Here is a 57,671-nt window from a genome sequence, read left to right as displayed (position 1 = left end):
CGATCCGATAGCAATCGGACACGTGTCGTAGCACTTGTGAGCAGTGCTCATATCGGCCGGGTAACGGAAGGGCTCCGCAACCGGAACCCTCTTGACGCCGTCCTCATCCATCAGCGTGACTGCACAAGGTGCACGCGCGCGTGCACGCGTTTTTTGTACACAACTAGATCGTACGGCCAGTGAACCGAAGGGGGCCCGGATGAGACTGCTGCTCGTCGAGGACGACAACCACGTCGCCGCCGCCCTGTCGGCGGTCCTGGCGCGGCACGGGTTCGACGTCACGCACGCGCGCAGCGGTGAGGAGGCCCTCCAGGCCCTCGTCCCCGAGGTCGACGGCTTCGGCGTGGTCCTGCTCGACCTGGGCCTGCCCGACCAGGACGGGTACGAGGTCTGCGGCAAGATCCGCAAGCGCACCAGCACTCCGGTGATCATGGTCACCGCGCGCTCCGACGTGCGCTCCCGCATCCACGGCCTCAACCTCGGCGCCGACGACTACGTGGTGAAGCCGTACGACACCGGGGAACTGCTCGCCCGGATTCACGCCGTGAGCCGGCGCACGTCCCACGAGGACACCTCGAGCGGCATCGAGACCCAGCTGCGCCTCGGCTCCGTGCACATCGAGCTGCCCACGCGCCGGGTGAGCGTCAACGGGTCGGTGATCCAGCTGACCCGCAAGGAGTTCGACCTGCTGGCCCTGCTGGCACAGCGGCCCGGGGTGGTCTTCCGCCGGGAGCAGATCATCAGCGAGGTGTGGCAGACGAGCTGGGAGGGGACCGGGCGCACTCTCGAGGTGCATGTCGCGTCCCTGCGCGCCAAGCTGCGCATGCCCGCCCTCATCGAGACCGTACGCGGAGTCGGCTACCGGCTCGTCGCGCCTGCCGGGTAGCGGGGCCGGGTGCGCACTCGTCTGCTCCCGCTGCTGATCGTCCTGATGGCGGCCGTGCTGCTCGCGCTCGGTGTGCCGCTCGCCGTCAGCCTGGCCGGCGCCCAGCAGCAGAAGGTCGTCGTGGACCGCATCGACGACACCGCGCGCTTCGCGGCCCTCGCCCAGTTCGTCACCGACTCGCCCGACGGGACCGCCGGAGCGTTCGAGAACGAGCGCCTGGCGACGCTCAGCAGCGAACTCGACAGCTACCACGACGTCTACGGCATCCGGGCCGGTGTCTTCTACCGCAGCGGCATCGCCATGGCCCACGCCCCGGCCAGGTGGTCCCTGCCGGAGGAGGGCGAGGTGCGCGAGGCCTTCGACGAGGCGCTGCTCAGCCGCCGCAGCCACGACCCGCGGCAGGTGTGGCCCTGGCAGCGCCGCAACCTCGTGGTCGCCTCGCCGGTCATCCGGGACGGGGACGTCGTCGCGGTCGTCGTCACCGACTCGCCGACCGGGCAGCTGCGCTCGCGCACGCTGCACGGCTGGCTGGTCATAGGCGCGGGCGAGTCCGCCGCGATGCTGCTGGCCGTCGGCGCCGCCCTGCGGCTGACCGGCTGGGTGCTCAAGCCGGTGCGCGTCCTGGACGCCACCACCCACGACATCGCCACCGGACGGCTGAAGTCCCGGGTCGCCGCCGCCGGCGGGCCACCGGAACTCCGCCGCCTGGCCCGGTCGTTCAACGAGATGGCGGACAACGTCGAGGACGTCCTGGAGCAGCAGCGCGCCTTCGTCGCAGACGCCTCGCACCAGTTGCGCAATCCGCTCGCGGCGCTGCTGCTCCGTATCGAGCTGCTCTCCTTCGAGCTGCCCGAGGGCAACAAGGAGATCGCCTCGGTCCAGGCCGAGGGCAAGCGCCTCGCGCAGGTCCTGGACGACCTGCTCGACCTGGCGCTGGCCGAGCACACCGAGGCGGACCTGAAGATCACCGACATCGGCGCGCTCGCCGCCGAACGCGTCGCGGCCTGGGCCCCGACCGCCGAGGCCAAGGGCGTGCGGCTGGTGGGCGACTGCCCGCCCACGACCGCGTGGGCCGACCCGGTCGCGCTCTCCAGCGCTCTGGACGCGGTCATCGACAACGCGGTGAAGTTCACGCCCGAGGACCAGACCGTCGAGGTGGGCGTCGCCTCGAACGGCAACACCTCCACCATCGTCGTCTCCGACCACGGCCCCGGCCTCACCGACGAGGAACTGGCCCGCATCGGCGACCGCTTCTGGCGCAGCGGCCGGCACCAGAACATCAAGGGCTCGGGCCTCGGACTGTCCATCTCCCGGGCGCTGCTCGCCGCCGGCGGCGGCTCGATCGCCTACGACCGCAACGAGCCGCACGGACTCCGGGTGACCGTGCGGGTGCCCAGGTCGGGGCCTACGGCTTGACCGACCGGTAGTAGCGCTGGGCGCCGAGGTGCAGCTGGAGCGGGTCGGTGTAGATCGCCGTGCGGACGTCGACCAGCTGGGCGGAGTGGACGGTCGCGCCGATGCCGTCGCGGCTGTCGATCACCGTGCGGGTCAGCCACTCGGTGAGCCGGGGATCCATGTCGTTGCGTGTGACCAGCAGGTTCGACACCGCGAGGGTGGGCACCGGATCACCACGCTGGATGGTGGGGTAGGCCGACTCCGGCATCTTGGTGGCGCGGTAGTACCGCGTGGCACCGCCCTGTTCGTGCAGCTTGGCCACGAGCCGGGCGTCGATCGGCACGAACCGGAAGGCCGACGCCGACTTCTTGGCCAGCCGGCTGAGCCCGTCCGTGGGCAGCCCGCCCGACCAGAAGAACGCGTCGAGGCCGTGCCCCAGCCGCTTCGGCCCGGTGTCGATGCCGTCCGACGACGGCTTGATGTCCTTCTCCGGGTCGATACCGGCCGCCTTGAGCACGCCGTTCGCGATCAGCCGCACACCGGAGTCGGGCAGCCCTATGGCCACGCGCTTGCCCCGCAGGTCCGCGACGGAGCGGATGTCCGAGTCGGGCGGCACGACCAGCTGGACGTAGTCGTCGTACAGGCGTGCGACGCCGCGCAGCCGGTCGGCGCCCTCGCTGTTGTCGAACTTGTACGTGGCGACCGCGTCGGCCGCGGCGATCGCGAAGTCGGCCTTGCCCGTCGCCACGTCCGCGACGTTCTCCTGCGAACCGGCACTGGTCAGCAGCCGCACCTTCAGATCCGGCATGTCCTTGTCGATCTCGGTGCGCAGGAGCTCGCCGTACTCGTGGTAGACCCCCGCGCGCGTGCCCGTGCTGAACCTGATCGTCCCGGCCGGCGGCTCCTCGGCCCAGGGGCGCAGCCACCACAGCAGCAGCCCGAGGACCAGGAGGGAGGCGGCACCGCCCTGCAGAGCCCGGTTCCTGCCGATACGGGGGAGCGTCCTGGACATGCGCGAGATCCTGCCAGCCCCGGGGCCGGTCTGACCAGGGCGGGTCCCGCGGGACGGGCGGGCCGGGGTGTCAGTGGCGGCCACTACAGTCGCCGTCATGAGCTCCTCGCCCGCTGACCTGGTCCGTGAATTCCACCGCGCCTTCGGCCTGGACGCCCGCAGCACCCCGACGGAGGTCTCCCCGGAACTCGCCGCCCACCGCGGCGAACTCCTCGCGGAGGAGGCCGCGGAGGTCGCCGAGGTGTCGGTGACGGGTCCGCTGGACCGGCTCGCACACGAGCTGGCGGACGTCGTCTACGTCGCGTACGGCACCGCCCTCGTCCACGGCATCGACCTCGACGCGGTGCTGGCCGAGGTCCACCGCTCCAACATGACCAAGATCGGGCCCGACGGCTCCGTCTCCCGCCGCGAGGACGGCAAGGTCCTCAAGGGCGAGCACTACGAGGCACCGGACGTGCCGGGGGTGCTGCGGAAGCAGGGGTGGGTGCCGGGCGGGGGCGAGTGACCTGAGCTGTTGCGGGTGACGACTCACCTGGGTGTCTGACGACACCTGGATACCTCTGACGACACCTGGATACCTGAGTGCACCCGGCCACCCGGTCCCACCGGTCCCGCTCGGTCCGACCGGTCCCACCCGGCACCGCTGCCTCAGTCGGCGACCGGAGCCTCGGCTTCCGCCGCCCGCGGCGCGCGCTCCGGCCGGCCGGGCTCACGGCGTCGGCTCCACCAGGTCGCCACCGGCTCGGTGTACCGCGCGGTGAGCGGCCCCAGGACGACCAGGATCAGCACGTACGCCGTGGCCAGGGGACCGAGGGACGGCTCGACGCCGGCCGCGACGGCGAGCCCCGCGATGACGATCGAGAACTCCCCGCGGGCGACCAACGCGCCGCCCGCCCGCCAGCGCCCCTTGACGGAGATCCCGGCCCGCCGGGCGGCCCAGTAGCCGGTGGCGATCTTCGTCAGCGCGGTGACGACGGCCAGCCCCAGGGCCGGCAGCAGGACGGGCGGGATGCTCGACGGGTCGGTGTGCAGCCCGAAGAAGACGAAGAAGACCGCCGCGAACAGGTCACGCAGAGGGCTCAGCAGGGTGTGCGCACCCTCCGCCACCTCGCCCGACAGCGCGATGCCCACCAGGAACGCCCCGACCGCCGCCGACACCTGCAGTTGCTGGGCGACACCCGCGACCAGGATCGTCAGGCCCAGCACGACCAGCAGCAGCTTCTCCGGATCGTCGCTGGAGACGAACCGCGAGATGACCCTGCCGTAGCGCAGGGCCAGGAACAGCACGAGCCCCGCCGCGCCCAGCGCGATCGCCAGGGTCACGCTCCCGGCCATCAGGCCGACCCCCGCCACCAGCGCCGTCACGATCGGCAGGTACACCGCCATCGCCAGGTCCTCCAGCACCAGCACGCTGAGGATCACCGGCGTCTCCCGGTTGCCGACCCGGCCCAGGTCGCCGAGCACCTTCGCGATCACGCCGGATGACGAGATCCAGGTGACACCGGCCAGGACGACGGCGGCCACCGGCCCCCAGCCGAGCAGCAGCGCCACCGCCGCCCCGGGCAGCGCGTTGAGCGCGCAGTCGACCAGACCGGACGGGTAGTGGGTCTTGAGGTTGGAGACCAGGTCGGTCGCCGTGTACTCGAGGCCCAGCATCAGCAGCAGCAGGATGACGCCGATCTCGGCGCCCGTGGCGATGAACTCCTCGCTCGCGCCCAGCGGCAGCAGACCGCCCTCGCCGAACGCCAGGCCGGCCAGGAGGTACAGCGGTATGGGCGACAGCCGGAAACGGGCGGCGAACCGGCCGAGCAGGCCGAGGCCGAGAATGATGGAACCGAACTCGATCAGCAGGACCGCGGAGTGCACCGGCTCACTCCCGCCCGAGTATCGTCGCGGCCGCGTCGACGCCCTCACGGGTGCCGACGACGATCAGCGTGTCACCGCCCGCCAGCCGGAAATCGGGTGCCGGCGACGGGATTGCCTCGGCCCGGCGCAGCACGGCCACGACCGACGCTCCCGTGTCCGTCCGCATCCGCGTGTCGCCCAGCACCCGCCCGTTCCAGCGCGAGGTCGCGGCCACCTCGACGCGCTCGGCGACCAGTCCCAGGTCCGTGGTGTACAGCAGGCTCGGGCTGTGGTGCGACGGCTTCAGCGCGTCGATCAGCGACCCCGCCTCCGAGCTGGTCAGCCGCAGCGACTGCGCGCAGGAGTCGGGATCGTCGGCCCGGTACACGTTCACCGTGCGCGTCCCGTCGCGGTGCGCCACCACCGACAGATGGCGGTGTTCCCGGGTCTCCATGTCGTACTGGACCCCGATACCCGGCAGCGGCGTCGCCCTCAGGCGCGGTGCTGACACGTTTCTTTCCCCTAGTTCTTGTAGTTCTTGTGGCGTGTGAAGTGGTGTGTGAAGTGATGTGTGATGCGTGCTGGGTGATGCGTGCTGTGTGGTGCTTGTTGTCGGTGTGGTGACCGGTGCCGATCACCGAGCGGTCGACTCCGCATGCTGTCATCCGGCCGTACGGTGACGACATGGGTGTCGTGACGGATATACGCAGCGGCCGGCCGTCGGAGAGGGTCGAGGGGGCGATGGCGTACGCGAAGGCCGGAAGGGGCGGATCCAGACACGTGTCGTTGTTCTGGCGGATCTTCTCGCTCAATGCCGCGGGTCTGGTCGTGGCCACCGCGCTGCTGCTCGGTCCGGTCACCGTCTCCACCCCGGTCCTGGCGGGCGAGGCGGTCGTCCTGCTCGGCGGGCTGGCGCTGCTGCTCGCGGGCAACGCGCTCGTCCTGCGCTTCGGCCTCGTGCCGCTGCAACGGCTGGACCGGGCCATGGCCACCGCCGACCTGCTGCGTCCGGGATCCCGCCCGGTGGTCGCCGGTCCGGCGGAGACGGCCGGGCTGATCACGACGTACAACACGATGCTCGACCGGCTGGAGGCCGAGCGGGCCACGGGCGCCGCCCGGGCGCTCTCCGCCCAGGAGAGCGAACGGCACCGGATCGCCCGGGAACTCCACGACGAGGTCGGGCAGACCCTGACCGCCGTCCTCCTCCAGCTCAAGCGCGTCGCGGACCGGGCGCCCGAGGACCTGCGCGAGGACGTGGGCCAGGCGCAGGAGGCCACCCGGGCCGGACTGGACGAGATCCGCCGCATCGCCCGCAGGCTGCGCCCCGGTGTCCTGGAGGAGCTGGGGCTGGCCAGCGCCCTGCGCTCGCTCGCCGCCGAGTTCACCACCCATGGGCTCACCGTGCGCCACCACGTCACCGGCGACCTCCCCGCCCTGACTCCGGAATCGGAACTCGTCGTCTACCGGGTGGCCCAGGAAGGCCTCACCAACACCGCCCGGCACGCCGCCGCCGACCGGGCCGAACTCCGGCTCCGGCCGGTGCCCGGCGGCGTCGAGCTCCTCGTACGCGACAACGGCACGGGCCTCGGCACCGCACCCGAGGGCGCCGGCATCACGGGGATGCGCGAACGCGCCCTCCTGGTAGGCGCCGCCCTCACCGTGGAGCCGGCCCCGGGCCGGGGCACCGACGTGCGGCTGCGCATCCCCGTCACCGAAGGCTCCCGCCGAACGGAAGGCTCCCGCCGAACGGAAGGCCCCCGCTGAATCGAAGGGCCCCACGGAACCGAAGGCCCCCGCTGAACCGAAGGACCCCGCTGATGTCCACCCCGATCCGCGTCCTGCTCGCCGACGACCACACCCTCGTACGCCGAGGCGTGCGCCTCATCCTCGACGGGGAACCGGACCTGACCGTGGTCGCCGAGGCCGGGGACGGGGCCGAGGCCGTCGCGCTCGCCCGGGAAACCCCCGTCGACCTGGCCGTCCTCGACGTGGCCATGCCCCGCATGACCGGCCTCCAAGCGGCCCGCGAGCTGTCCCGTCGGCTGCCCGACCTGCACATCCTGATCCTGACGATGTACGACAACGAGGAGTACTTCTTCGAGGCGCTCAGGGCCGGCGCCAGCGGCTACGTCCTCAAGTCCGTCGCCGACCGCGACCTGGTCGAGGCCTGCCGGGCGGCCGTGCGCGACGAGCCCTTCATCTACCCGGGCGCCGAGCGGACCCTCGTCCGCTCCTACCTGGAGCGGCTGCGCCGGGGCGACGGCCTGCCCGAACGCGCCATCACCGAGCGCGAGGAGGAGATCCTCAAACTGGTCGCCGAGGGCCACACCTCGAAGGAGATCGGCGAACTCCTCTTCATCAGCGCCAAGACCGTCGAACGCCACCGCGCCAACCTCCTGCAGAAGCTCGGCATGCGCGACCGCCTGGAGCTGACCCGGTACGCGATCCGGGCCGGCCTGATCGAGCCGTGACCCCGGGGCCCGGTTGTCCACAGGCGACCGAGCCACTTCCGCCGACCGCCTACCCTTGTCCCCATGAGCAGCATCGACCGGAGCCAGTCAGTGGGCGGCACGCGCACGTACGAGGTACGCACCTACGGGTGCCAGATGAACGTCCACGACTCCGAGCGATTGGCCGGGCTGCTGGAGGACGCGGGGTACGTCCGCGCCCCCGAGGGCGCCGACGCGGCCGACGTCGTCGTCTTCAACACCTGCGCCGTGCGGGAGAACGCCGACAACAAGCTGTACGGCAACCTCGGCCACCTCGCGCCGAAGAAGGCCGCCCGCCCGGGCATGCAGATCGCGGTCGGCGGCTGCCTGGCGCAGAAGGACCGGGACACCATCGTGAAGAAGGCGCCCTGGGTGGACGTCGTCTTCGGCACGCACAACATCGGCAAGCTGCCCGTCCTGCTGGAGCGCGCCCGCGTCCAGGAGGAGGCGCAGGTCGAGATCGCCGAGTCCCTGGAGGCGTTCCCGTCGACGCTGCCCACGCGCCGCGAGAGCGCGTACGCGGCCTGGGTCTCGATCTCCGTCGGCTGCAACAACACCTGCACGTTCTGCATCGTCCCGGCCCTGCGCGGCAAGGAGAAGGACCGCCGCCCCGGGGACATCCTCGCCGAGATCGAGGCCCTGGTCGCCGAGGGCGTCTCCGAGGTCACCCTGCTCGGGCAGAACGTCAACGCGTACGGCTCGGACATCGGCGACCGCGAGGCCTTCAGCAAGCTGCTGCGCGCCTGCGGCAAGATCGACGGCCTGGAGCGCGTCCGCTTCACCTCGCCGCACCCGCGCGACTTCACCGACGACGTCATCGCCGCCATGGCCGAGACGCCGAACGTGATGCCGCAGCTGCACATGCCGCTCCAGTCCGGGTCCGACCCGGTCCTGAAGGCGATGCGCCGCTCCTACCGCCAGGAGCGCTTCCTGGGGATCATCGAGAAGGTCCGCGCCGCCATCCCGCACGCCGCGATCAGCACGGACATCATCGTGGGCTTCCCCGGCGAGACCGAGGAGGACTTCGAGCAGACGCTGCACGTGGTGCGCGAGGCCCGCTTCGCCCAGGCCTTCACCTTCCAGTACTCCAAGCGGCCCGGCACCCCGGCCGCCGAGATGGACGGCCAGATCCCCAAGAAGGTCGTCCAGGAGCGCTACGAGCGTCTCGTCGCCCTCCAGGAGGAGATCTCGTGGGAGGAGAACAAGAAGCAGGTCGGCCGCACGCTGGAGCTGATGGTCGCCGAGGGCGAGGGCCGCAAGGACGACACCACGCACCGCCTGTCCGGCCGCGCCCCCGACAACCGCCTGGTCCACTTCACCAAGCCGGACCAGGAGGTCCGCCCCGGTGACGTGGTCACGGTCGAGATCACCTACGCCGCCCCGCACCACCTCCTCGCCGAGGGCCCCGTCCTCGACGTGCGCCGCACGCGCGCGGGCGACGCCTGGGAGAAGCGGAACGCCGCCGAGCAGGCCAAGCCCGCCGGTGTGATGCTGGGCCTGCCGAAGATCGGGGCCCCGGAGCCCCTGCCCGTCGCGGCGAGCGGCTGCGGCTGCGACTGATCTCAAGAGCGCAGGCGGCGACCACAGGAGGCGGGACGCGGCCGTGGTCGGCATGCGTGGAAGCGGGCCCTGAGGGTTACCCTGCCGATCATGCTTGTCGCCGCCGCTGTCTGTCCCTGCCCGCCCTTGCTGGTTCCCGAGGTCGCCGCGGGCGCCGCTCCCGAGCTGGACGCCGCGCGAGCCGCCTGTACGGACGCGCTGGGCGTGCTCGCCGCCGCCCGGCCCGGCCGGCTCGTGGTCGTCGGGCCGGTGGACGGCGCCGGGCTCGAGCCGTACCCGCAGGGCACACCAGGGTCGTTCCGGGGCTTCGGCGTCGGCCTCGACGTACGGCTGGGGCCGGGCGAGGGCGCCGACGCGGAACGGCCGCTGCCGTACTCGCTGGCGGTGGCCGCCTGGCTGCTGGAGCGGACCGGGTGGTCCGACGCCCCGGTCGAAGGGCTCGGTGTGGGGGACGAACTCGAGCCCGCGCGGTGTGTCGCGACGGGCCGGGACGTCGCCGGACGGGCCGAGCGGGTGGCCCTGCTCGTGATGGGCGACGCCAGCGCGTGCCGGACGCTCAAGGCCCCGGGTTATCTCGACGAACGAGCGGCGCCCTTCGACGCGGAGGTCGCGCGTGCGCTGCGCGGAGCCGACCTGGCCGCACTCACCGCGCTGGACACCGGGCTCGCCCACGAGCTGAAGGTGTCCGGCCGGGCCCCCTGGCAGGTCCTGGCGGGCGCGGCCGAGGGCGCGGGCCTCGGCGGATCACTGCTGTACGAGGACGCGCCGTACGGCGTGGGATACCTCGTCGCCGCCTGGTCGTAGCCGGGCCGTCGGCGGGAACGACGGCGGCGGCGGTTCCGGGCACCCGGGTGCGGGAAACGGCGGACGGCCGGGAGCGCTCGTGCTCCGCGGCCGTCCGCCGTTGTGCCCTTCAGTGTGCCGTTGTGCGTTCAGGAAGCGGGCGGTGGTGCCTCCGGCGGCGGTGTCACGCCGCTCGTGCCGGGCGGCGGTGTCATGCCGCCCGTGCCGGGCGGCGGGGTGGCGCCGCTCGTGCCGGGCGGGGGCGTCGTGCCCCCCACGTCCCGTCCGCTCTCGCCCTTGTGCGCGAGTCGGTCCATGGCGCCCTTGGCCCTGCCCGTGCCCGACTGGATCCTGTCGCTGTACTTGCCCTTGGTCCTCTTGTCGACGACCTGCGCGGCCTTGTCGAGACCGTGCTGGATCTTGTCCTCGTGCCGCTGCGCGAGGTCCGAGACCTTGCCCTTGGCCGGGCCCAGCTTGGCCTTCACGTTGTCCAGGAGACCCATGGTTCACCTTCCCTCGCGCGGGGCGCTCAGGTGCGGGCGCCCTCGCCTGCCTCGTTGTCGGCCGCCTTGTCGGAGGACTGCTGCTTGGGGATGTCGACGCCCTCGGTCTCGGTGGCCTCGGTGGTGGCCTCGGCGGCGGGCTTGTCCGCTTCCGTGGGTCCGTCGGTCCCCTTCGCCTCCACAGCCTCGGCCGCCTTCTCCGCCTCGGGCCCGGCCTTCGCCGTGTCGGCCTGTGCCTCGGCGGCGGACGACGCCTCCGTTGTGGCCTTGGACCGCCGGAGAAGTCGTGCAAAAACGCCCATATCCACTCCATACGTTACTCGTGCGGGCGAAATCCCGCGTTGCCCGGTGCGTCCGTTTGCGCGGCCCGGGCCACCGCCTCTGCGATCCGGCGGCAGGAACCTCGCAACGGGCAACGACCCCGGGGCCGTGGCGTCACGTAACTCGTTCGAGAGTGGGGTCGGAGGTTTGCGAGACTGGGGCGGTGAGCAGTGCACCCCCCGCCCCCCGCGTCATCGCCGTCGTCGGCCCAACTGCGGCCGGAAAGTCCGATCTGGGCGTCTTCCTGGCCCAGCGTCTCGGCGGCGAGGTCGTCAACGCCGACTCCATGCAGCTCTACCGAGGGATGGACATCGGCACCGCCAAGCTGACGCCCGAGGAGCGGGGCGGAGTCCCGCACCACCTCCTGGACATCTGGGACGTGACCGTCACGGCGTCCGTCGCCGAGTACCAGCGCCTGGCCCGGGAGCGGATCGAGGCACTGCTGGCCGAGGGCCGCTGGCCGATCCTGGTCGGAGGATCGGGGCTCTACGTGCGCGGGGCCGTCGACAACCTGGAGTTCCCCGGCACCGACCCCGAGGTCCGGGCCCGCCTGGAGGAGGAACTCACCCTGCGCGGCCCCGGCGCGCTGCACGCCCGCCTGGCCGCCGCCGACCCCGAGGCCGCTCGCGCGATCCTGCCGAGCAACGGCCGCCGGGTCGTGCGCGCCCTGGAGGTGATCGAGATCACCGGCCGGCCCTTCACCGCCAACCTCCCCGGCCACGACTCGGTGTACGACACGCTCCAGATCGGCGTCGACGTGGGCCGCCCCGAGCTGGACGAGCGCATCGCGCGCCGGGTCGACCGGATGTGGGACGCCGGACTCGTCGACGAGGTGCGCGCACTGGAGGCGCAGGGGTTGCGTGACGGGCGTACGGCCTCGCGCGCGCTCGGCTACCAGCAGGTGCTCGCGGCGCTCGCCGGGGAGTGCACTCTCGACGAAGCGCGGGCCGAGACCGTACGTGCCACCAAGCGCTTCGCGCGCCGTCAGGATTCGTGGTTCAGGCGGGATCCGCGGGTGCACTGGTTGAGTGGGGCTGCGGCCGATCTCACAGAACTTCCGCAGCTCGCGCTGTCCTTGGTCGAACGACCGGTTACAGCCTGATCACGTCATGGCATCGGGACGCCCAGGCCGTCATCCGGTCCTTCGGCGGCGTGCCATCATCGAGCTTCGATCGACCGAGTTGAGTCCTAGTTGGGAGGGCGCGTGGCGATGGAGGCCGGCCCTCGCGACACCGCACAAAGCACCGATCACATCACCGCCGAGCGGGATGAGCCGGGGCACCAGGACGGACCGGAGCAGGAGACGGACCGCCTCAGCTCCGACGGGCCCGACGAGACGCCGAGCGTGACGGACGACGGCCCCGAGCCCGGCGAGATGTTCGCGGGCGAGGTCGAGGTCGAACTGCGCCCGCAGCGGCGCCTGCGCATCTGGCAGCTCGCGCCCATCGTGAGCCTGGCCGCCCTCGGCTCCCTGATGTTCGCGTTCCCGCTCGCCTTCGACTTCGGCGACAGCGGGGCCGTCATCGCCATGCTCGGCCTGCTGATCTGCTCGTGCGCGGCCGGCTGGGGCATGATGGCGGCCCGCCGCGTCGGCTACACCTGGCCGGGCCTGCCGGCGAAGGGCTCGGGCCGCAGACCGGACTGGCGTGTCGTCCTGGCGTACGCCGTGATGGTGGCCGCGGTGGTCGTCCTGGCCGTGTGGCGGGTGGCCCGGCTCCGCTGACGTGCCCCGTCAGGGGCGCGGGGCTGTGTCGATATGCGGCTCCGCCGCGTGGGCGCGACCAGCCACGACGCACGCGCACGCGACCACCGCCCCGCCCCCTCCCCGTGGAGCGCGCCGTACGATCGAGGGCATGAGCACCCGGATCGCCTTCCTCAAGGGTCACGGCACCGAGAACGACTTCGTGATCGTCCCGGACCCCGAGAACGCCATCGACCTCCCCCCGGCCGCCGTCGCAGCCCTCTGCGACCGCCGCGCGGGCATCGGCGGCGACGGACTGCTGCACGTCGTGCGATCCGAGGCGCACCCCGAGGCCCGGCACATGGCGGCCGAGGCGGAGTGGTTCATGGACTACCGCAACGGCGACGGCTCGATCGCCGAGATGTGCGGCAACGGCGTACGGGTCTTCGCCCGCTACCTCCAGCGCGCCGGGCACACGACCGAGGGGGACCTCGCGGTCGCCACGCGCGGCGGCGTGAAGAGGGTCCACATCGCCAAGGACGGTGACGTCACCGTCGGCATGGGCAGGGCGCTGCTCCCCGAGGGCGACGTCACGGTGAGTGTGGGCGAGCGCAGCTGGCCCGCGCGTAACGTCAACATGGGCAACCCGCACGCGGTGGCCTTCGTCGACGACCTGTCCCACGCCGGCGACCTGCTCTCCCCGCCTCCCTTCAGCCCGGCCACCGCCTACCCGGACGGCGTGAACGTCGAGTTCGTCGTCGACCGCGGCCCCCGGCACGTCGCGCTGCGCGTGCACGAGCGCGGCGCCGGCGAGACCCGCTCGTGCGGCACGGGCGCGTGCGCGGTCGCCGTGGCCACCGCCCGCCGCGACGGCGCCGACCCGGCGGTCACCGGCGCCCCGGCGACGTACACCGTGGACGTCCCCGGCGGCACCCTCGTGATCACCGAGCGCCCGGACGGCGAGATCGAGATGACGGGCCCGGCGGTGATCGTGGCCGAGGGCGAGATCGACGCGGACTGGCTGGCCGCCGCCGCAGCCGTGTGAGCGGGACACGACCGGCCTGAAACAGAGGCTCGTCCCCGACCACTCGACCCGAAACCACCGCTGATAATCGGCCACTTGGCGAGAAACTGATCACCCTGACCTGGCTGTGTGGGGGTACAAACCTCACATTCGTCCCTCGAATGGGTGATCAGTTTCACGCTCGGCGAGAGGCGGTCAGCCGCGCGTGGTGGGCTCGATAGCATCAAGCACCGGCCCGGACGGGGGACCGAAGCCGCCCCCTGAGCCGTGTCCGCCCTGGGGCACCCCGTCCGCCGGTTGACGCAGCCGGAGGTGCCCATGAGTGCGGAGGCCACGAATTCCGTGACCCCAGGCCCGATGCCGAGCGCGGTGTCGGGACCGGTGACGCCGACAGCGCCGCGCAGAAAGGCCCGCCCCCGGATCGACCTGCGCCGCCTCGGCAGAGCCGCGCTGCTCGGCCCCGCCGCCCGCGACCGGCTGCCCGACGCCATCAGCCACGTCGTCGAGGCCCACCGCGCCCACCACCCCGATGCGGATCTCGAACCCCTGCGCCGTGCCTATGTCCTGGCCGAGTCCTCGCACCGCGGCCAGATGCGCAAGAGCGGCGAGCCGTACATCACGCACCCGCTCGCCGTGACGCTCATCCTCGCCGAACTCGGCGCCGAGACCACGACCTTGACCGCCTCCCTGCTCCACGACACCGTCGAGGACACGGACGTGACGCTCGACCAGGTCCGCGACCAGTTCGGCGAGGAGGTCCGCTACCTGGTCGACGGCGTCACCAAACTGGAGAAGGTCGACTACGGCGCCGCCGCCGAACCCGAGACGTTCCGCAAGATGCTCGTCGCCACCGGCAACGACGTCCGGGTCATGTCGATCAAACTCGCCGACCGGCTGCACAACATGCGCACCCTCGGTGTCATGCGCCCCGAGAAACAGGAGCGCATCGCGAAGGTGACACGTGACGTGCTCATCCCGCTCGCCGAGCGGCTCGGCGTCCAGGCGCTCAAGACGGAACTGGAAGACCTGGTCTTCGCGATCCTGCACCCCGAGGAGTACGCGCACACCCGGGAGCTGATCGTCCGCAACGCCGCCCGCGCGGACGACCCGCTCGCCGAGGTCGCCGACGAGGTACGCGGTGTGCTCCGCGAGGCGGACATCACGGCCGAAGTCCTCATCCGGCCCCGCCACTTCGTCTCGGTGCACCGCGTCTCGCGCAAACGCGGCCGGCTGCGCGGCTCCGACTTCGGCCGCGTCCTGGTCCTGGTGAACGAGGACGCCGACTGCTACGGCGTCCTGGGTGAGCTGCACACCTGTATGAAGCCCGTGGTCTCCGAGTTCAAGGACTTCATCGCCGTACCCAAGTTCAACCTCTACCAGTCGCTGCACACGGCCGTGGCGCGCGAGGACGGCCAGGTCGTCGAGGTCCTCATCCGCACCCATCAGATGCACAAGGTCGCCGAGGCCGGAGTCGTCGCCCTCGGCAACCCGTACGCACCCGCCCCCGACGACCCGGCCGACGGCGAGCGCGTCGACCCCACCCGCCCCGGCTGGCTCTCCCGGCTCCTCGACTGGCAGGAGGCGGCACCCGACCCCGACCACTTCTGGTCGACCCTGCGCGAGGACCTCGCCCAGGACCGCGAGATCACCGTCTTCCGGCCCGACGGCGGCACGCTCGGCCTGCCCGACGGCGCGACCTGCGTGGACGCCGCGTACGCCCAGTACGGCGAGGACGCGCACGCCTGCATCGGGGCCCGGGTGAACGGCCGCCTGGCGACCCTGAGCACCGTGCTGCGGGACGGCGACACCGTCCAGCTCCTCATGGGCCAGGACCCGGCCTCCGAGCCCTCCAGGGAGTGGCTGGAGCACGCCCACACGCCCGCGGCCCGGATCGCCATCCAGCGGTGGCTCGCCGCCCACCCCGCGCAGGCCGAGGCCCAGCGGACCGACGCGCACGCGCAGGACGCGCAGGGCCGGGCCGCTCACCGTCCGGCCGCCGGCGCACCCGACCCGGACGCGGCCGCCGAGCAGCCCGTCGCCCGGCCCGCAGCGGGCAACGTCCTCACGGACCGGCCCGGCGCGGCCGTCCGGCTCGCCCGCTGCTGCACTCCCGTACCGCCCGACGAGATCACCGGCTTCGCCGTACGCGGGGGAGCGGTCACCGTGCACCGCGCCGAGTGCTCCGCGGTGGCGCGCATGCGGGACGGGGGGCGTGCGGAGATCGGCGTGCGCTGGGGGGAGGCCACCGAGTGCCGGGTCACGCTCGTCGCCGAATCGTTCGTCCGTCCCCATCTGCTCGCGGATCTCACCGAGGCCATGGCCCTCGAAGGCGCCGAGATCGTCTCCGCGACCGTCGAGCCCCCGACCCAGCAGCAGGTGCGCCACACGTACACCGTGGAGCTCCCGGACGCGGCCCACCTGCCCGCCCTGATGCGCGCCATGCGCAACGTGGCCGGGGTCTACGACGTGAGCCGCGCGCAGCCGCAGCCCCAGGGCGGCTGAGGCGGCAGGCGGCGCAGGCCCCGGTCCCCGGTTCGGGTGGGCCGGGCGCGCGTCGTCCGTGCCGCGCACGCGCGCGCTGATAGCCGTGGGGCATGCTCCCGACCCCCCACAGCCAGGCCGCCACCCCCACGCGCCGGCGCCGGACGGCCGCCGCATTGCTCGCCTCGGCCGTCTCCGTCAGCCTCGTCGCCGCGAGCGCCCCCGCCGTCCCCCTCGGCGTCGGCGACCGCCTCTTCCCGCACCTCGGCAACCCCGGCTACGACGTCGCGTCGTACGACCTCGCCTTCACGTACCCCGGCAACAACAGCGAGCCGCTGCGCGCCGTCACCACCATCGACGCCTGGACCACCGCCGACCTGGACCGGATCAACCTGGACTTCGCCCACGGCACCGTCCACTCGATCGAGCTAGACGGCGAGCCCGCCGCGTACCGCACCGCCGGCGAGGACCTGGTGATCACGCCCGAGGACTCCGTGTCGGACGGCAACTGGATGCGGATCACCGTGCGCCACACCAGCGACCCCGTGCCGGCCAAGGGCCGCGAGGGCGGCTGGGTGCGCACGGCGGACGGCCTCGCCATGGCGAACCAGGCCGACGCCGCGCACCTGGTGTTCCCCTGCAACGACCATCCCTCCGACAAGGCGATGTTCACCATCCGGGTCACCGCGCCCGACGGCCACACGGCCGTGGCCAACGGCCTGCCCGCCGGCGTCGACCGGTCCGGCGGCTCGACCACGTGGACGTACCGCACGCAGCACCCCATGGCCACCGAACTCGCCCAGGTCTCCATCGGCCGCTCCACGGTGCTGCACCGCACCGGCCCGCACGCCCTGCCCGTACGGGACGTCGTACCGACCCGGTACCGCAAGGCCCTCGAACCCTGGCTGGAGAAGACCCCCGGCCAGCTCGCCTGGATGGAGAGCAAGGTCGGCCGCTACCCCTTCGAGACGTACGGCCTCCTCATGGCCGACGTCTCCACCGGCTTCGAACTGGAGACCCAGACGCTCTCCCTCTTCGAGCGGGAACTCTTCACCGAGCCCGCCTACCCCGCCTGGTACGTCGAGTCGATCATGGTCCACGAGCTGGCCCACCAGTGGTTCGGCGACAGCGTCACCCCCCGCACCTGGTCCGACCTGTGGCTCAGCGAGGGCCACGCCACCTGGTACGAGGCGCTCTACGCCGAGGAACAGGCCGGCAAGCCGATGCGGGACCGCATGAAGGCCGCGTACGGCGCGTCCGACCGCTGGCGCGCCGCCGGCGGACCGCCCGCCGCCCCCAAGGCCCCCGAGCCCGGCCGCAAGACCGGCATCTTCCGGCCCAACGTCTACGACGGCGCCGCGCTCGTCCTGTACGCCCTGCGCCAGGAGATCGGCCGCCCGGCCTTCGAACGCCTGCAACGCGCCTGGGTCGGCCGCCACCAGGACGACAACGCCACGACCGAGGACTTCGTCCGGCTCGCCGCCGAAATCTCCGGGCGCGACCTCGACGCCTTCTTCCAGGGCTGGCTGTACGGCGAGCGGACCCCGCCGATGCCGGGGCACCCGGAGTGGAAGCCGGAGACACCCGCGAAGCCGGCCGCGGCCGTACCGGTGGGAGCCGCGGCCCGATAACCCGGTGACGAGACGCCCCGTGCCGTGCGACCATCTTGAGGTCGGCGCGGCACCGAGCGCCGGGAATCTCCCGGACGGCTCGTGCGTTGACGACAGTGACGGAACGGCTCCGAGCGCTCCGTCGCCCCCAACGGTTTCCCAGCTACGTAAGGATCCAATGACCTCCTCTTCTTCCCCTTCCCAGGACACCAAGCGCTTCGCGCACAGCCACCCCGAGGGTCTTCGGGCCGATGCCCTGATGGAAGAGGACGTCGCCTGGAGCCACGAGATCGACGGAGAGCGGGACGGCGACCAGTTCGACCGCTCCGACCGCGCGGCTCTGCGCCGCGTGGCGGGCCTCTCCACCGAGCTCGAGGACGTCACCGAGGTCGAGTACCGCCAGCTCCGCCTGGAGCGGGTCGTCCTCGTCGGCGTCTGGACCACGGGGACCGTGCAGGACGCGGAGAACTCCCTCGCGGAGCTCGCCGCCCTCGCGGAGACGGCGGGCGCGCTGGTGCTCGACGGTGTGATCCAGCGCCGCGACAAGCCCGACGCGGCCACGTACATCGGCTCCGGCAAGGCCGAGGAGCTGCGGGACGTCGTCATCGAGACGGGCGCGGACACCGTCATCTGCGACGGTGAGCTCAGCCCGGGCCAGCTCATCCACCTCGAAGACGTCGTCAAGGTCAAGGTCATCGACCGTACGGCCCTGATCCTGGACATCTTCGCCCAGCACGCCAAGTCCCGGGAGGGCAAGGCGCAGGTCGCGCTCGCGCAGATGCAGTACATGCTGCCGAGGCTGCGCGGCTGGGGTCAGTCGCTGTCCCGGCAGATGGGCGGCGGCAAGGGCGGCGGCCTCGCCACCCGTGGTCCCGGTGAGACCAAGATCGAGACGGACCGGCGGCGGATCCGCGAGAAGATGGCGAAGATGCGCCGGGAGATCGCGGAGATGAAGACCGGCCGCGAGATCAAGCGTCAGGAGCGCAAGCGCCACAAGGTGCCGTCCGTGGCCATCGCGGGCTACACCAACGCGGGCAAGTCCTCCCTGCTCAACCGCCTCACGGGCGCGGGCGTGCTGGTCGAGAACGCCCTGTTCGCGACCCTCGACCCGACCGTGCGCCGGGCCGAGACCCCGAGCGGACGGCTGTACACGCTGGCCGACACGGTCGGCTTCGTCCGCCACCTGCCGCACCACTTGGTCGAGGCGTTCCGCTCCACGATGGAGGAGGTCGGCGAGTCCGACCTGATCCTGCACGTGGTGGACGGTTCGCACCCGAACCCGGAGGAGCAGCTGGCCGCCGTGCGCGAGGTGATCAGGGACGTCGGCGCCACCGACGTACCCGAGATCGTCGTGATCAACAAGGCGGACGCGGCCGACCCGCTGACGCTCCAGCGGCTGCTGCGCGTCGAGAAGCGCTCCATCGCCGTCTCGGCCCGCACCGGCCGGAACATCGACCAGCTGCTCGCTCTCATCGACAACGAGCTGCCCCGCCCGTCCGTCGAGATCGAGGCGCTCGTGCCGTACACGCACGGCAAGCTGGTCGCCCGTGCCCACGACGAGGGCGACGTGATCTCCGAGGAGCACACCCCGGAGGGCACCCTGCTCAAGGTGCGGGTCCACGAGGAACTGGCGGCGGAGCTCACGCCGTACGTTCCGGCACCCGCGCTCTGACGTTCGCGGCCTGATGTGAGAAGGCCCGCTCCCTGTCCGCAGGGGGCGGGCCTTCGGCACGTTCCGGTCAGCGACCGCCGTACGTCCTGCTCATGTTCTGGTACAGCGCCTCGGCGTCCCGGCCCAGCTGCGGGCCCGCCAGCCAGCTGTTGTCGGCCGGGCCGATCGAGGTGTTGGAGACCAGCACGGATTTGCCGTCCATCACCCGGAACCAGCCGCCGCCGGACGAACCGCCGGTCATCGTGCAGCCGATGCGGTACATCGTCGGCAGGGCCGGGGAGAGCGAGAACCGGCCGGGGACGTCCACGCACTTGAACATCTTCAGGCCGTTGTAGGGCGGCGCGGCCGGGTAGCCCCAGGCGCCCATCTCGGCCGCCTCGGCGGCGGACGGGGCGGAGAAGTCCACGTCCAGCGCGGCGCCGACCGTCTCCTCCAGGGACTTCGCGCCCTGCTCGGGCTTCACGTGGAGCACGGCGTAGTCGTAGGCGGCGCCGTCACCGCCGGTCTCCGAACCACCCTGGATCCACTGGTTCGAGGTCGACGCCCAGTCCGCCCACCAATTGCCGTACGGGGCGATCTCGGCCGGGTTCGCGTTGCTCAGCTCGGCCTCGGACTTGCCGAGGTCGTTGTAGGCCGGGACGAACATGATGTTGCGGTACCAGCCGCCGTTGCCGCCGGCGTGCACGCAGTGGCCCGCCGTCCACACCAGGTTGGACTTGCCGGGGTGGTTGACGTCCTTGACGACCGTGCCCGAGCAGACCGCCGGGCCGTCGGGGGAGTCGAAGAAGACCTTCCCGACCGGCGCCGCGTTGCGGTGGTACGGCGTCTTCTCGGCCTGTGCCTGGACGGGTGCCGGGTCCGGGTCGCTGACGCCCTGGCCGGCGGACGCGTCCTTCGTCGTGACCGTCTTGTTCGCCTCCTCGGCGGACCGCATCCGGTCCGGCTTCCAGAGGCCCTCGATCACCGGGTTGACGAAGTCCTTGGCCTCGCTGAGCCACTTGTCCTTGTCCCAGTCCTTCCAGCCGCCGTCCTTCCACCGGTCGACGTCGATGCCGTGCTCCTTGAGCTTGCCCGCGAGGTCGGCCGGGATCCGTACCTTGCCGCCGCGGTCCGCGGCGGCCTGCGAGCTGGTGGCGTCGGGCTTGTCGCTCGCCGGGTCCGCCGAACCGCCGCAGGCGGTGGCGGTGAGCGCCAGGGCTGCGACGAGCCCGGTCGCGGCGAACGCGGTACGCCGCCCGCGCCTCGGTGCCGCGGGCGTACGTGTGGAACGCATGGTGCGATGACCCCCGTTGGTGCGTGTGTATCCAGTGCTGCGTATGCATGAGTGCTGCGTATGCATGGGTACTGCGTGTGTATGGGTGCTGCATGTGCACGGGCTGCAGCGTGCGCATGGCATGCGCGTGCCGTCGGGGCTCGGAGGCCCGGCGCGACACCCCACTATGCCCGTGGAGTTGAGGGTGAACCGCGGTGGCGTGGTGAAGGTTTCCGTGAGCCGGGGGGCGTTCAGAGGGTGCCGGGCGTGACGCCGGTGTGAGGCGCCGGGCGCGTTCCCGCACGAGGGCGCCCGGCGCGTTGCCGATGCGCCGGGCGCCGTCCCACCGCGACACGCCCGGCAGGCGCTACCCGGCCCGCCGAGGGGTTCAACCGGCGCTCATCGGCCGCCGTGGTGTTCAGCCCGCGCTCACCGGCCCGCGAACTTCTCGCTCACCGAGTCGTACACGCCCTTCGCGGCCTCACCCAGCCGCGGTCCGGCCAGCCAGCCCGACGTCACCGGGCCGATCGAGGTGTTGGACACCAGCGCCGGCTTGCCGTCCGCGCCCGCCGCGACCCAGCCGCCGCCCGACGAACCGCCGGTCATGGTGCAGCCGATGCGGTACATCGTCGGATCCGACGCGGTGACCGACAGCCGGCCGGGCCGGTCCTGGCACCGGTACAGCTTCTGCCCGTCGTACGGAGGCGCGGCCGGGTAGCCGATCGCCGTGACACTGCCGACCTTCGGCACGGAGGGAGCCTTGAAGTCCACCGGCAGCGCCGAACCGACCGTCTCCTCCAGGGACTTGCCGCCGCTGCCCTTCTCCGGCGTCACGTGGATCACCGCGAAGTCGTACGGAGCGCCGTCCCCGCCCGTCGAACCGCCCTGCTCGATCCACTGGTCCGAGGTCTGCGCCCAGTCACCCCACCAGACGCCGTACGGCGCGACGTCCTCGCGGGTGGCGTTCTCCAGCTCCGCGACCGACTTGCCGTCGTCGTTGTACGACGGCACGAACGCGATGTTGCGGTACCAGCCGCCCTTCTTGCCCGCGTGCACACAGTGCCCCGCCGTCCACACCAGGTTGGACTTGCCCGGGTGGGCCGGGTCCTGCACCACCGTCGCCGAGCAGACGGCCGAGCCCTTGGGGGAGTCGAAGAACACCTTCCCGGCCGTGGGAACGGCGGCGTGGTACGACGGCGGCACCGCCTGCGCCTCGACCGGCTCGGGCGTCGGGTCGGTGACGCCCTGGTCACCCGAGAGGTCGCTGTCGTCGACGCCCTGGTCGGGCTCCTCGGCCTCGCGCATGCGGTCCGGGTCCCACAGCCCCTCGATGATGGGGTTGATGTACTCGTGGGCCTCGCGCAGCCAGTCGTCGCGGTCCCAGTTCTTCCAGGCGCCGTTCTTCCACTTGTCGATGTCGATCCCGTGCTCACGGAGCCGGTCCCTGATGTCGTCCGGGATCCTGAGCTTGCCGTCGTCGGAGGCGGTGGCGGACGCGGAGGCTTCCCCGCCCGCCGCAACGTCCCCCGACTCACACGCGGTGGCGGTCAGCGCGAGCGCCGAGGTGAGCGCCAGGGCGGCCAGCACGGGGGAGTTCCTGCGGCGCGCCCTCCCCCCTCGGCTGGTGGTGGACGACGGCCGTGTGGATCGCATGATCTGACTCCCCCTGACATTGACGAACATGGACGAAACCGGCGCTTCGGTCGTCGTTTCCACCGCTGCACGGGGACTTCGGGCCGACTCACCGCGTCCGGGAACGGCACCACACCCTATGGGCTGGCTGTGGGGGAGGCCCGACGGAACAGCAACAGTTCCGTCACGGAAAGGATCTTGAGGCAACCCGTAACCGCGTGAGCGGTCCGGGGTTGGTAGCGGTGGGGGTCCTGCTGTCCGTACGCGGCCCTTCTGTGCCCGTGCCCAGTGGGAGGTCAGGGAAGTCGTGGCGGAATCCACCCAGGGGGGATGCGCGTCGCAGGAGGCCACTGTGGGGCGGGTGCCGGTGAAGGGCCTCCATGACGGTGCCGTCGACGACACCGCACCCGGTGCGCGCTCCGCGCACGAGGGAATCCTGCGCCGCCAGTCCGCGCGCGAGTCCGCGGCCCGGACCTACGCCCGGGCCCTGCCGATCGTGCCGGTACGGGCGCGGGGGCTCACCATCGAGGGCGCGGACGGCCGCCGCTACCTGGACTGCCTCTCGGGCGACGGCACGCTCGCCCTCGGGCACAACCACCCGGTCGTGCTGGACGCCATCCGCAAGGTCCTCGACTCCGGCGCGCCCCTGAACGTCCTCGACCTCGCCACCCCCGTCAAGGACGCCTTCATCACCGAGCTGTTCCACACCCTGCCGCCGGAGCTCGCCGGCCGGGCCCGCGTGCGGTTCTGCGGACCGGCCGGCAGCGACGCCATGGAGACCGCCCGCCAACTCGTGCGCACGGCGACCGGGCGGACCGGCCTCGTCACCTTCACCGGCGCCGGCCACGGCAGGGGCCCCGAGCCGCTCGCCGCGTCCGCCGACGCCCCCGACCAGATCGTCCGCCTGCCCTACCCGCAGGACTACCGCTGCCCCTTCGGCGTCGGAGGCGAACGCGGGGCCGACCTCGCCGCCCGCTGGACCGAATCCGTGCTCGACGACCCCGGCTCCGGCGTGCCGCTCCCCGCGGGGATGATCGTCGAGCCCGTCCAGAGCGAGGGCGGGGTGATCCCCGCACCGGACGCCTGGCTGCGGCGCATGCGACAGCTCACGGCCGACCGGTCCGTCCCGCTGATCGTCGACGAGGTCCACACGGGCGTCGGACGGACCGGCGCCTTCTGGGCCGTCGACCACAGCGGCGTGACCCCCGACGTGATGGTCCTCTCCAAGGCCATCGGGGGCAGCCTGCCGCTGGCCGTCGTCGTCTACCGCGACGACCTCGACACCTGGGAACCCGGCGCCCACGCCGGCTCCTTCCGTGGCAACCAGCTCGCCATGGCCGCCGGCACGGCGACCCTCGCCCACGTCCGGGAGAACCGTCTCGCCGAGCGCGCGGCGACACTCGGCGCTCGCATGCTCGCCCAACTCCAGGAGCTGACCCAGGAGTTCCCGTGCGTGGGGGATGTCCGGGGGCGGGGACTGATGATCGGCGTCGAGCTGGTGGATCCGGAGGGTCTGGTGGATTCGGAGGGTCCGGGGGATTCGGAGAGGGAGCTGGGAGCCGGGCGACTGGCCGGGGCTGAGGGAGACGGTGAAGGGGATCCGCCGGTGATGGCGGACGCCTTGCGCCGGCCGCGTCCCGCCGCCCCCGACCTGGCGGCCGAAGTTCAGCGGGAGTGCCTGCGGCGCGGCCTCATCGTCGGACTCGGCGGTCGTTACGCGAGCGTCGTACGACTGCTGCCGCCCCTGACGATCACCGACGAACAGGCGGTCGCCGTGCTGGACCGGCTGACCGACGCCGTCCGCGCCGCGGCTCGGTGCCGTGAGGTCCTGCGGCAGCCGCGCGGCATCCGCGAGTGAGCTTCTTCTCCGCGCGAGTTCACGCATGAGCGACCGCGTCATGAGACTTCGCGCTCCCCATGCTGCACCAGGTCGCGACCCTTCGGCGCGCAGACCCCGACCGCACGATCAGGAACCACCCCACGAGGTAACCGACTTGAACGCCACCCCTGAGCTCGACGCCCATGCCGCGACGCGGGGAGCAGGCCCCTTCGACGCCCGGACGCCGGAGACGTCGGTGGCCTCCGCGGTTCCCCGCCAGGGGTCTGCGGCGCCTCCCCCCGAGGGCAGGGGTGCCGGCGCCAGCCCCGACCTCCTGGACCACCCCGACCCGGACGTCGCCGCCCAGGCGGCAGCCACGGAGAACCTGCTGCGCTGCTGGACCCGTGAGACCGGCCTGCCAGCCCCCACCGACGGCCTTCTCCGCATCCCCCTTCCCGCCAGCGGCACCACCCTCCTCGCGCCGGTCCGCTACTGGTCCCCGACGGGCTGGCACCGTTTCGGCCTTCCTCGTCTGGCCGACGCCTGCGACCACGCCCCGCCGGCCGACGCCGCCACGGTCGCCGCCCTGCTTGGCAGGGAGGCGCTCACTTCGTCCAGGACTCGGGCGGTGACCGGGCCGTCGTGCGCGTCCGACGTCAGTGATACCCGCGATGCCCGCGCGGCCAGTCTTCCGGCCAGGGACCAGGCGCGGGTGGCGGCCGCCCGCCCTTCCGGCACCGGCGACACCCACCCGACCGGTCTCCCGGCCGAGTCGGACTCCGACTCGGACCCGGCCGCCGGCGAGGTCACCGACCTCGTCGCGAAGGTCGCCGACTCACACCGCCGAGTCGCCACGTTCGTCCGCGACCGCCGGGAACACCCGGCCGACGCCCCCGACCTCTTCCTGGCCGCCGAACAGGCACTCGTCCTCGGACACCCCCTGCACCCGGCCCCGAAGAGTCGTGAAGGACTCTCCGAGGCCGAAGCCCGGCGGTACTCACCCGAACTGCGCGGCTCCTTTCCCCTGCACTGGATGGCCGTCGCCCCGTCCGTCCTCGCCACCGACTCCTCCTGGACCGAACGCGGCCGCCCTGTCGCCGCACCCCGGCTCACCGCACGCCTGGCCGGGACCGGACTGCCGCTGCCGGACGGCTACGTCCCACTGCCCCTGCACCCCTGGCAGGCGCACGAAGTCCGGCACCGCCCCGAGACAGCCGCCCTGCTGGACAGCGGACTGCTCCGCGACCTCGGCCCCCACGGCACTCCCTGGCACCCCACCTCCTCCGTACGCACCGTCTACCGCTCCGGCGCCCCCGCGATGCTCAAACTGTCGCTGGGCCTGCGCATCACCAACTCCCGCCGCGACAACCTCCGCAAGGAACTCCACCGCGGTGTCGAGGTCCACCGCCTGCTCCGCGGCGGCCTCGCGCAGCAGTGGCGCGCCGTGCATCCGGACTTCGACATTGTGCGCGACCCGGCCTGGCTCGCTGTCGACGGCCCCGACGGTGCCCCGTTGCCCGGGCTGGACGTGGTGATCCGCCACAACCCGTTCAGCCCTGCCGACGACGTCTCCTGCATCGCCGGCCTCGTCTCGCCGCGCCCGTGCTCCCCTGACCGTCCGGCCCCCTTCCTGTCGTCCCGGCTGGGCGAGGTCGTCACCGGCCTCGCCCGCAGGACCGGCCGCCCTGGTGGAGCCGTAGCCGCCGAGTGGTTCCTGCGCTACCTCGAACACGTCGTGCGCCCCGTCCTGTGGCTGGATGGCGAGGCCGGCATCGCCCTGGAGGCCCACCAGCAGAACACCCTGCTCCTGCTGGACGCCGACGGCTGGCCCACGGGCGGCCGCTACCGCGACAACCAGGGCTACTACTTCCGGGAGTCGCGGCGCGCGGACCTCGACGCCCGGCTGCCCGGAGTCGGTGAGCAGAGCGACACGTTCGTCTGCGACGAGGTCATCGACGAGCGCCTCGCGTACTACCTCGCCGTCAACAACGTGCTCGGCCTCATCGGCGCATTCGGATCCCAGCAACTGGCCGACGAACGGCTGCTGCTCGCCGCCTTCCGCGGTTTCCTCGTACGGGCCGCCTCCGGTCCGGCCAGGTTGCGCACCTCGCTGCCCGCCCTGTTGCTCGACTCACCCGTCCTGCGCTGCAAGGCCAACCTGCTGACCCGGCTGCACGGCCTGGACGAACTCGTCGGCCCGGTCGACACCCAGTCCGTCTACGTCACCATCGCCAACCCCCTGCATTCCTGACCACCCTGACCAGCCTGACCGTCCTTGACGGCAACCGACCTCCTTCCTCGCCGAGGAGATGCCCCAGTCCTTTTCTGAGAGGAGCGCTTGGTGCTGCCCGCCGATCTACCCGCCGATCCGACGGCCGGTACCGCTACCGATACCGGTGGCGAAACCCGTACACGTGGCGAAACCGACACCGCCGCCCGTGTCATGGCCGCAGGCGGTATCGCGCCCGCCGTTGAGCCCGCCGATGCGGTCGGGCCCAGCACCGGCACGGATCCCCGTACGGGCGAGCACGGCGAGGACACCATGGATCTGCGGCTCCCGGACGAACTCCTCGCCCTCATCGCGGGTGAGGAGCCGGACGGCCACAGAGCACGGCGGTGGGACCAGGGCACCGCACAGCCCTCCGCCTCAGGCACCCCGCACCGGCACCTGTCCGTCCGCCCAGCCCTCCGGCACCACGACGACCTCCTGGACCGCGTCGCCGACTGGGGGCCGGCCGAGACAACCGTGGGCGTCTTCCACCTCGTCCCCGTGCGTGTGGAACGGGATCTGCCGCTCATCAGCCGCTGGATGAACGACCCCGCCACCGCGGCGTTCTGGGAGCTCTCCGGACCGCAGGGCGTGACCGAGGACCACCTGCGGGCCCAGCTCGCCGGCGACGGGCGCAGCGTGCCGTGCATCGGGGTGCTGGACGGCACGCCCATGAGCTACTGGGAGATCTACCGGGCGGATCTGGACCCGCTGGCCCGTCACTATCCTGTCCGGCCTCACGACACGGGAGTGCATCTCCTGGTGGGGGCGGTCGCCGACCGGGGGCGTGGCGTCGGCGGTCTGCTGCTCAGGGCCGTGGCGGATCTGGTTCTGGCGCGGCGGCCCTCCTGTGCACGCGTCATCGCGGAACCCGACATTCGCAACACCCCCTCCATCGCTGCCTTCCTGACCGCCGGCTTCCGGTTCTCCGCCGAGGTCGACCTGCCCGCCAAGCGGGCCGCCCTCATGGTCCGAGACCGGGCCCTCCGGCATCTGTTGTAGCGCTGTGTCACCGCGTCATCACTCATTGAACGCGGGCGGCGTCGCGGCAGTTCCCGCCGACCGCACGAATCTCTACCTCGATTTTTCGAGCCGCTTGCGAAACCACCGCATCTCCGAGGAGGACGCCCTCCCGCTCAACTGTCCCCGCACATCTCGCGCGAACCACAGGCCCGGCCACCTGTCCGCCCACCCGTCCCCACCACCATCGAGGAGTCCACGGTCTTGATCCCGTCCCCTGTCCCCGCCTTGATCGCCCGTTTGTCAGTGCCGGGTCGTAGGGTGGTCGCGCTATGACGAAGCCCTCACTCCCCGAACTCCTGCACGCTGCCGTCACTGCCGTCGGCGGTACGGAGCGCCCCGGCCAGGTGGCCATGGCCGAAGCCGTCGCGGAGGCGATCGACGACGGCTCCCACCTGCTGGTCCAGGCCGGCACCGGTACCGGCAAGTCGCTGGGCTACCTGGTGCCCGCGCTCGCGCACGGGGAGCGTGTGGTCGTCGCGACCGCCACCTTGGCCCTGCAGCGCCAGCTGGTGGAACGCGACCTGCCGAGAACGGTCGAGTCGCTGCACCCCCTGCTGCGCCGCCGCCCGGAGTTCGCGATGCTCAAGGGCCGGTCGAACTACCTGTGTCTGCACCGCCTGCACGAGGGTGTTCCGCAGGACGAGGAGGAGGGCCTGTTCGACCAGTTCGAGGCGGCCGCGCCCACCAGCAAGCTGGGTCAGGACCTGCTGCGGGTGCGTGACTGGGCCGACGAGACGGAGACCGGCGACCGTGACGACCTCACGCCCGGTATCTCGGACCGGGCCTGGGCCCAGGTGTCGGTGTCGTCGCGAGAGTGCCTGGGGGCGTCGAAGTGCGCCTACGGCGCGGAGTGCTTCGCCGAGATGGCCCGCGAGCGGGCCAAGCTCTCCGAGGTCGTCGTCACGAACCACGCGCTGCTCGCGATCGACGCGATCGAGGGCGCCCCTGTCCTGCCGCAGCATGAGGTGCTGATCGTCGACGAGGCCCATGAACTCGTCTCCCGTGTCACCGGTGTCGCCACCGGCGAGCTCACCCCCGGCCAGGTCAACCGCGCGGTGCGCCGCGCCGCGAAACTCGCCAACGAGAAGGCCGCCGACCAGCTCCAGACCGCCGCCGAGGGTTTCGAACGGCTGATGGAGCTGGCGCTGCCGGGCCGTCTGGAGGAGATCCCCGAGGACCTCTCGTACGCGCTCATGGCGCTGCGCGACGCGTGCCGCACGGTCATCTCCGCGATCGGCACGACCCGCGACAAGTCCGTCCAGGACGAGGACGCGGTCCGCAAACAGGCCCTGGCCTCCGTGGAGAACGTGCACGACGTGGCGGAGCGGATCACGAACGGCTCCGAATGGGACGTCGTCTGGTACGAGCGCCACGACCGCTTCGGTGCCTCCCTGCGCGTCGCCCCGATGTCCGTCTCGGGGCTGCTGCGGGAGAAGCTCTTCGCCGACCGCTCCGTGGTCCTGACGTCCGCGACGCTCAAGCTGGGCGGCGACTTCAACGGCGTCGGCGCCTCGCTGGGTCTCGCTCCCGAGGGCACCGAGGGCGATGACGTCCCGCAGTGGAAGGGCATCGACGTCGGCTCGCCGTTCGACTACCGCAAGCAGGGCATCCTGTACGTCGCCAAGCACCTGGCGCGTCCGGCGCGGGACGGCGACCGTGCGGACATGCTCGACGAGCTCACGGAGCTGATCCAGGCGGCCGGCGGCCGCACCCTGGGCCTGTTCTCCTCCATGCGCGGCGCCCAGGTGGCCGCCGAGGAACTGCGCTCCCGGATCCCTGAATACCCGATCCTCCTCCAAGGGGAGGAGACGCTCGGTGAGCTCATCAAGAACTTCGCGGCCGACCCGAAGACCTGCCTCTTCGGCACACTGTCGCTGTGGCAGGGCGTGGACGTGCCTGGGCCTAGTTGCCAGCTGGTCGTCATGGACAAGATCCCGTTCCCGCGCCCGGACGACCCCCTGATGAGCGCTCGCCAGAAGGCCGTGGAGGAGGCGGGCGGCAACGGCTTCATGGCGGTCGCCGCGACCCATGCCGCCCTCCTGATGGCCCAGGGCGCCGGCCGCCTCGTACGGGCGTCGGGTGACCGCGGCGTGGTCGCCGTCCTGGACCAGCGTCTGGCGACGGCCCGTTACGGCGGCTATCTCAAGGCGTCACTGCCCGACTTCTGGTTCACGACGGACCGTAACCAGGTGCGGAAGTCGCTGGCGGCGATCGACGCTGCGGCGAAACAGGCGGAAGCCGGATGAGCCTCGGAGTCGGTCGGCGGCGGCGAGGCGCAGACCGACCCTGAAGGCGGGGCGCCCCGGGGCACAGGCCCGCCCGGACAGCGCAGGACCCCGGAACCGGCGCAGGGGTTCCGGGGTCCGGTCAGGGGGCGGGCCGACTGGGGCCCGCCCGACGCGGCGCGCGGCGGCAGAGGTCGCGCGTCAGACGCGGCGCAGTACGGCCACCACCTTGCCGAGGATGGTCGCGTCGTCGCCGGGGATCGGCTCGTACGCCGCGTTGTGCGGCAGCAGCCAGACATGGCCGTCCTCGCGCTTGAAGCGCTTGACGGTGGCTTCCCCGTCGAGCATGGCGGCCACGATGTCGCCGTTCTCGGCGACCGGCTGGCGGCGCACCGTGACCCAGTCGCCGTCGCAGATCGCGGCCTCGATCATGGAGTCGCCGACGACCTTCAGGACGAACAGCTCACCGTCGCCGACGAGCTGGCGGGGGAGGGGGAACACGTCCTCGACGGATTCCTCGGCGAGGATCGGGCCACCGGCGGCGATGCGGCCGACCAGCGGGACGTAGGACGCGGCCGGCTTGCCCGCGGTGTCCGTGGGCTGCACCGAGGCGGCCTGGTCGGAACCGCGCACCTCGTAGGCACGCGGGCGGTGCGGGTCGCGGCGCAGGAAGCCCTTGCGCTCCAGTGCCATCAGCTGGTGTGCCACGGAAGAGGTGCTGGAGAGGCCGACTGCCTGGCCGATCTCGCGCATGGACGGCGGGTAGCCACGCCGCTGCACGGAGTCCCTGATGACCTCGATCACGCGGCGCTGGCGGTCGGTGAGGCCCGAGCTGTCCGCCCGGATGCCGGGAGGTCGGCCCGGCAGGGAGCGCTTGTGCCCCTCAGGGTTCGTGGCTTCGTTCATCGCATGCACCGGCTCCAGTCGGCCCTGGGAGCGGTCCTGGGCAGTGATGGCGGCACTGTCTGCGGTGGTGGTCACGTCGGCCCCTCTCGATGGTCTCCCTGCTAGCCAACGGTAGTTGCTTTCGAAAGGTTGCGCCAAACACACGTTCGAGTGAAAAAACGCGAATCATCGGACGCGATCATGTGTCCGGGTGTATTGGCAGGCGCGCCGCCTGGCGGGCAAAAGGGCCCATTGCTGTACTCTTCACCGCCGGGGTGATCGCCTCGCGGACTGTTGCCCCAGTCTGCCATCCGGCATCCCCCTGCCCCGGGGCCAGTGCTCATCTGTGCGGGAGTCCCACGTCCCCTCCTCGCGGCGCCCACGGTATCTCCGCATGTGCCGTAGCGATACTGCTGTGCACGAAGGGGTGTGGGCGCGCCCGGATGATGGCGTGGGTGGCGGCACCCCGGAAGGTGTACGCGGACCGTGCGACTTCGTCCGCCGCGCGCTACCTGCGCCTCCTCGCGCGACACGCGCGCACTGCGTCGATGTATGAGCCAATCCCCACATGTAGTGGTTGGATTGCAGCAGCAGCCCAGAAGTTGTGGTCCCCCGGGTCTTGGCGCCCATGGTCATCGCCTATGCTTGGGGCTGCTTCGTGAGGCGAAAGAGGCCCACGAGGCTATCGAGTCTGCTGTGAGGAGGGTTGGAGTTCATGCACTGCCCCTTCTGCAGGCACCCCGACAGCCGTGTGGTCGACAGTCGTACGACCGACGACGGCACGTCGATCCGCAGGCGCCGCCAGTGCCCTGACTGCTCCCGTCGTTTCACGACCGTGGAGACGTGCTCGCTCATGGTGGTGAAGCGGTCCGGGGTCACCGAGCCCTTCAGTCGCACGAAGATCATCAACGGTGTCCGCAAGGCGTGCCAGGGGCGGCCCGTCACCGAGGACGCGCTCGCCCAGCTCGGGCAGCGGGTCGAGGAGGCGGTGCGGGCCACCGGAAGCGCCGAGCTGACCACCCACGACGTGGGGCTGGCCATACTCGGCCCGCTGCAGGAGCTCGACCTCGTCGCCTATCTGCGCTTCGCCTCCGTCTACCGGGCGTTCGACTCGCTCGAGGACTTCGAGGCGGCCATCGCGGAGCTCAGAGAAGAGACGGGACGCCCCGACGCGGACGACCCCGACGCGGACGACGGCGACCGCGAGGACACGGCCGCGGGGAGCCAGGAAGACGACCGCGGGCCCGGAGGGACGGCACAGGTCCCCGAGCCCGCAGGCGCCGCCGACTGACCGGCGGGCCGGACCCGGACGGCAGCTCCGGGCCCGGCCGGGCGGCGGCGATGTGAAGACCTGTTGCGGGCGATGTGAGTGAGTGCCCGCAACACCAGACAGAACACCGTGCCACGGGAACAACGGGGCACTTCAGGGCGTTTTCGCCCGTACAGGGAGGCGGCATGACAGAGACGGCGAGCGGTCCGGCACGGAGTTCCCGCGCCAGGAGCACCAAGGCGAGCAAGGGCCTGCGTGTCGAGCGCATCCACACCACCCCTGGGGTCCACCCCTATGACGAGGTGGCCTGGGAAAGCCGTGACGTCGTCATGACCAACTGGCGCGACGGCTCGGTCAACTTCGAGCAGCGCGGCGTCGAGTTCCCCGACTTCTGGTCGGTGAACGCGGTCAACATCGTCACCAGCAAGTACTTCCGCGGTGCCGTGGGCACCCCGCAGCGCGAGACCAGCCTGAAGCAGCTGATCGACCGCATCGTGAAGACGTACCGGAAGGCCGGAGAGGACCACAAGTACTTCGCCTCGCCCGCCGACGCCGAGATCTTCGAGCACGAGCTGGCGTACGCCCTCCTGCACCAGATCTTCAGCTTCAACAGCCCCGTCTGGTTCAACGTCGGCACCAAGCAGCCCCAGCAGGTCTCCGCCTGCTTCATCCTGTCCGTCGACGACTCCATGGAGTCGATCCTCGACTGGTACAAGGAAGAGGGCATGATCTTCAAGGGCGGCTCCGGCGCCGGCCTGAACCTCTCCCGGATCCGCTCCTCCAAGGAGCTGCTGTCCTCCGGTGGCAACGCCTCCGGTCCCGTCTCCTTCATGCGCGGAGCCGACGCCTCCGCAGGAACGATCAAGTCCGGTGGCGCCACCCGCCGCGCCGCCAAGATGGTCGTCCTCGACGTCGACCACCCGGACATCGAGGACTTCATCGAGACCAAGGTCAAGGAAGAGGAGAAGATCCGCGTCCTGCGCGACGCGGGCTTCGACATGGACCTGGGCGGCGACGACATCACGTCCGTCCAGTACCAGAACGCCAACAACTCCGTCCGTGTGAACGACGAGTTCATGACGGCGGTCGAGCAGGGCGGTCAGTTCGGGCTGCGCGGCCGGATGACCGGCGAGGTCATCGAGGAGGTCGACGCCAAGGCACTCTTCCGCAAGATCGCCGAGGCCGCCTGGGCCTGCGCCGACCCCGGCATCCAGTACGACGACACCATCAACAACTGGCACACCTGCCCCGAGTCCGGCCGGATCACCGCGTCGAACCCGTGCAGCGAGTACATGCACCTGGACAACACGTCCTGCAACCTGGCCTCGCTGAACCTGATGAAGTTCCTGAAGGACGACGGCAAGGGCAACCAGTCCTTCGAGGCCGAGCGCTTCCAGAAGGTCGTCGAGCTCGTCATCACCGCGATGGACATCTCCATCTGCTTCGCGGACTTCCCGACCCAGAAGATCGGCGAGAACACGCGCGCGTTCCGCCAGTTGGGCATCGGCTACGCCAACCTCGGCGCCCTGCTGATGGCCACCGGCCACGCGTACGACTCCGACGGCGGCCGCGCCCTCGCCGGCGCCATCACCTCCCTGATGACCGGTACGGCGTACCGCCGCTCCGCCGAACTGGCCGCGGTCGTCGGCCCGTACGACGGCTACGCCCGCAACGCCGACGCCCACAAGCGCGTCATGAAGCAGCACTCGGACGCCAACGACAAGGCCGTCCGCATGGACGACCTGGACACCCCGGTGTGGGCCGCCGCCAGCGAGGCCTGGGGCGACGTACTGCGCATCGGTGAGAAGAACGGTTTCCGTAACTCGCAGGCTTCCGTGCTCGCCCCGACCGGCACCATCGGCCTCGCGATGTCCTGCGACACCACCGGTGTCGAGCCCGACCTCGCGCTGGTCAAGTTCAAGAAGCTGGTCGGCGGCGGCTCGATGCAGATCGTCAACGGCACCGTCCCGCAGGCCCTGCGCCGCCTGGGCTATCTGGAAGAGCAGATCGAGGCGATCGTCGCCCACATCGCCGAGCACGGCAATGTGATCGACGCCCCCGGTCTCAAGCCCGAGCACTACGAGGTGTTCGACTGCGCCATGGGCGAGCGGGCCATCTCCCCGATGGGTCACGTCCGCATGATGGCCGCGATCCAGCCCTGGATCTCCGGCGCCATCTCCAAGACGGTCAACATGCCGGAGTCGGCGACCGTCGAGGAGGTCGAGGAGATCTACTTCGAGGCATGGAAGCTCGGCGTCAAGGCCCTCGCGATCTACCGCGACAACTGCAAGGTCGGCCAGCCGCTCTCCGCCAAGAAGAAGGAGGAGAAGAAGGCCGAGGAGCCCGCAGTCGTCGAGACCAAGGTCGAGAAGGTCGTCGAGTACCGCCCGGTCCGCAAGCGCCTCCCGAAGGGACGTCCCGGCATCACCACGTCCTTCACCGTCGGCGGCGCCGAGGGCTACATGACCGCCAACTCCTACCCGGACGACGGTCTCGGCGAGGTCTTCCTGAAGATGTCCAAGCAGGGCTCGACCCTCGCGGGCATGATGGACGCCTTCTCCATCGCGGTCTCCGTCGGCCTCCAGTACGGCGTGCCCCTGGAGACGTACGTCTCGAAGTTCACGAACATGCGCTTCGAGCCGGCCGGTATGACGGACGACCCGGACGTGCGGATGGCGCAGTCGATCGTCGACTACATCTTCCGCCGCCTGGCGCTGGACTTCCTGCCCTTCGAGACGCGGTCCGCGCTCGGCATCCACTCCGCCGAGGAGCGTCAGCGTCACCTGGAGACCGGCTCGTACGAGCCGAACGAGGACGAGGTCGACGTGGAGGGCCTGGCCCAGTCGGCGCCGCGGGCCCAGGAGCTGAAGGCCGTCACCGCGCCGAAGAACGACGAGGCGACCAAGCCCGCCCCGCAGCAGGCCCACACCAGTGCCGAACTGGTCGAGATGCAGCTGGGCATCCAGGCCGACGCCCCGCTGTGCTTCTCCTGCGGTACGAAGATGCAGCGCGCCGGTTCCTGCTACATCTGCGAGGGCTGCGGCTCGACCAGCGGCTGCAGCTGATGCCGAGCGCCTGAGCAGCTAGCTGACAGAGGGGCACCGTCCACGGACGGTGCCCCTCTCGTCGTGCCCGACTTGTGCTTCGCGGCTTGTCGTCAGCGGCGCAGGGCTTACGGGCGGTGCGCCGCGCCCATCGTCCTCGTGAAGGACACCGGGTCGCCCTCGAAGCCACGCAGGCCCGCCCGGAAGGCCCACGGGCCGGAGCCGTCCCGCGTGAACTCCGCGACGATCGCCGCCGTCGCTCCCAGGACGCCGCCGAAGTCGTCCTCGGCGAGGACGTCGTATCCCTCGCGGATGCGCAGGCCGGGGTTGACCACGCTGACGAAGGTCCTCTCCGCAGGGCGCTGCTGGATGACGACGCCGACCACCACGCGCGCGTACCGGCCGTCGAGCCGGTCGAGCTCCAGCGTCATGACCTCGTCGTAGCCGAAGCCCTGGCCGTCCTTGCTGTCCCGGTTGAGGTAGATGGTGCCGTCGGGGGAGCGGCTGTCGAAGTGCACCACGTAGGCGGGATCGCCGTGCGGATCGTCCGCCGGATAGGTCGCCGCGACGAGGTCCAGGTCGGTGGACGGCTGTCCCGCCGGACTGGGATCCCACCGCACCGCGATCTCCACCTTGCGAAGTCCCTTGTTGAGCCCGTCCACTCAAGTCCCCTTCCCCGTACCGACCCGCCCGTTCGCCCCAACTGCCGGGCACTCACGACTGTTTGTCCATCCTGCCACGCGCGCAGGTGCGCGCGTGGGGATGCGGTCCAGCCGAGAGTGACCGGCGCCACGCTCCGTGGCCTTACCATGGCGCGGTGCTGGTCAAGTGGATTCGCTGCACCGTGGTGGACCGCCGCGGTTTCGAGCGGGGGCAGCGGAAGTGGGCGGGGCTTCTGGGGGAGCCGGGGTTTCGCGGGCAGGGGGGTGGCTGGAGCCGGGGGCGGCCGGACGTGGCACACATCTTCGCGTTCTGGGAGAGCCGTGCCTTCTACGACTCCTTCATGGCGCGGTCCCATGACCGGCTCGCGTCGGCCCAGTCGGGCACCTTCAAGGACGCGCAGGTCAGACTCTTCGACTACCGCTTCGACGTGAAGACGGGCTTCGAACCGCGCTTCGCGGACGCCGACCTGCTGCGGGTGGCGCTGTGCCGGGTCCACGAGGAGCGGGCGGAGCACTTCGTGCTGATGCAGGAGAAGGTCTGGAATCCCGCCATGGCCGGCTCGCCGGGGATGGTGCGCGGGCTGTTCGGCGAGGCGCCGGGGCACGAGTTCCTGGTGCTGTCGATGTGGCGCTCGGCCGCAGAGCACGGCAAGTACCGCACCGAACGCGTGGAACGGCTCGCCCTGAGGGCTCAGACGGAGGCGGACGTGGCGGCACTCACCGGGGACGTCGTGGACATGGAGCCGAGCTGGACGGTGTGATTCCGTGTGATCCCGAGGGGCTTGTCGCGAATGCGCTCTACAGATGGTTTTTGCTCGAATGAGTGTGCGACATGTGTGGCCTGTGGTGCAGGATCTGTGTGACCTACGCTCTAAGGGTGCGGTACGTGTGCTCGTCGGACCCTCACCCGATCTAGGGTTTTGGCATGGCACGACCACGGCGCATCGTCCTTGTCCGGCACGGCGAGTCAACGGGCAATGTTGATGACTCCGTGTACGAGCGTGAACCCGACCACGCCCTGGCGCTGACCGAGCGCGGCCGGCGGCAGGCGGCGGAGACCGGCGCCCGGTTGCGCGAACTGTTCGGCGACGAGCGCGTCAGCGTCTACGTCTCCCCGTACCGCCGTACGCACGAGACGCTGCGGGCCTTCCGCCTCGACCCCGGGCTCATACGGGTCCGCGAGGAGCCCCGGCTGCGCGAGCAGGACTGGGGCAACTGGCAGGACCGGGACGAGGTCCGTCTCCAGAAGGCCTACCGCGACGCGTACGGCCACTTCTTCTACCGCTTCGCCCAGGGCGAGTCCGGCGCCGACGTCTATGACCGGGTCGGCGGATTCCTGGAGAGCCTGTTCCGCAGCTTCGAGGACCCCGACCACCCGCCGAACGTGCTGATCGTGACCCACGGCCTGGCCATGCGGCTGTTCTGCATGCGGTGGTTCCACTGGACGGTCGCCGAGTTCGAGTCGCTGTCGAACCCGGGGAACGGCGAGGTGCGGATGCTCGTTCTGGGAGACGACGGGAAGTACACGCTTGACCGGCCGTTCGACCGCTGGCGAGATCCCGAGCCGTACGAGATCACCGGATAGAGTGGCAGGGCGATGACCGCTGACTCCTCCCGCGACGCGCGCCTGGACCGCGCCCTGGCCGCCCTGCTCGGACTGTCCGTGGGGGACGCCCTGGGCTCCCAGTACTTCGTGCCGGTGAACTACCCGCTGCTGAAGCGGCGCGAGGTGCCGTCCGGACCGTGGCAGTGGACCGACGACACGGAAATGGCGGGTTCCGTCGTCGCCGTCCTGGCCGCCCACCACCGCATCGACCAGGACGCCCTGGCTCGTTCCCTCGCCGAGCACCACGATTTCGACCGGGGCTACGGTCCCGCGGTCAACCGTCTCCTGCGGCTGATCCGTGAGGGCGGCGACTGGCGGGAGCTCGCCGCCGGGCTTTTCAAGGGGCAGGGGTCCTGGGGCAACGGCGCCGCGATGCGGATCGCCCCGCTGGGCGCCTGGTACGCGGACGACCCGGAACAGGCGACCCACCAGGCGGAGATTTCGGCCTACCCCACCCACCAGCATCGCGAGGCCGTCGTCGGCGCCATGGCTGTCGCCGCGGCTGCCGCGTTCGTCGCCGCGCCGGGCGGACCGCCGGGCGCCGGGGCTCTCCTCGACGGGGTCATCGAGCTGGTGCCGCGGAAGAGCGCGGTCGGCGCGGGGCTGCGCCGGGCCCGGGACATGCTCGACTACGGCGACCCGGCCACGGTCGCGGCCGTGCTGGGCTGCGGGCGCCGCACGACCGCCCATGACACGGTGCCCTTCGCCCTCTGGTCGGCCGCGAGGAGCCTCGGCGACTATGAGCAGGCGTTCTGGACGACGGCCCAGGTCGGTGGTGACGTCGACACCACCTGCGCCATCGTGGGCGGTGTGATCGCCTCGGGGAAGGCGGGGGCGCCGCCCGCCGAGTGGGTGGAGCGGACGGAGCCGCTCCCCGACTGGGTGCCCACGGCGGCATAGCGGTCGAAACTCTCCGTGCACTCCGGGAACTCTCCGTGACCGGCTGCTCGTTCTCCTGGCATCCGCTGTGTGGGCCGCCACGGGCTCACGCGGACCGCGGGGACGTGCGGGAGCGCAAGGGGGTGGTCATGGAAGTCCTGCTCGCTGTCCTGATCCGCTGGTGGGGTGCTTGCGCACACCGTGCGGGAAGGCGTGCGCGGGTGGCGGGACCCTCGCGATTTGTCCCCCGGGGCCGGTCCGGCCGCCCGCGGCCGGAGGCTCGCCGGCCCGACGGTCGCCGGCAGGCATGCGCCCCGCCCGCCGGTGAGCCGTCGCAGCTGCCTCGTGACGTCCTCGCGTCAGCCGAGCCCCGGCCCGGCCGAACCGGCCAGTGCCTCCAGGTCGCTCTTGCGGACCCTGATCACCAGCCAGGCGGTGACCAGAGCGAGGACGGCCATCGCGGCGGCCGGGATGAAGGCCGTGGCGATGCCCTGGGCCAGCACCTCGTGCCCCCACGGCGCAGGCAGCTGATGGGTCCTGGCGAACTCCGCCTTCTGCTCGGCGGAGCCCTCGGCCATGAACTGCGGAAGCTGCTTCTCCGCCTCGTCCCTGGTCGCGGTACCGAAGACCGTCGTGAGGATGGCCAGACCCAGCGATCCGCCCACCTGCTGTGTGGTGTTGAGCAACCCGGACGCGGCGCCCGCCTCGTGCTGGGCGACACCGGAGACGGCCGTGAGCGTCAGCGTCACGAAGTTCAGGCCCATGCCGAAGCCGAACACCAGCATCGGTCCGAGGACCCCGCCGGCGTACGAGCTGTCGGAGCTGATCAGCGCCTGCCAGGCCAGCCCGAGCATCGCGAGGGTCGAGCCCGCGACCATGAACGGCTTGGGTCCCAGCACCGGCAGGAACCGCTGCGACAGTCCCGCCCCGAGCGCGATGACGACCGTCACGGGCAGGAAGGCGAGCCCTGCCTCGATCGGGCTGTACCCGAGCACGTTCTGCACGAACAGCACGATGTAGAAGAACATCCCGAACATGGCCGCGGCCAGGCTCAGCATGATCACGTACGTGCCCGAGCGGTTCCGGTCGGCGAACATCCGCAGCGGAGTGATCGGCTCCTTGGCCCGCGACTCGATGAACCCGAAGGCCAGCAGCAGGACCACCGCGGCGCCGAAGGAACCGATGGTGAGACTGTCCCGCCACCCCTCGTCCGCCGCCCGGATGAAGCCGTAGACGAGGGAAGCCATGCCCGCCGTGGAGGTCACGGCGCCCGCTATGTCGAAGCGGCCGGAGTGCCGTTCGGACTCGCCTATGTAGAGCGGTGTGAGCACGGCGATCAGTACGCCGATCGGCACGTTCACGAAGAGCACCCAGCGCCAGTCGAGCCACTCGGTGAGCATGCCGCCGGCGAGCAGGCCGATGGCGCCGCCTCCGGCGGACACGGCGGCGAAGACGCCGAAGGCCCGGTTGCGTTCCGGCCCCTCGGGGAACGTGGTGGTGATGAGCGCCAGCGACGTGGGCGAGGCAATCGCGCCTCCCACGCCCTGCAGGACCCGTGCGGCCAGCAACTGCCAGGGCTCCTGGGCGAGCCCACCGAGCAGCGAGGCGAGGGTGAAGAGCAGGATGCCGGTCATGAAGACCCGGCGCCGGCCGAGGATGTCACCGGCGCGGCCGCCGAGGAGCAGCAGGCCGCCGAAGGTGAGGGTGTAGGAGCTGACGACCCAGGTGAGGTCGGTGGTGCTGAACTCGAGCGCGTCTTGAATGTGCGGGAGCGCGATGTTCACAATCGTCGCGTCGAGTACGACCATGAGTTGGCAGGCCGCGATGACGGTGAGTGCAATGCCGGGATGCCCCTCCCGGCGGGCCGCACCCGGCTTCTGGTTCTGGAGCAATGGAGAGGTTGTCACTATGGGTCCCCCACGAATGCCTTAGTGAACGCTCGCGTTCACTGTCGCGCCCACGGTAGTGAGTCCCCGACAGTGAACGCAAGCGTTCACTGTCAGCGTCGTCGTTCGGCACATCCCCGTCGCTGCCGTCCGGCACGTCCCCCGTCCCCGGAAAATCCGCTTCCGCTGCTCCCTGGAGAGAGTCCGATGGTTACCCCGAGCTGGGCGGATGCCCCCGCTCAGACGGCCGCACGCCGCCGTGGCGCGGTGCTCGAACGCGCGATCCTCGACGCCGCGCTGGATCAACTCAGCACCGTCGGCTGGAACGGCCTGACCATGGAGGGCGTCGCCGCTGGCGCCCAGACCGGCAAGGCCGCGGTCTACCGACGCTGGCCGTCCAAGGAGGACCTCGTCGCCGATGCCCTGCGTGCCGGACTGCCGCACTTCGACGAGGCACCCGACGAGGGGAGCGTGCGCGAGGACCTCTTGACGCTGTGCCTGAGGGCGCGCGACGCGATGTTCTCCCGGCCCGGGTTCGCGCTTCGCTCCGTGATTCACGAATGCGACACGACGCAGGCAGAGCGATTCCACGCCGTGATCTTCGACGGTGTCGTGGAGCCCACCATCAGGATGCTCCGGGAGGTGGTCGAGCGTGGGATCGGGCGAGGTGAAGTGCGTCCGGATGCCGCGAACGGGTACGTCTTCGACGCCATCCCGGCGATGATGATGTACCGGTCCAAGATGTGCGGCTGTGAATGGCAGGACCAGGAAGTCGAGGAGATGATCGACCAGTTGATGGTTCCGCTGCTTCGGCCGAGCGGCGCCTGAGAGGGGTTGGCGAGGGCCGTGACCCCGCCCGGGGAGGCCGGGGTGTCGCGGGCGGTTCCGGGCGGCGTAACCTAGGGGCGCCATGCCGTACGAACCGCCTACTCACACCGTCGAGCGCTCCCTTCGAGCCACGACCGGAGCGAAGATCGTTGCAGGTGTCGATGAGGTGGGGCGCGGTGCCTGGGCCGGCCCTGTCACCGTCTGCGCGGCGATCACCGGACTCCGCCGACCGCCCGAGGGCCTCACGGACTCGAAGCTCCTCACCATCAAGAGGCGCACCGAACTCGCCGAGGAACTGCACAAGTGGGTGACGTCGTACGCCCTCGGGCATGCCTCCCCGGAGGAGATAGACGACCTGGGGATGACGGCCGCGCTGCGGCTCGCGGCGGGGCGTGCTCTGGACGCTCTGCCCGTACGGCCCGACGCGGTCATCCTCGACGGCAAGCACGACTATCTCGGTGCCCCCTGGCGGGTCCGTACGGTGATCAAGGGTGATCAGTCGTGCGTGGCGGTCGCCGCGGCCTCGGTGATCGCCAAGGTTCAGCGCGACAAAATGATGGCCGAACTGGGTATCGACCATGCAGACTTCGGTTTTGCGGACAACGCCGGGTATCCATCACCCGTGCACAAGGCCGCACTGGCGGAGCGGGGGCCCACCCCCTACCACCGGTTGTCGTGGGCGTATCTTGATGCGCTGCCCCAGTGGCGGCACCTCAAGAAGGTCCGCAGCTGTACGGACGGAAGCGTTCCGGAGATCGAGGGTCAGCTCGGCTTCGATTTCTGACGGTTTCGTTCCCACGCATGCGCCACCCGCCGACGCGGGTCGTACCAACGTTTGATAAATATCAACCCATGCCTCTCATTCCCGAGGAGCCTCAGATTCACGAGAGTGCCCAGGGTCCCCGCGCCACTCCGGCCAGCGGCCGCACCGCGCCGACCCCCCGCCCCGTACCCGGCCCCCGTCCCGCGGCTCCGTCGCGTCCCGGTCGTCCCGGCCCTGTCCGGCCGACGCCGCCGGTGCAACGTACGCCGCGAGAGGTGGCCCCCAAGCCCGCTCCGTCGGGTGCCGCCGCTGCTGCCGCCCCGCAGATCCAGCTGATCCCGGCTTCCGTCGAGGGGGCCCTCGACGCCGCCGAGGAGGCCGTGGACCTGCTGCTGGACTCCGGTCGCGCGCCCGGTGACGTCCTGGTGATCACGACCGGCGAACAGCATCCGTGGGCCACCCACGAGCTGTCCTTCGGTGAAACCTCCTACTGGGCCCAGCACGACGCCGGAGACGACGTCTTCTACACGGACGCCACCGTCGCGGCCCGTGCCGCGTCGCGCCCCGTGGTCGTGGTCGCCGTTAATGGCGGTTCCGAGGCCGCAGCCGCGAGCGCCCTGTCCCTGGCCCATTCCCGGGCCGGTGCCCTGCTGATCGTCTGCGGTGATCCGCAGCGGATCAACTCGGTGCTGGGCGCCGGCGTCTGAGCCGGTTCCACAGCGCCCTTCAGGGCGCTGGGAGTTGACTCGGTGCCGCTTCGGTGGTTCCGCACGGCGGGCGGTTCGGCGTGCCCGACGGGTGGTGCCAGGGGCTGCGTGACTCGGCGGGGTTCGAGGAGTGCGTCCCGCCGTCCCGGGCGGGTCGGCGCACGCGCGGACTCGGTCAGGTTCCGCTCCGCAGGCGTGTGAGAGCGGCTGGTCGAGTCGGCCCCAGGCCAGGTGCGTCTGGGCCGGGGTGACGCTCGAGGCGGTCACGACGGCCGTCGCTCCGTGTCACCCGGAAGTGCTGGGCGCGGCCGCACACGACCGTCGGGCCAAGCTGCTGGTGATGCTCGGGGCGCTCGCCGCGCCAGCGCCCGGCCGCAATCGGGGGTGCGTACGCCTACTGGGCGGGGCCTCGGTTCGTGTCGTGGAACGGCTGGAACGGCTGGAACGGCTCGTTCTGAGCCTCAGCGTGCCGCCGCCCGGCCCTCAGGCCCTCAGCGTGCCGCCGCCGCTCGGCGCAGGATCTCGGAGGCGGCGCCACCGGTGCGCGGCAGCGGTGGCGGTGCCTCCGAGGTGTCGAACGGCTCCGGTGCCGAGGCCGAGTGAGGGCGGCGTCCGCCGCGCCCCTCGCCGAGGACCTGCCAGCCGTCACGGGTCAAGGTGATGTACGCCCCGCAGCGCAGCCCGTGCAGGGTGCAGGCGTCGCGCAGCCCCCACATCCAGGCGCCGTCCTCCTCCGTCCAACGGGCGTCGCCCTCACGGCAGTAGAGCAGCACCGCGGTGCGCACCGGGGTGCGGCGTCGAAGATCGTGCGGGATCACCCGGCGGAGCTGCGCCAGCAGCACGTTGCGGAACATCCAGCCGTCGGCCGGGGCCGGGCGGCGGACGAACGAGGCGCTCGCCCGCAGCCGCTCGTCCGGGTCGAGCACGGCGATGACAGCGGTCGCCGGCTGCGGATGATGCCGGGCGTGGAGTCCGCTCACCACCTCACGGGGGTTACGCAGCAGCGGGATCCCGGCGGCGGCCCATTCCGCGGGTTCGAGCAAGCGGTTGGCGGAAGCGGCGGACGTCGACGCCGCTGCCGAGGCCGGAGCGAATCCGAAGGTCACGGTCCTCCCTTCGGCTACGCGCCCACACTGCGGGCGGGGTCGGATTCCTGGGAGCGCGCACCGCAGCGAAGCCCAGCCGGAGGAGCGGGCGTTCCGTGCGGGAGCGGACCTCAATTCTTCCTGTCGAACTTGAATGCGGCAACGAGCAATTGAGGCAGCCGACCGTTATCAGATGATGCGCGGCTAATATCCCCACCCCGTGCGCTGCCGGGCCACCCATGGGGCGTTCGAGCACGACACGTTCGTACGCCATGGGGGCGTGCGACGTCCAGAGTCTTGCGCCAGCGGGCGGGCGGCCGGTGTCCCGTACCAGGCCGGCACCTGCGCCTGTATCCGGCAGGGCGTCGGCTGGCGGGAGCGCGAGGGATGGCCTCCAGCTGGGGAGGCCGGGCGCCCGCGGCCGGTCGAAAGAGACCGTCGTGGCGGCGTCGGCCTAGCCCCGGCCATGTCGTCACCCTTGCACGGCCAGCACCAGCGGCAACACCCCCTGGGCACCGGACCGTCGGAGCATGCGGGCCGCGACGGCGAGGGTCCAGCCGGTCTCCGTGTAGTCGTCCACGAGAAGGACCGGCCCGCCGGACCCGGCGAGGGCGGAGGCCAGGGCGGGCGGCACGACCAGGGCCCCGTCGAGCGCCTTGAGGCGCTGGGCGCTGTTGCTCCGGGAACCCGGGTGCGCGTCGCCCGTGTACTCGATGGTGCCCAGCAGCGGCAGCCGGCCGACTTCCGCGATGTGCGCCCCGAGGGAGTGGATCAGCCGGGGCCGGCTCCGGGAGGCGACCGTGACGACGCCGACCGGGCGGGGCTGGGCGTCCGGTCCGCCCGCAGCCCAGCCTCCGGGGCCCTTGGCCCAGTCGGCCAGCACCTCCACCACTGCCTTCGCCACGTCGTCCGGCACGGATTCGTCAGGGGCCTGGGGCGCGAACATGGGCCGCAGCCAGTTTCCCCAGCCGATGTCCGACAGCCGTCCCAACGCCCGCCCCAGTGCGGCCTGTTCGCCGACCGGGATGCGTCCCTTGAGGTCCACACCGATCGCCGGCAGACCGGTGGGCCACATCCGGCGGGGCTCCACCTCCACACCGGCCCGCCCCAGGTCCACGCGAGCGGCGTCGAGCGCCTCCTCGGACGTGTCCGCCGCGAAGCGCGGGCCCGCGCAGTTGTCGCAGCGGCCGCACGGCTTGGCGGCCTCGTCGTCCAGCTGGCGCTGCAGGAACTCCATGCGGCAGTCCGCCGTCGACGCGTACGCGCGCATGGCCTGCTGCTCGGCCTCGCGCTGACGCGCCACCCACGCATAGCGCTCGGCGTCGTACGTCCACGGCTGTCCGGTCGCGATCCAGCCGCCCTTGACCCGCTTGACCGCCCCGTCCACGTCGAGGACCTTGAGCATGGTCTCCAGGCGGGAGCGGCGCAGCTCCACGAGGGGCTCCAGGGCGGGCAGAGACAGGGGTTTCTCGGCGTGCGCGAGGACGTCCAGCGTGCGGCGCACCAGGTCTTCCGAGGGGAAGGCGAGCGACGCGAAGTACTTCCAGATGGCCTCGTCCTCCTTGCCCGGGAGCAGAAGTACTTCGGCGTGCTCCACGCCGCGTCCCGCGCGTCCGACCTGCTGGTAGTAGGCGATGGGGGAGGAGGGCGAGCCGAGGTGCACCACGAAGCCCAGGTCGGGCTTGTCGAAGCCCATGCCGAGCGCGGACGTGGCGACCAGCGCCTTCACCTTGTTGGCGAGCAAGTCCTCCTCGGCCTGCTGACGGTCGGCGTTCTCCGTCTTGCCCGTGTACGACGCGACCGTGTGCCCGCGCTGCCGGAGGAACGCGGTGACCTCCTCGGCGGCGGCCACGGTGAGCGTGTAGATGATCCCGGACCCCGGCAGTTCGTCCAGGTGCTCGGCGAGCCACGCCATCCGGTGCGCGGCGTCCGACAGGCGCAGCACGCTCAGGCTGAGGCTGTCCCGGTCCAGCGGGCCTCGCAGCACGAGGGCGTCCGAGCCGCCGCCGGTGCCGAGCTGCTCCGCGACGTCGGCCGTCACGCGCGCGTTGGCCGTGGCCGTCGTCGCGAGCACCGGCACACCGGGCGGGAGGTCGGCGAGCATCGTCCGCAGCCGGCGGTAGTCCGGCCGGAAGTCGTGGCCCCAGTCGGAGATGCAGTGGGCCTCGTCCACCACCAGGAGTCCGGTGGCGGCCGCGAGCCGGGGCAGCACCTGGTCCCGGAAGTCCGGGTTGTTGAGCCGCTCGGGGCTCACGAGCAGGACGTCGACCTGGCCCGCGGCGATCTCGTCCTGGACGGCCTCCCACTCCTCGGTGTTGGCGGAGTTGATCGTCCGGGCGTGGATGCCGGCCCGGGCCGCTGCCTCGACCTGGTTCCGCATGAGCGCGAGCAGCGGGGACACGATCACGGTCGGACCGCTGCCCTGTGCCCGCAGCAGCGAGGTCGCCACGAAGTACACCGCGGACTTGCCCCACCCCGTGCGCTGGACGACCAGGGCACGGCGTCTGTCGGCGACCAGCGCCTCGATCGCCCGCCACTGGTCCTCGCGCAGCCGGGCCGTTCCCGAGACGTCCCCGACGAGACGGGCGAGGACCGCGTCGGCCGCCGCCCTGAGATCCGCGTTGCTCGTGTGCTCCATGCGTTCCATACAACAGGACGGCACTGACAGCCGGAGCGCTGGACCGCGCGATCGGACACCGCGCTGACCTTTGATGACGTGTCCCTGATCGGACTTATCCACAGGTTCAAGCGGAGGTCTGGATTCCGCGAGATCGTCTCCGCATGACGAATCACAGCGAAGCGACTGGATCCTCCGAAAACGGCGACATCACCGGGCCTGAGGCGCGTGGCGGGCATGAGGAGGGCGGACACCTGACGCGGGGGAGCGACGCGGCCGGGCCGTACGTCCCTGGCCCCCCGTACGACGGCCATGGCGGCGAGCACCAGGTCACCCTGCGCACCCCGGCCGAACTGGCCGACGCCCTGCCGTACCTCCTCGGATACCGCCCCGAGGACAGCATCGTCCTGGTAGCCCTGCACGACAGGGACGGGCGCGGGCGGTTCGGAGGCCGGGCCCGGCTGGGCATCCCCTCGAACCCGGACGACTGGCCGTCCGCGGCCAGGCAACTGGCCCACGGTTTGGTGAAAGGCAGCGAGCGCCGAGGGGTCCGCCCCGAGTCGATGGTCGCCTTCCTGTGCCAGGAACCGGAGAAGGGCCAGTCCGGGCAGCAGGTGATGGAGCGGCTGAGGCCCCTGGCCCACAGGCTGCGCGTCGAGTGCGGATCCCTGGACGTGGTGGTGGTCGAGGCGTTGTGCATCTCGGAGGGCCGCTACTGGTCGTACTGCTGTGACAACGCGGCCTGCTGCCCGCGCGAAGGAGCCACCATGGGCCTGCCCGGTACGTCGGTGCTGGCGGCCGCGGCCACCTATGCCGGGATCCAGGTGCGCGGCACACTGCGAGAGCTGCGGGCGCGGCTGCAACCCTGGGAGAACGCCGCCGCCCTCCAGCAGGAAGCCGCCCTGGACACCGCCAGCATGGCGCTGGTCCCGAGGATCCTCGACGACGCGGGCCGCGCCGAGGTGGCCGGCGAAACGCTGGAACTTGCCGGGAAGGTCCTGGACCGTTTCGCCGAGGCACAGCCGGTCACCGGCACACTCCTGGCGGATCTCCGCGACGACGAACTGCTCGGGCACGACGAGGCCGCCCGGTTGATCCTCGGCCTCCAGGACCGCGCGACCCGTGACCGAGCGGCCGAGTGGATGGAGGGCGACGAGGCCGCACGCGCCCTCCGCCTGTGGCGGACCCTGGCCCGCCGCTGCGTCGGGCCGTACGGCGAGCATGCCGCCGCACCGCTCACCCTCGCCGGCTGGGTCGCCTGGTCCAGCGGCGACGAACTGGAGGCCCGGGAAGCCCTCGCCATGGCCCTGGGCGCGGACCCCGACTACCTCTTCGCCCGGCTGCTGCACCAGGCCTGCAACGAGGGTCTCGACCCGGAGTCGATCCGCACGTGCCTGCGAGCGGAGCGCGAAGGCCGCGGGCGCGTGGTGAACGACGGCGCGGAAGCGGGGGTGGACGGAACGGCATCGCGCTCGGACGGCGCCGCCACTCGGGCGGACGTAACGCAATCACGCTCGGACGGCTCCGTCACTCGGGCGGACGGTGACCAAGCCGTCGGGCGAGAGACAGCCCAGCCCGAGTTGGAGCCGCACTCCGAGCCGCGCCTTGAGTCGCATCCCGAGCCGCGCCCCGAGTCACGCCCTGAGTCGCACTCCGAGCCGCATCTCGAACCGCGCACTGAGCCGCACGCCGAGTCGCACTCCGAGCCTTCGCCCGCGACGTTGCCCTCACGCCGTCGACGCCGGCCCCGTACCGCCGGTGCGTCCGGCGGCACCCCTGCCCGTGCCCGCGCGGCAGACCGTGCCCCGAGCACGGGGGCATCCCGACGGCGTACGCCGTCGGGCACCACGCGCCCTGCCGGTGCTGCGGAAGCCGAAACGCGCCCCGGCCGGGCCACGCCGACGGGATCCGCGGGATCCAGGAGTGCGCGCACACGAGATGCGCGCGCGGTGCGCAAGGCGGCCATGCCCTGCGCAGACACGGGTCAGCAAGACGCGCAGCCCGACCACAGTGGGGAGGGGGAGGAGTGAGTGTCCGGCTGGTGGATGCCAGGCGCAGGGGCCAGGGCGACGGGCGTGACTCGGAGGACGCCCACGCCGTTCACCTGAGTGGCGGAACGGCTGGACGGGCCGTGACGCCGCACTGCCCCTGCCCCGTCGGAGCCCTCCGGCACCGGCGCCGAACTCGATCGAGGCGCACAGAGCGCAGAGGAAGCCTTCCCATGCACCAGCCGACTCCGCCCTCCGCCGCCGACGACCGCCCCTCCCGGGACGCACCCCCGCCGCTCCTCCGGCCAGGTCGTGACCGGACCGGGACCGGCGTTTCGTGGCCGGGAGCCCAGGATGCCTCTCGGCGACCGGCGGCCCGGGTCGACGGTTACGGTCCCAGGTTCCCTGGAGGCACCTCGCCGGTCGCCCCTGCCTCGCCCGACTCACCACCCTCGAGCCCGGACCCACGACCGCCCGACCCGCCCGGCCCGAACCGTCCGCCTGCCCGCTGGGCTGCCCAGAGCCGTCGCCCCGGTCTCCCGTCGGATCACGCTTCGGCCGCGCTGCCCCCGCCCCAAGGCAGGCCGCCATCGTCGACAGGGCAGGCGCCCCTGCCCCGCGGTGCCACGGTGCCCGGACTGCGCTGGTCCGCCGACCTCCCACCCGCCCACACCGTGCTCATCTGTGTCGCCCTTCCCGGCCTGGCCATCTCGACGGAGGCAGGGCAGATGACCGGCCGGGGCCTGGAAGGGTTCTATCGCGCAGGCCGACGCGTGCTCTCCCGGTGCGAGGTCCGCGTTGCCGGACGGGAACCCCTCGCCGTCCAGGCACGGATGGCCACGGCCGACCGCGCCAGGTTCGTGGGGACGCTCCGCACCTCCCCGCAGGCCGGCCCCGACCCGGACGTGCTCGTGGAACGGAACAGGTACGCGGACGGCACCGAGCGGATCACCCTGCACAGTGCGGCTCCCCGGCCGCTGCGTCTGCCGGTCGAGGTGGCCCTGGGGACGGACCTGGCCGACCTCGGGGCGATCGCCTCCGGCAGCGCGGGCCCCGAACTTCCCGCCAGCGTCCACGACTCCGGCCTGCGCTGGTCCTGCGCCACCGGCAACGCGTCCGTCTCGGCCGCGCCGCCTCCCTCGGACGCTCTGGCCTCGGCGGGGCTGCTGAGGTGGGAGCTCGACCTGCCGCCGGGCGGGAGCAGAAGTGTCGAACTGCGGGTGCGGCCGGACGGCGCGGGGCCACTGCGAGCCGTGGGCCGTGCGGCGACCAGCCCTCTCGCCGGGGCGCGCGCGGAAGGCGACGATCTCAGAGTCCCCGCTCTGCTGCGGACGAGCATCGAGGACCTCCAGGCCCTCTTGTTGCGCGACGCCGCCAACCCCGCCGACACCCACCTCGCCGCCGGGGCACCCTGGCGCTGCGGACTGGCCCCCGCCGACGCGCTCGTCGCCGCCCGGATGGTCCTGCCCCTCGGAACCGGCCTGGCCGCGGGGACCTTGCGGATCCTCGCCAGGACCCAGGCCACGGGACGAGGACAGCAGTCCGGGATGATCCCCGGCCCGCGACGGGACGCCGGGCCGCACCTTCCGCCGCAGTGCACCGGAACCGAAGCCACGCTGCTCTTCCCGGCGCTGCTCGCCGAGGCCCGCCGCTGGGGCCTCTCCGAGCAGGAGACGGAGGAGTTGCTGCCCGCCGCGGAGCGCTGCCTGACGTGGCTGCGGACCACCGTGGGTGACGACACCTACCTGCGCGACCCGCATCACGGCGGCCTGGTCCGCTGCGAGACGCAAGCCCACGCCCACCGCGCCGCACTGCTCGGCGCCGATCTGCTGGACGCCTGCGGACGCACGGGCGGGGCAGCGCTCCGGCAGTGGGCGCAGGAATTACGCGCCGCCTTCCGGAAGGACTTCTGGGTCGACGACCTCGGAGGCGGTCGGCCTGCCGTGGCCCGTGCCCCGGACGGCAGGCCCGTGCCCCATCTGAGCGCGGCCGCCGTGCACCTGCTCGACACCGGCTTGTTGGGCGGGGGCGCGCCGGCACCCGGTCTGCTCGACAAGGTCCAGACGGAGCACCTCGCCCGGCTGCTCGGCAGCCCGGTCATGGACTCGGGCTGGGGCCTGCGCGGTCTGGGCGCGAAGGAAGCGGGATACAACCCGTTCGGCCACCGCGCCGGGTCTGTACGGGTCCAGGAGACGGCACTCGCCGTCGCGGGGCTGGCCGCCGCCGGCTACGAGAAGGAGGCGAGTTCGCTGCTGCGCGGCGTCCTGTCGGCCGCCGAGGCCTTCGGCCACCGCCTGCCCGAGATGTACGCGGGCGAACAGCGCACTGAGGGGAGCGCCCCTCTCCCGCATCCCGCGGCCTGCCGCCCGGCGGCCACTTCGGCGGCTTCCGGGGTCCTGCTGCTGACCACGCTGGCCGGCATCCGCCCCGACGCCCCGGCCGGGACGGTCACCCTGCGACCTGTGCGCAGCGCCCCTCTGGGCGAGATCGGCCTCATGGGGCTGAGGGTGGCCGGCGCGCCGTTCTCGGTGCGGGTCAGCCGGCTCGGCCTCGCCATGGTCGAGGAGGCGGCCGACGGGTTGCAACTGGGCGTGTGACCTGGGGCGACAGGCCACCGCCGGATGATCGGGAACAGACACCGGAGCCCGTACCGCACCAAAGTGGATCAGTAGGCGAAGCGACACCGAAGGGAGTGTTTATCGTCAGGCAGACGACTATGATCGCGGCATGCCCTACGACCCGTCAGCCTTTCCGCCCTTTGCCGTCACCGTGGACCTGGTCGTGCTGACCGTGCGCCGCCATGCCCTGTGCGCGCTGGCGGTACGCAGGGGGGAGCCGCCGTTCCAGGGGCGCTGGGCGCTCCCCGGCGGCTTCGTACGGGCCGATGAGGACCTCGCGCAGGCAGCGGCACGCGAGCTGGCCGAGGAGACGGGGCTGCGTGTCCACGACCCGTCCGTCCCCGCACAGGACAACGGCGCTCATCTGGAGCAGCTCGCCACCTACGGCGACCCCAAGCGGGACCCCCGGATGCGGGTCGTCAGTGTCGCCCACCTCGCCCTCGCTCCCGACCTGCCCGCACCAAGGGCCGGCGGGGACGCCAGCAACGCGCGCTGGGCCCCGGTCGAGGAACTACTGCAGCAGGGCGGCTATGGGCGTGACGCCGAGCCGGTAGCGCCGCTCGCCTTCGACCACGCGCAGATCCTGGCCGACGGCGTGGAGCGCGCTCGTTCGAAGATCGAGTACTCGTCGCTGGCCACCGCCTTCTGCCCGCCCGAATTCACCGTCGGAGAGCTGCGCCGCGTCTACGAGGCGGTCTGGGGCGTGGCGCTCGACCCGCGCAACTTCCATCGCAAGGTCACGGGCACCCCGGGCTTCCTCGTCCCCACCGGTGGGACGACCACACGCCAGGGCGGCCGCCCCGCGCAGCTCTTCCGTGCCGGTGGCGCGACCCTGCTCAACCCCCCGATGCTGCGCCCCGAGGTGTGACCGGCGGCCCCGGCGCGGGCGCGATCGTCGCCGGGTCCGCGACGCGATCGGCCCGCGGTCCCGACAAGGCATCGTCGCTCTACCCGAGATAGCCCATGGGATGCCCGGAAAACCGGACATAGCGCGCTATCTTGCTTCGAGTGATCCAGGCCTTCGGACTGACCAGCAATCCCCGCAAAAAGCTTCCGCCCGCAGCGGACGACGTCTCCTTCGAGGCGCGAGCGGGCCGCGTCACCGCGCTGCTGGGAGCACCGGGCGCCGGAAAGACGACAGTCCTCAGACTGATGCTCGAACTCCAACAGGGCCGTGGTGTCACCTACTTCCGGGGCCGCCCCCTGCATCGCATCGCCCACCCCTCACGCGAGGTCGGCGTGCTGCTGGGCGACGTTCCGGGCCACCCGGCCCGCACCGTCCGGGGGCATCTGCGCATGCTGTGCGCCGCGGCGGGGGTGTCGGTCCGGCGTGCCGACGAAGTCCTGGAGACGGTCGGCCTCGTGAGCCTGCGCGACGAACGCCTCGGCACCCTCTCACGCGGCATGGACCGCCGCCTCGGCCTGGCCTGCGCCCTCCTGGCCGACCCGCACACCCTCGTCCTCGACGACCCCACCGACGGGCTCTCCAGCCGCGAGGCCAACTGGTTGCACGGCATGCTCCGCGCCCACGCCACCCAGGGCGGCACGGTCCTGTTCACCACGACCGACCCCAAGGAGGCCGCACGCACCGCCGACCGGGTCGTCACGCTGGAGCAGGGCAGGCTCGTGGCCGACCAGGAGGCCGCCGAGTTCTCCCGCACCCGCCTTCGTCCCCGTGTCGCCGTCCGCAGCCCGCACGCGGCCCGCCTGGCGGCTCTCCTGGCCAAACACGCCCGCACCTCGCAGCGCTCCGTGGAAGTCGTACGAGAGGGCGGCAACCGCCTCTCCGTCTATGGCAGTACCTGCGCGGACATCGGCGAGACCGCCTTCCGGAACGGCATCGTCGTCCATCAACTCGCCGACGAAATCGGAGACATGGGGCCCGGCGCGGGCGCAGGTCCGGCAGAACCTGCCGCAGTCGAGGTAGAAGACGCCGCGGTCGAGGCGGAACACGCCGCGGTCGGACCGGAGCACACCTCGGACGCGCCCCGGATCATTGCTGCGCCCAGGACCGGCGATCCGGAGCCGTCCCTCAGCACGCCTCTGCCGGCGGCCGCAGCAGCAGAACCGAGACCCACACTCGAGCCGCGCCCCACCATGGACACCCGGGGGCCGGCCTCCGACGAATCGTCACCCTCTCGCGGCCGGGCAGACCCCTCCACCGGGCCGCACCAGCCCCCCATCGAGCCGCACGAGCGCTCCACCGAGCCGCACGAGCGCTCCACCGAGCCGCACGAGCGCTCCACCGAGCCGCATGAGCCCTCGACCGAGCCACATGAACGCCCAGAGGTCCTCACGGCCGATGAACCGGGCAACGCCGCCGCCCCGCCGCAGAAGGCGACGCTCCCGCCCTCGCCGCCCCGAGGGCTCCACCCCGCCCACTCCCGCGCGGCCCGCACGCTCGACGCTCTGCCCCCTCTGCCGCCCCCCATTTCCGTCCGCCCCGCCCCCAGCCCCCTCCGCCCGCTCCGTTACGAGATCCGCCGTGCCGCCGGGATCGGCACCGGTTTCCTCACCGGGGCCGTCGTGCTCGTCGTGTCCGCTGTGACCGCCGTAGTGCTCGCCCGTATCGGGCACACCCCGCAGCCGCGCCTGCTGGCCGCGTGGCCGCGGGAACTGCCTCTGCCGCCCGCCGCGCTGGGCGCGGGACTGCTCGGCGCGCTGGCCTTCGGCGACGAGTTCCGCCACCCCGCCCTGGCAGCGGACCACGGCACCGTGCCCCGCCGGCTGGGGCTCCTCGCCGCGAAACTGCTCGTCGCCTCGGTCACCGCGCTGGTGCTGGCCGTTCTCACCGTCGGCTGCGACGCCGAAGTGCTCTATCTCGTCTACGGACGGGAGCTCGCCCAGGTTCCCGCCGACTGGATCGCGCTGAGTGCGAGTTGGCTCGGGCTCGTGGTCGGCTGTGCCTGGGCGGGCGTTCTGGCCGCAGGGGTCTTCCGGTCCACCACGGCCGGGCTCGCCGCGGTGGCCGCCGTGCCCCTGCTCGTCGTACCTGTCGTGCACCGGTTCCTGGACGGACCGTCCGTGCGGACCGCGGCGGGACTCCCCACGCGGCTGCGAGAGGCTCTCCTGCCGCGGTGGCCTTTCGGGGGAGAGCGCTACCTGGAGACCGCGCTCAGGGTGATTTCCCAACCGGTCGGCGGCGCACTGACGTTGTCGCTGACCGCTCTGCTCTGCGCGTATGTGCTCACGACGATGCGGAGCAGAGTGCGGTGACGACTGTCCGTAACTCTTGATCCGGCCATGCGCACAACTCCCCGCAGAACGCCCATTTCTTTCCGATAAGGCGTCAATTGCGACGGGGTGAGCGATCACCCTTTCGTGTGCTTTTCACCAAAGACCTCAAGGGAGTTGGAGACGGCGCCGACAAAGGATGCGTGAGTACCCTTGCGCACACCATGATGACCGCCGCCCGCTCCGCTGACTCCGGCCTCGCGAACCCGGGCGAACTCGACCGCTACCCCTATGCCGAGGCGCCCGCCGTCGACCGGGTCGGGGCCCCTGCCTGGGACGGCGCGGACCCCGAGCTCGGCCGTGTGGGCCGACGAGCCGCGGGCAACCGCGGCCGCGGACTGCACGGCCAACTCGTCCAGCAGCTCGGTCAGATGATCGTCTCCGGAGACCTGGGCGCCGACCGCCCGCTGGTGCCCGAGGAGATCGGCCAGCGCTTCGAGGTCTCCCGCACCGTCGTCCGCGAGTCGCTCCGCGTCCTGGAGGCCAAGGGCCTGGTGAGCGCCCGCCCGAACGTCGGCACCCGCGTGCGCCCCGTCAGCGACTGGAACCTCCTCGACCCGGACATCATCGAGTGGCGGGCCTTCGGGCCGCAGCGGGACGACCAGCGCCGCGAGCTGAGCGAGCTGCGCTGGACGATCGAGCCGCTCGCCGCCCGCCTCGCCGCCGGGCACGGGCGCGAGGAGGTCCAGCAGCGCCTCGTCGACATGGTCGAGATCATGGGACACGCGATGGCCCAGGGTGACGCGCTCACCTTCTCCCGCGCCGACTCCGAGTTCCACTCGCTGCTCATCCAGATCGCGGGGAACCGCATGCTGGAGCACCTCTCCGGGATCGTGTCCGCGGCCCTCCAGGTCTCGGGCGGCCCGGTCACGGGCTGTGACCGGCCGAACGAGACGTCGCTGGCGCACCACAGCCGCATCTGTGACGCCCTCGCCACCGGTGACGGGGCCGCGGCCGAGGCGGCGATGCGGCAACTCCTCACGGTCCACCCCGAGGTGGAACGGGTGGTGCCCGCCCCGCGCGAGCACTGACCGCGTTCCGCGGGCGGCGCGGCCGGGTGTGCCACCCCCCTCCTGTGGCAGCGCCCGATCGGTGAACCGCCTCCCGTCGGACCCCGCGGGATCCTCCGTGATCCCGCGGGGTCCGACGGCGCGAACGGGCCGTGGATCCACCGGCGCGGCCGGTCGCAACCAGAGGTGACCGCCTCTGCCCGCGTCTGACCGTTTTTATTCGCTTACGGGGTGTGACTCGGGCCACGCAGATTGGGCGTAACGCTCGCGGGAAGAACGCGATGACCTAAGAGGTGACAGCCGCGGAGGGAATACGGACGCCGTTCACGGCGCTGTGCATCTTCCCGGCCCCCGCCCGCGCCGTCGGCCCATCCCCAAGCCGGCGGTCGGCTCCTGTCCCCTGTGGACGGTGCCGGAAGCCGTTTTCCAACGTTCCGAGAGGTTGTTCGTGTCGGCCAGCACATCCCGTACGCTCCCGCCGGAGATCGCCGAGTCCGTCTCTGTCATGGCGCTCATTGAGCGGGGAAAGGCTGAGGGGCAGATCGCCGGCGATGACGTGCGTCGGGCCTTCGAAGCTGACCAGATTCCGGCCACTCAGTGGAAGAACGTACTGCGCAGCCTCAACCAGATCCTCGAGGAAGAGGGTGTGACGCTGATGGTCAGTGCCGCAGAGCCCAAGCGCACCCGAAAGAGCGTCGCAGCGAAGAGTCCCGCCAAGCGCACCGCCACCAAGACGGTCGCGGCCAAGGCGGTGACCACCAGGAAGGCCACCGCCACCGCCACGCCGGCGGCGCCCGCCGCCGAGCCCGCCGTCGAGGAAGAGGCGCCCGCCAAGAAGGCGGCAGCCAAGAAGACGACCGCCAAGAAGGCGGCCGCGAAGAAGACCGTCGCCAAGAAGACGGCGGCCAAGAAGACCAGCGCCAAGAAGGACGACGTCGAGCTCCTCGAGGAGGAGGTGCTCGAGGAAGCAGCCCCCGGCAAGGCCGGCGAGGAGCCCGAGGGCACCGAGAACGCGGGCTTCGTCCTCTCCGACGAGGACGAGGACGACGCGCCCGCGCAGCAGGTCGCCGCCGCCGGTGCCACCGCCGACCCCGTCAAGGACTACCTCAAGCAGATCGGCAAGGTCCCCCTGCTCAACGCCGAGCAGGAGGTCGAGCTCGCCAAGCGCATCGAGGCAGGCCTGTTCGCCGAGGACAAGCTGGCCAACGCGGACAAGCTGGCGCCGAAGCTGAAGCGCGAGCTGGAGATCATCGCCGAGGACGGCCGCCGCGCCAAGAACCACCTCCTGGAGGCCAACCTCCGCCTGGTGGTCTCCCTGGCCAAGCGCTACACCGGCCGCGGCATGCTCTTCCTGGACCTCATCCAGGAAGGCAACCTCGGTCTGATCCGCGCGGTCGAGAAGTTCGACTACACCAAGGGCTACAAGTTCTCCACGTACGCCACCTGGTGGATCCGTCAGGCGATCACCCGCGCCATGGCCGACCAGGCCCGCACCATCCGTATCCCGGTGCACATGGTCGAGGTCATCAACAAGCTCGCGCGTGTGCAGCGCCAGATGCTCCAGGACCTGGGCCGCGAGCCCACCCCGGAGGAGCTGGCCAAGGAGCTCGACATGACCCCGGAGAAGGTCATCGAGGTCCAGAAGTACGGCCGCGAGCCCATCTCGCTGCACACCCCGCTCGGCGAGGACGGCGACAGCGAGTTCGGTGACCTCATCGAGGACTCCGAGGCGGTCGTCCCGGCCGACGCGGTCAGCTTCACGCTCCTCCAGGAGCAGCTGCACTCCGTCCTGGACACCCTGTCCGAGCGCGAGGCGGGCGTCGTCTCGATGCGCTTCGGTCTCACCGACGGTCAGCCGAAGACCCTCGACGAGATCGGCAAGGTCTACGGCGTCACGCGTGAGCGGATCCGCCAGATCGAGTCCAAGACGATGTCGAAGCTGCGCCACCCGTCCCGTTCGCAGGTGCTGCGCGACTACCTCGACTAGTCACGGTCGTACGGCGCGGAAGGCCCGGTGCCCCCAGGGGACCGGGCCTTCGTGCTGCCGCCTCTCCGCAGGTGCGGGGTGTCTCCGGGTGGATCACCCTGGGTGTCTCACCGACATCACGGAGTGAGGAGTGCGCATGCGTCGTCGCCTAGCCCGAGCCCTGGCCCGGTCACTGGTCCTGGCAGCCGCGGCATCCGCCATATCCATGGGTTCCACCGCCCCTGTGGCCGCCGACAGCGTGGTCATAGGGGGATTCCCCGTCGACGCGTCGGAGAGCCCGTGGACGGTTGCCCTGTCCAGTCGTGACCGGTTCGGGGGTACGCGCGCGGGGCAGTTCTGCGGCGGCGTGGCGGTCGGCCGGAGCACCGTGCTCACTGCGGCCCACTGCCTGGACGAAGACGTCCTGGGCGGGCCAGCGGAGCGCGTCCGGGACCTCAAGGTCATAGCGGGACGCACAGACCTGCTCTCGGACCGCGGCGGTCAGGAGATCTCCGTGCGGGACACCTGGGTGAACCCGGTGTACGACGGCGTCAGCAACTTCGGGGACTTCGCCGTACTGACCCTGGCCGAACCGCTTCCGTCCGACTCGGTGATCGGCATGGCGGCCGACGGTGACCCCGCGTACGGAGTGGGCATGACCGCGACGGTGTACGGCTGGGGTGACATCTCGGGTGCCGGCGAGTATCCCGGGAGTCTGCGCGCGGCACGTGTGCGCGTGCTCCCCGATGCGCTCTGTGAGGATGCCTATCCGGGCGGTGCCGACGGTACCTACGACGCCAGGAGCATGCTGTGCGCCGGGGAGACGGAGGGGGGCCGGGACGCCTGTCAGGGCGACAGCGGGGGGCCGCTGGTGGCCCAGGGGCGGTTGATCGGACTCGTCTCCTGGGGGACTGGCTGCGGACGGGCCGGCAGCCCCGGCGTCTACATGCGTGTGTCCGACATCATGCGGACGCTCGGCTGGACACGGGTCTGAGGGTGCACCGCGGGCGTCCGGCAGGGCCTGCTGAGCGCTTGTGGCGACGAGGACGGGCGGCTGCCGCGGGGTAAAAAGGGACCCCCCCGCTGAACCCCCAGTGGCCGCGGGCGCCTCGGGGGACGCCAGGAGTGAGCGGGCGTCTTT

The 57,671-nt window shown here is 71.6% G+C and carries 44 protein-coding genes; 32 read left to right on the top strand and 12 right to left on the bottom strand.

Translation table 11 applies throughout. From position 1 onward, the window contains the following. The first annotated feature begins 199 nt into the window (after positions 1-199). The gene (locus ABZ948_RS20160) at positions 200-886 is read left to right on the top strand and encodes a response regulator transcription factor (protein ID WP_359761352.1); all 687 of its coding nucleotides are present in this window, start codon (positions 200-202) and stop codon (positions 884-886) included. 9 nt (positions 887-895) lie between these two features. Continuing rightward, positions 896-2,302, top strand: a complete 1,407-nt coding sequence (locus tag ABZ948_RS20155; RefSeq protein ID WP_359761350.1) for a sensor histidine kinase — start codon at positions 896-898, stop codon at positions 2,300-2,302. On the opposite strand, the gene ABZ948_RS20150 is transcribed toward ABZ948_RS20155, so the two are convergent. Then, a complete protein-coding gene (locus ABZ948_RS20150; RefSeq protein ID WP_359761348.1) occupies positions 2,292-3,293 on the bottom strand; it encodes a TAXI family TRAP transporter solute-binding subunit in 1,002 nt (333 codons plus the stop codon). The two genes, ABZ948_RS20155 and ABZ948_RS20150, sit on opposite strands and share 11 nt — an antisense overlap. Before the next feature lie 97 nt (positions 3,294-3,390). On the opposite strand from ABZ948_RS20150, the gene ABZ948_RS20145 reads away from it, so the two are divergent. Then, the gene (locus ABZ948_RS20145) at positions 3,391-3,798 is read left to right on the top strand and encodes a pyrophosphohydrolase domain-containing protein (RefSeq protein ID WP_359761346.1); all 408 of its coding nucleotides are present in this window, start codon (positions 3,391-3,393) and stop codon (positions 3,796-3,798) included. A 143-nt stretch (positions 3,799-3,941) separates the two neighbouring features. Here ABZ948_RS20145 and ABZ948_RS20140 read toward each other — a convergent pair whose 3' ends face one another. Further along, positions 3,942-5,159, bottom strand: coding sequence for a cation:proton antiporter (locus ABZ948_RS20140; protein ID WP_359761344.1), 1,218 nt, complete (start codon positions 5,157-5,159; stop codon positions 3,942-3,944). A gap of 4 nt (positions 5,160-5,163) precedes the next feature. Then, positions 5,164-5,649: a cation:proton antiporter regulatory subunit gene (locus ABZ948_RS20135; protein WP_359761342.1), complete on the bottom strand. Its 486-nt coding sequence runs from the start codon at positions 5,647-5,649 to the stop codon at positions 5,164-5,166. A 173-nt stretch (positions 5,650-5,822) separates the two neighbouring features. Between ABZ948_RS20135 and ABZ948_RS20130 the strand changes: the two genes are divergently transcribed. From ABZ948_RS20130 to ABZ948_RS20115, 4 genes are all read left to right on the top strand, one after another. Continuing rightward, the gene (locus ABZ948_RS20130; RefSeq protein ID WP_359761340.1) at positions 5,823-6,902 is read left to right on the top strand and encodes a sensor histidine kinase; all 1,080 of its coding nucleotides are present in this window, start codon (positions 5,823-5,825) and stop codon (positions 6,900-6,902) included. 53 nt (positions 6,903-6,955) lie between these two features. Then, positions 6,956-7,609, top strand: a complete 654-nt coding sequence (locus tag ABZ948_RS20125) for a response regulator (protein ID WP_359761338.1) — start codon at positions 6,956-6,958, stop codon at positions 7,607-7,609. A 63-nt stretch (positions 7,610-7,672) separates the two neighbouring features. Further along, a complete protein-coding gene (gene miaB / locus ABZ948_RS20120; RefSeq protein ID WP_356619433.1) occupies positions 7,673-9,187 on the top strand; it encodes a tRNA (N6-isopentenyl adenosine(37)-C2)-methylthiotransferase MiaB in 1,515 nt (504 codons plus the stop codon). A gap of 90 nt (positions 9,188-9,277) precedes the next feature. Further along, positions 9,278-9,991 carry a class III extradiol dioxygenase subunit B-like domain-containing protein gene (locus tag ABZ948_RS20115; RefSeq protein ID WP_359761336.1) on the top strand — a complete coding sequence of 238 codons (714 nt, stop codon included), beginning with the start codon at positions 9,278-9,280 and terminating at the stop codon, positions 9,989-9,991. Positions 9,992-10,119: 128 nt separating this feature from the next. On the opposite strand, the gene ABZ948_RS20110 is transcribed toward ABZ948_RS20115, so the two are convergent. Together ABZ948_RS20110 and ABZ948_RS20105 are read right to left on the bottom strand one after the other, a co-directional pair. After that, positions 10,120-10,473 (bottom strand): antitoxin, encoded by a 354-nt coding sequence (locus tag ABZ948_RS20110; RefSeq protein WP_359761334.1) that lies wholly within the window; start codon positions 10,471-10,473, stop codon positions 10,120-10,122. A gap of 26 nt (positions 10,474-10,499) precedes the next feature. Continuing rightward, on the bottom strand, positions 10,500-10,775 hold the full coding sequence (locus ABZ948_RS20105) for a hypothetical protein (protein ID WP_359761332.1): 276 nt from the start codon (positions 10,773-10,775) through the stop codon (positions 10,500-10,502). 182 nt (positions 10,776-10,957) lie between these two features. On the opposite strand from ABZ948_RS20105, the gene miaA reads away from it, so the two are divergent. The 6 genes from miaA to hflX all read left to right on the top strand — a co-directional run bounded on the left by miaA (position 10,958) and on the right by hflX (position 19,262). Then, on the top strand, positions 10,958-11,896 hold the full coding sequence (miaA, locus tag ABZ948_RS20100; RefSeq protein ID WP_359761330.1) for a tRNA (adenosine(37)-N6)-dimethylallyltransferase MiaA: 939 nt from the start codon (positions 10,958-10,960) through the stop codon (positions 11,894-11,896). A 108-nt stretch (positions 11,897-12,004) separates the two neighbouring features. After that, complete coding sequence (locus ABZ948_RS20095; RefSeq protein WP_359761411.1) at positions 12,005-12,517, top strand: hypothetical protein; 513 nt, start codon at positions 12,005-12,007, stop codon at positions 12,515-12,517. 130 nt (positions 12,518-12,647) lie between these two features. After that, the gene (gene dapF / locus ABZ948_RS20090; RefSeq protein ID WP_359761328.1) at positions 12,648-13,520 is read left to right on the top strand and encodes a diaminopimelate epimerase; all 873 of its coding nucleotides are present in this window, start codon (positions 12,648-12,650) and stop codon (positions 13,518-13,520) included. A gap of 297 nt (positions 13,521-13,817) precedes the next feature. Beyond that, positions 13,818-16,001, top strand: a complete 2,184-nt coding sequence (locus ABZ948_RS20085) for a RelA/SpoT family protein (protein ID WP_359761326.1) — start codon at positions 13,818-13,820, stop codon at positions 15,999-16,001. A 92-nt stretch (positions 16,002-16,093) separates the two neighbouring features. Continuing rightward, positions 16,094-17,611, top strand: coding sequence for a M1 family metallopeptidase (locus ABZ948_RS20080; protein ID WP_359761324.1), 1,518 nt, complete (start codon positions 16,094-16,096; stop codon positions 17,609-17,611). 157 nt (positions 17,612-17,768) lie between these two features. Beyond that, complete coding sequence (hflX, locus tag ABZ948_RS20075; protein ID WP_031116926.1) at positions 17,769-19,262, top strand: GTPase HflX; 1,494 nt, start codon at positions 17,769-17,771, stop codon at positions 19,260-19,262. Between the two features lie 67 nt (positions 19,263-19,329). On the opposite strand, the gene ABZ948_RS20070 is transcribed toward hflX, so the two are convergent. Then, the gene (locus tag ABZ948_RS20070) at positions 19,330-20,535 is read right to left on the bottom strand and encodes a trypsin-like serine peptidase (RefSeq protein WP_359761321.1); all 1,206 of its coding nucleotides are present in this window, start codon (positions 20,533-20,535) and stop codon (positions 19,330-19,332) included. Between the two features lie 408 nt (positions 20,536-20,943). Beyond that, a complete protein-coding gene (locus ABZ948_RS20065) occupies positions 20,944-22,167 on the bottom strand; it encodes a trypsin-like serine peptidase (RefSeq protein ID WP_359761319.1) in 1,224 nt (407 codons plus the stop codon). 331 nt (positions 22,168-22,498) lie between these two features. Here ABZ948_RS20065 and ABZ948_RS20060 point away from each other — a divergent pair, with 331 nt between their 5' ends. The 4 genes from ABZ948_RS20060 to ABZ948_RS20045 all read left to right on the top strand — a co-directional run bounded on the left by ABZ948_RS20060 (position 22,499) and on the right by ABZ948_RS20045 (position 29,503). Beyond that, positions 22,499-24,004: an aminotransferase class III-fold pyridoxal phosphate-dependent enzyme gene (locus tag ABZ948_RS20060; protein WP_435857540.1), complete on the top strand. Its 1,506-nt coding sequence runs from the start codon at positions 22,499-22,501 to the stop codon at positions 24,002-24,004. A 136-nt stretch (positions 24,005-24,140) separates the two neighbouring features. Then, positions 24,141-26,216, top strand: coding sequence for an IucA/IucC family protein (locus ABZ948_RS20055; protein ID WP_435857539.1), 2,076 nt, complete (start codon positions 24,141-24,143; stop codon positions 26,214-26,216). 192 nt (positions 26,217-26,408) lie between these two features. Further along, a complete protein-coding gene (locus ABZ948_RS20050; RefSeq protein ID WP_435857538.1) occupies positions 26,409-27,236 on the top strand; it encodes a GNAT family N-acetyltransferase in 828 nt (275 codons plus the stop codon). Positions 27,237-27,526: 290 nt separating this feature from the next. Continuing rightward, positions 27,527-29,503, top strand: coding sequence for an ATP-dependent DNA helicase (locus ABZ948_RS20045; protein WP_359761317.1), 1,977 nt, complete (start codon positions 27,527-27,529; stop codon positions 29,501-29,503). A 180-nt stretch (positions 29,504-29,683) separates the two neighbouring features. On the opposite strand, the gene lexA is transcribed toward ABZ948_RS20045, so the two are convergent. Next, positions 29,684-30,463 (bottom strand): transcriptional repressor LexA, encoded by a 780-nt coding sequence (gene lexA, locus ABZ948_RS20040; RefSeq protein ID WP_030845416.1) that lies wholly within the window; start codon positions 30,461-30,463, stop codon positions 29,684-29,686. Positions 30,464-31,082: 619 nt separating this feature from the next. On the opposite strand from lexA, the gene nrdR reads away from it, so the two are divergent. Together nrdR and ABZ948_RS20030 are read left to right on the top strand one after the other, a co-directional pair. Next, positions 31,083-31,658: a transcriptional regulator NrdR gene (gene nrdR, locus ABZ948_RS20035; protein ID WP_359761315.1), complete on the top strand. Its 576-nt coding sequence runs from the start codon at positions 31,083-31,085 to the stop codon at positions 31,656-31,658. 164 nt (positions 31,659-31,822) lie between these two features. After that, complete coding sequence (locus tag ABZ948_RS20030; RefSeq protein ID WP_359761313.1) at positions 31,823-34,702, top strand: vitamin B12-dependent ribonucleotide reductase; 2,880 nt, start codon at positions 31,823-31,825, stop codon at positions 34,700-34,702. Between the two features lie 107 nt (positions 34,703-34,809). Here the strand turns inward: ABZ948_RS20030 and ABZ948_RS20025 are convergent, their stop codons facing one another. Continuing rightward, on the bottom strand, positions 34,810-35,343 hold the full coding sequence (locus ABZ948_RS20025; RefSeq protein ID WP_359761312.1) for a TerD family protein: 534 nt from the start codon (positions 35,341-35,343) through the stop codon (positions 34,810-34,812). A gap of 155 nt (positions 35,344-35,498) precedes the next feature. Here ABZ948_RS20025 and ABZ948_RS20020 point away from each other — a divergent pair, with 155 nt between their 5' ends. From ABZ948_RS20020 to ABZ948_RS20010, 3 genes are all read left to right on the top strand, one after another. Then, the gene (locus tag ABZ948_RS20020; RefSeq protein ID WP_359761310.1) at positions 35,499-36,104 is read left to right on the top strand and encodes a YdbC family protein; all 606 of its coding nucleotides are present in this window, start codon (positions 35,499-35,501) and stop codon (positions 36,102-36,104) included. Between the two features lie 164 nt (positions 36,105-36,268). Further along, positions 36,269-36,928: a histidine phosphatase family protein gene (locus tag ABZ948_RS20015; protein WP_359761308.1), complete on the top strand. Its 660-nt coding sequence runs from the start codon at positions 36,269-36,271 to the stop codon at positions 36,926-36,928. Between the two features lie 12 nt (positions 36,929-36,940). Continuing rightward, complete coding sequence (locus ABZ948_RS20010) at positions 36,941-37,849, top strand: ADP-ribosylglycohydrolase family protein (RefSeq protein ID WP_359761306.1); 909 nt, start codon at positions 36,941-36,943, stop codon at positions 37,847-37,849. A gap of 338 nt (positions 37,850-38,187) precedes the next feature. On the opposite strand, the gene ABZ948_RS20005 is transcribed toward ABZ948_RS20010, so the two are convergent. Beyond that, entirely contained in the window at positions 38,188-39,735 is a 1,548-nt protein-coding gene (locus ABZ948_RS20005; RefSeq protein ID WP_359761304.1) for an MFS transporter, read from the bottom strand. 186 nt (positions 39,736-39,921) lie between these two features. Between ABZ948_RS20005 and ABZ948_RS20000 the strand changes: the two genes are divergently transcribed. From ABZ948_RS20000 to ABZ948_RS19990, 3 genes are all read left to right on the top strand, one after another. Further along, positions 39,922-40,542 (top strand): TetR/AcrR family transcriptional regulator, encoded by a 621-nt coding sequence (locus ABZ948_RS20000; protein WP_359761302.1) that lies wholly within the window; start codon positions 39,922-39,924, stop codon positions 40,540-40,542. Between the two features lie 82 nt (positions 40,543-40,624). Further along, positions 40,625-41,326: a ribonuclease HII gene (rnhB, locus tag ABZ948_RS19995; RefSeq protein ID WP_359761300.1), complete on the top strand. Its 702-nt coding sequence runs from the start codon at positions 40,625-40,627 to the stop codon at positions 41,324-41,326. Positions 41,327-41,394: 68 nt separating this feature from the next. Then, positions 41,395-42,012, top strand: coding sequence for a hypothetical protein (locus ABZ948_RS19990; RefSeq protein ID WP_359761298.1), 618 nt, complete (start codon positions 41,395-41,397; stop codon positions 42,010-42,012). Between the two features lie 491 nt (positions 42,013-42,503). On the opposite strand, the gene ABZ948_RS19985 is transcribed toward ABZ948_RS19990, so the two are convergent. Beyond that, positions 42,504-43,118 carry a hypothetical protein gene (locus ABZ948_RS19985; RefSeq protein ID WP_359761296.1) on the bottom strand — a complete coding sequence of 205 codons (615 nt, stop codon included), beginning with the start codon at positions 43,116-43,118 and terminating at the stop codon, positions 42,504-42,506. A 451-nt stretch (positions 43,119-43,569) separates the two neighbouring features. Continuing rightward, a complete protein-coding gene (locus ABZ948_RS19980) occupies positions 43,570-45,735 on the bottom strand; it encodes a RecQ family ATP-dependent DNA helicase (RefSeq protein WP_359761294.1) in 2,166 nt (721 codons plus the stop codon). A 143-nt stretch (positions 45,736-45,878) separates the two neighbouring features. Between ABZ948_RS19980 and ABZ948_RS19975 the strand changes: the two genes are divergently transcribed. The 7 genes from ABZ948_RS19975 (at position 45,879) to ABZ948_RS19945 (ending at position 57,524) form a co-directional block, all read left to right on the top strand. After that, on the top strand, positions 45,879-47,744 hold the full coding sequence (locus tag ABZ948_RS19975; RefSeq protein ID WP_359761292.1) for a DUF4192 domain-containing protein: 1,866 nt from the start codon (positions 45,879-45,881) through the stop codon (positions 47,742-47,744). Between the two features lie 686 nt (positions 47,745-48,430). Next, positions 48,431-50,299, top strand: coding sequence for a glycogen debranching N-terminal domain-containing protein (locus ABZ948_RS19970; RefSeq protein ID WP_435857541.1), 1,869 nt, complete (start codon positions 48,431-48,433; stop codon positions 50,297-50,299). Positions 50,300-50,429: 130 nt separating this feature from the next. After that, positions 50,430-51,188 (top strand): NUDIX hydrolase, encoded by a 759-nt coding sequence (locus ABZ948_RS19965; RefSeq protein WP_031116901.1) that lies wholly within the window; start codon positions 50,430-50,432, stop codon positions 51,186-51,188. A 140-nt stretch (positions 51,189-51,328) separates the two neighbouring features. Next, complete coding sequence (locus ABZ948_RS19960) at positions 51,329-53,536, top strand: ABC transporter ATP-binding protein (RefSeq protein WP_359761287.1); 2,208 nt, start codon at positions 51,329-51,331, stop codon at positions 53,534-53,536. Between the two features lie 161 nt (positions 53,537-53,697). Then, on the top strand, positions 53,698-54,585 hold the full coding sequence (locus ABZ948_RS19955) for a FadR/GntR family transcriptional regulator (RefSeq protein WP_359761285.1): 888 nt from the start codon (positions 53,698-53,700) through the stop codon (positions 54,583-54,585). Between the two features lie 427 nt (positions 54,586-55,012). After that, entirely contained in the window at positions 55,013-56,551 is a 1,539-nt protein-coding gene (locus ABZ948_RS19950; RefSeq protein ID WP_359761283.1) for an RNA polymerase sigma factor, read from the top strand. Between the two features lie 136 nt (positions 56,552-56,687). Next, positions 56,688-57,524 carry a serine protease gene (locus tag ABZ948_RS19945; RefSeq protein ID WP_359761281.1) on the top strand — a complete coding sequence of 279 codons (837 nt, stop codon included), beginning with the start codon at positions 56,688-56,690 and terminating at the stop codon, positions 57,522-57,524. The last annotated feature ends 147 nt before the right edge of the window (positions 57,525-57,671 follow it).

Source organism: Streptomyces olindensis, assembly GCF_040645895.1.
Classification (GTDB): Bacteria; Actinomycetota; Actinomycetes; order Streptomycetales; family Streptomycetaceae; genus Streptomyces; species Streptomyces olindensis.
This window is presented reverse-complemented; position numbering and strand designations above follow the sequence as displayed.

Coding starts and splice junctions, on each gene's coding strand:
- ABZ948_RS20015 (WP_359761308.1), top strand. CDS start 36,269: ATGGCACGACCACGGCGCATCGTCCTTGTCCGGCACGGCGAGTCAACG.
- hflX (WP_031116926.1), top strand. CDS start 17,769: ATGACCTCCTCTTCTTCCCCTTCCCAGGACACCAAGCGCTTCGCGCAC.
- ABZ948_RS20010 (WP_359761306.1), top strand. CDS start 36,941: ATGACCGCTGACTCCTCCCGCGACGCGCGCCTGGACCGCGCCCTGGCC.
- nrdR (WP_359761315.1), top strand. CDS start 31,083: ATGCACTGCCCCTTCTGCAGGCACCCCGACAGCCGTGTGGTCGACAGT.
- ABZ948_RS19970 (WP_435857541.1), top strand. CDS start 48,431: ATGACCGGCCGGGGCCTGGAAGGGTTCTATCGCGCAGGCCGACGCGTG.
- ABZ948_RS20105 (WP_359761332.1), bottom strand. CDS start 10,775: ATGGGCGTTTTTGCACGACTTCTCCGGCGGTCCAAGGCCACAACGGAG.
- ABZ948_RS19975 (WP_359761292.1), top strand. CDS start 45,879: ATGACGAATCACAGCGAAGCGACTGGATCCTCCGAAAACGGCGACATC.
- ABZ948_RS20030 (WP_359761313.1), top strand. CDS start 31,823: ATGACAGAGACGGCGAGCGGTCCGGCACGGAGTTCCCGCGCCAGGAGC.
- rnhB (WP_359761300.1), top strand. CDS start 40,625: ATGCCGTACGAACCGCCTACTCACACCGTCGAGCGCTCCCTTCGAGCC.
- ABZ948_RS19990 (WP_359761298.1), top strand. CDS start 41,395: ATGCCTCTCATTCCCGAGGAGCCTCAGATTCACGAGAGTGCCCAGGGT.
- ABZ948_RS20125 (WP_359761338.1), top strand. CDS start 6,956: ATGTCCACCCCGATCCGCGTCCTGCTCGCCGACGACCACACCCTCGTA.
- ABZ948_RS20045 (WP_359761317.1), top strand. CDS start 27,527: ATGACGAAGCCCTCACTCCCCGAACTCCTGCACGCTGCCGTCACTGCC.
- ABZ948_RS20160 (WP_359761352.1), top strand. CDS start 200: ATGAGACTGCTGCTCGTCGAGGACGACAACCACGTCGCCGCCGCCCTG.
- ABZ948_RS20000 (WP_359761302.1), top strand. CDS start 39,922: ATGGTTACCCCGAGCTGGGCGGATGCCCCCGCTCAGACGGCCGCACGC.
- ABZ948_RS20080 (WP_359761324.1), top strand. CDS start 16,094: ATGCTCCCGACCCCCCACAGCCAGGCCGCCACCCCCACGCGCCGGCGC.
- ABZ948_RS19945 (WP_359761281.1), top strand. CDS start 56,688: ATGCGTCGTCGCCTAGCCCGAGCCCTGGCCCGGTCACTGGTCCTGGCA.
- ABZ948_RS20145 (WP_359761346.1), top strand. CDS start 3,391: ATGAGCTCCTCGCCCGCTGACCTGGTCCGTGAATTCCACCGCGCCTTC.
- ABZ948_RS20115 (WP_359761336.1), top strand. CDS start 9,278: ATGCTTGTCGCCGCCGCTGTCTGTCCCTGCCCGCCCTTGCTGGTTCCC.
- ABZ948_RS19965 (WP_031116901.1), top strand. CDS start 50,430: ATGCCCTACGACCCGTCAGCCTTTCCGCCCTTTGCCGTCACCGTGGAC.
- ABZ948_RS20150 (WP_359761348.1), bottom strand. CDS start 3,293: ATGTCCAGGACGCTCCCCCGTATCGGCAGGAACCGGGCTCTGCAGGGC.
- ABZ948_RS20065 (WP_359761319.1), bottom strand. CDS start 22,167: ATGCGATCCACACGGCCGTCGTCCACCACCAGCCGAGGGGGGAGGGCG.
- miaB (WP_356619433.1), top strand. CDS start 7,673: ATGAGCAGCATCGACCGGAGCCAGTCAGTGGGCGGCACGCGCACGTAC.
- ABZ948_RS20050 (WP_435857538.1), top strand. CDS start 26,409: ATGGCCGCAGGCGGTATCGCGCCCGCCGTTGAGCCCGCCGATGCGGTC.
- ABZ948_RS20070 (WP_359761321.1), bottom strand. CDS start 20,535: ATGCGTTCCACACGTACGCCCGCGGCACCGAGGCGCGGGCGGCGTACC.
- ABZ948_RS20085 (WP_359761326.1), top strand. CDS start 13,818: ATGAGTGCGGAGGCCACGAATTCCGTGACCCCAGGCCCGATGCCGAGC.
- ABZ948_RS20110 (WP_359761334.1), bottom strand. CDS start 10,473: ATGGGTCTCCTGGACAACGTGAAGGCCAAGCTGGGCCCGGCCAAGGGC.
- ABZ948_RS20095 (WP_359761411.1), top strand. CDS start 12,005: ATGGAGGCCGGCCCTCGCGACACCGCACAAAGCACCGATCACATCACC.
- dapF (WP_359761328.1), top strand. CDS start 12,648: ATGAGCACCCGGATCGCCTTCCTCAAGGGTCACGGCACCGAGAACGAC.
- ABZ948_RS20130 (WP_359761340.1), top strand. CDS start 5,823: ATGGGTGTCGTGACGGATATACGCAGCGGCCGGCCGTCGGAGAGGGTC.
- ABZ948_RS19980 (WP_359761294.1), bottom strand. CDS start 45,735: ATGGAGCACACGAGCAACGCGGATCTCAGGGCGGCGGCCGACGCGGTC.